Origin of the sequence: Gordonia hankookensis (genome assembly GCF_014673215.1) — a bacterium.
GTDB lineage: Bacteria > Actinomycetota > Actinomycetes > Mycobacteriales > Mycobacteriaceae > Gordonia > Gordonia hankookensis.
Window position 1 is genome coordinate 1 of record NZ_JACWMS010000005.1, and the last position, 57,671, is coordinate 57,671.

The following is a 57,671-nucleotide window of genomic DNA, read 5'->3' on the forward strand; positions in this document are numbered from 1 at the left end:
AGTTACGGCGGCCATAGCGGAGGGGAAACGCCCGGTCCCATTCCGAACCCGGAAGCTAAGCCCTCCAGCGCCAATGGTACTGCACCCTAACCAGTGTGGGAGAGTAGGACACCGCCGAACACAACTCGAGCAACGGCCTCGTATTCATTCGAAAGAATCGAATACGGGGCCGTTGCCATGTCTTCTCCACGACGCCGATATTCTGACTCGGGACCGGCGTCCGCCCGGGGAGACCATTCGATTCCGAACTTCTGGCTTCGAGGCATAGATTGGCTGCTATGAGTGATCGTGACCGTCCCCGCCGACGCGATGCGGGTCCAGGGCGACCGAATCGTCCCACCAGGGGCACCGGGTCGGCAGGCCGGCCGGACGAACCGGCATTGCCGGTCGACGTGGCAGCCTCAGATCTGGACACCGATGTACGTCGTGATCTGCTGACGCTCGACAAGGCCAACGCCGAGAATGTGGCCCGCCATCTCGTGATGGTGACGCGCCTGCTCGACGAGGATCCGCCGCTCGCGCTCGAACATGCCCGTGCGGCACGTCGCCGGGCTGGCCGAGTGGGTCTGGTCCGGGAGACCATGGGCATCGCCGCGTACAACGCGGGTGAGTGGCAGGAGGCCCTGTCGGAGCTCCGTGCCGCGCGTCGGATCACCGGTAACACCGCCCTGCTGCCGCTGATCGCGGACGCGGAGCGTGGGCTGGGACGGCCCGCTCGTGCTGTGGAGATCGCACGCAGCGAGGACGGCCGGGCGCTCACGGGCGACGAGGCCACCGAGATGCGGATCGTCGAATCGGGCGCGCGAATCGATCTGGGTGAGCCGGGTAAGGCAGTGGTCACGTTGCAGTCCGAGGACCTGTCCCCGGGCCGCTCGGGCACCGGACCGGCCCGCCTCTACTACGCGTACGCATCCGCTTTGCATGCTGCGGGCCGTACAGACGAGTCGATCACCTGGTTCATGAATGCTGCGTCGGCCGACGTCGACGACGTCACCGATGCCGAGCTGCGACTCGTCGAGCTGTCCTCAGACGATGCGGATGACGATTCGGTCCCGGCAGGCGATGCTGCCCTGCCCGGCGAGGACCTCGTCGACGAGCCCCTCGGAGTCGCAGTCCACGAGAACCCGGCCGACGGCCGCCCGTCCGACGGTGTCCGGACGACGCCGGTCGACGCGACGACTCCGGATGGCCCGGATGGCCCAGCGGGGCGTGACAGCGCCGCGGACGACACCGCCGCGCGGGTTGCTGTCGCCCCGGAACCGGCACATCGAGCTCCCGCCGAGTCCGGACGCGCACGTGACGCTGCGACGCCGGTCGCGTCCGACAACACGTCGCTTGCAGCTCGCTACGACGCATTGCTGCTCGACCTCGACGGCACCGTCTTCGCGGGCCAGCGGGCCCTGCCGGGCGCCCGCGAGACTCTCGAGACCGTGGAGACCGCGCGATATTTCGTCACCAACAATGCGAGCCGCCGGCCGTCGGAGGTGGTTGCTCACCTGGTCGAGCTCGGTTTCGCGGCGACCGAGGATCAGGTGGTCACCAGCGCGCAATCGGCTGCACGGCTGCTCTCCGAACACCTCGAGCCCGGTTCACGCGCGCTCGTGATCGGAACCGACGGTCTCGCCCAGGAAGTTCGCGAGGTGGGGATCGGCGTCACGCGAAGTGCCGACGACCGCCCTGCCGCCGTCATCCAGGGGCACTCGCCCGATACCGGTTGGGCCCAGCTGTCGGAGGCGGCGCTGGCAATCAACGCCGGTGCTCTGTGGATCGCCTGCAACACCGACGCCACCTTGCCGTCTGAGCGAGGAAAGCTGGTCGGGAACGGCTCGATGGTCGCCGCGGTAGCCCACGCCACCGGTCAGCAGCCGCTCGTTGCGGGCAAACCGGCTGCGCCGCTGATGGCTGACGCGATAGCGCGCAGTCGTGCTTCGCGACCGCTCGTGGTCGGTGACCGGCTGGACACCGACATCGAGGGCGGGCACTCGGTGGGCGTCGACAGCGTGTTGGTCCTGACCGGGGTGAGCTCGGTGACGGATCTCCTCGTCGCGCCTCCCGAACAACGGCCGACCTATGTGATCTCGGATCTCACGGGTCTCTATCACGACGCCGACACCGTGCGAGCCGGCGACCACGACGGTTGGCGGGTCGAGTTCGACGGGCCGACGGCCACGGTGAGCCGCGTCGGCTCTGCGACACCGCAGAGCCTCATCCCGGCTCTCGCATCGGCGGTGTGGTCGGCCATCGACGAAGGTGCGCTCGACCCGGCCGACCTGTCGATCACCGGTTCCGACACCGAAGTCCGTGGCGTCCTGGAGTCCGTCGGCGTCGGTCGGATGCGCTAGCGTTGGTCCCACCATGACCGAACCGGGCGAATCAGGACGCGACGAGCAGCCGACCGGCTCCTCGTCGGTCGGTTCGGCATCGAACGGGCCGGTCCCGGGTCCACGACCCGGTCCACACCTGATGCCGCGGACCACCGGTGGCCCGTCGAACGGCGCCGACGACGAGACTCCCGTGGTGGTCGATCCCGATACCGTCACGGATACGGTCGCGCAGCTGCTCGTGGAGGTCGATTCGGTACGGCAGGCCGCGGGCGAGACCTTTGATCTGGCAGCACTGGCCCGTCAGACCGAACTCCTCGAACGGGCGCACGATGTGTTGACGACGGCACTGGAAGACGTCGATCCCCGATGACGGGCTGCTGACAGGTGGCCCCACGTGCGCGCCTCGACGCCGAGCTCGTCCGTCGCGGCCTGGCCCGGTCGCGCGAGCAGGCCCGGTCGTTGATCGCCGACGGGCTGGTCAAGGTCAACGGTGTCGTCGCAGTGAAACCGGCGACCAACGTGGGCCGCGACACCCCGATCCTCGTGTTGGAGACGGTGTCCGATGATTGGGCGTCTCGCGGCGCGCACAAGCTGCTCGGTGCGCTCGACGAGTTCGAACCACAGGGGCTGTTGGTCGGTGGTCGCCGCTGTCTGGATGCGGGGGCGTCGACCGGTGGGTTCACCGACGTTTTGCTGCGGCGCGAGGCGGCCGAGGTGGTGGCCGTGGACGTGGGTTACGGACAGCTGGTCTGGCGGCTCCAGAATGACCCGCGGGTCACCGTGCACGACCGAACGAATGTCCGGCGACTCACCCCCGAGGAGATCGGCGGCCCGGTCGATCTGGTGGTCGCGGATCTGTCCTTCATCTCGTTGGCATTGGTCCTGGCCGCACTGTCCGCGTGCACCAAGACGGGGGCAGACCTGCTGCCCATGGTGAAACCTCAGTTCGAGGTGGGCAAAGATCGTGTCGGTGCGGGCGGGGTGGTGCGCGATCCCGACCAGCGGATCGATGCGGTGCTGGCGGTGGCGCGTCGAGCGCGTCAGTTCGGCCTGGAGACGCGCGGCGTGGTGGCCAGTCCGCTGCCCGGACCATCGGGAAACGTCGAATACTTCTTGTGGTTGCGCAAGGTCGGCGACGAGCGGCCGCCCCAGATCCACAACGTCGACGGCGATGTCGTGAACGCCCGGCCCGGCGCGGAACCGTCGTCGCCGGATAGTCTCGAAGACCGAACGGACGCGACGGGTGGCACGGCCGAAGGCGTCGCTCCCGCCCCGGGGACGTCCGACGATCCGGCGCTGATCGAGATGATCACCCGGGCCGTCGAGAACGGGCCCCGCTGACACACGAAGGGACCATTGTGGCCATGGACGCGGCCGCCGATCGGGCGGGTCATCGAGAGTTCTTGGTGGTCGCTCATACCGGGCGGGAAATCGTCACGCAGACGATGGACGCCATCGCGCGCCATTGCGCCGGGGCCGGGGTGAGACTACGTGTGGTCGACCACGACACCAAGGCTCGCGAACAACAGATCGACGTGGTGGACGTTGCGCCGGAGATCAACCCACCCGAGAGCCATCCCGTCGATCCCGAGCATCTGCGTCGCATCGGCGCCGCGGTCGAGGTCACGTCGGCGATACCGGCGTCCGCGGAGGGATGCGAGGTGGTGATCGTCCTCGGTGGCGACGGAACCTTCCTGCGTGCCGCCGAGCTCGCCTATCCCGCGCAGGTGCCGGTCCTCGGCATCAACCTGGGACGTATCGGTTTTCTTGCCGAGGCAGAGGCCAATCGCATCGACGAGGTGATGCAACAGTTGATCGACCGCGATTATCGAGTCGAGCCGCGAATGACCCTCGACGTCACGGTGATCGATCCGGCCCAGCCGGACCATCCGCCGGTGCGGAGTTGGGCCCTGAACGAGGTCGCGATCCTGAACAAGACCAACAACGGTGTTCTCGAGCTCGTCACCGAGGTCGATGGCCGCCCCGTGTCGGCATTCGGCGCCGACGGCGTCCTGGTGTCGACGCCGACGGGGTCGACCGCCTACGCGTTCTCCGCAGGCGGCCCGGTGATGTGGCCTGATCTGGAGGCCATGCTCGTGGTGCCGAGCAACGCTCACGCTCTGTTCGCGCGTCCGCTGGTCACCAGCCCGCGGTCACGTATCGCAGTGGAGATCGACAAGGGTGGCAGGTCGGCTGTGGCACTGTGTGACGGGCGAAGACGCATCGATGTCCCGGCGGGGGCACGTGTGGAAGTGGTCCGCAGCGACCGTTCGGTGCTGTGGGTGCGTATCGACTCGGATCCCTTCACCGACAGATTGGTGACAAAATTCGATCTACCGGTGACGGGCTGGCGGGGGAGGCAGACCTAGACGTGCTGGAAGAACTCTCGATCGAAGGCCTGGGTGTCATCGAGCAGGCCTCTGCTCAATTCCATCCCGGGTTCACCGTGCTGACGGGCGAGACCGGTGCGGGCAAGACGATGATCGTCACGAGCCTGCACCTGCTCTCCGGTGCCCGCGCGGATGCCACCCGGGTCCGCTCCGGCGACACCAAGGCGACGGTCGAAGGTCGCTTCCGTCTCGCTGACGGAGGCTCGTCGCCCGGACACGGCGGTGACCCGGTGGTCGAGGAGATCCTGGAGTCGTCCGGCGCCGACGTCGACGAGGACGGCACCGTGATCGCCGTGCGATCGGTGAACGCCGATGGGCGGTCCCGGGCCCATCTCGGCGGACGCTCGGTGCCGGTCGGCGTGATGGGCCGACTGACCAATCAGCTCCTGGCCATCCACGGTCAGAACGATCAACTCCGGCTGCTGAAGCCCGAACACCAGCGGGCCGCTCTCGACACGTTCGCCGGGTCATCGGTCGCAGGGCCGTCCGACGCCTACCGTGCTGCCCGCGACTCCTGGATCGAGGTGCTCGACGAACTCGACGCACGCCGGACCAATCATCGTGAACTGGCACAGGAAGCCGATCGTCTGCGCTTCGGCGTGGACGAGATCGCCGCCGTCGACCCCCAACCCGGCGAGGACGCCGAGTTGGCTGCGACGATCCGTCGGCTCTCCGATCTGGAGACGATCCGTGCCGCAGGGGCCGAGTCGCGCGAGATCGTCGCGGGAGACGCCGGATCGGTCGTCGACGGTCTCGGCCAGGTGCGGACGATCCTCGAGACGGCCGCCGACGACTCGCTGCGTGATCTGCTGCCGCGGGTGTCCGAGGCGTTGACGGTGATCACCGACGTGGGGGAGGAGCTGACCTCCTTCTTGGCCGACCTCCCCGCCGACGCCGACGAACTGGACAAACTGCTCACCCGCCAGGCGGAGTTGAAGGCGCTGGTGCGGAAATATGCACCCGACATCGACGGGGTGATCGCCTGGCGGACCGCCGCCGAGCTCCGGCTGACCGAGATCGACGACCCGCAACAATCCATCACAGAGCTCGAAAACGCCGCCACCGCAGCACAGGCGAAAGTGCAGGATGCCGCCGCCGCCCTTCACCGCCGCCGGAAGACTGCGGCGAAATCGATGGCGTCGAAGGTGTCCGCGGAACTCGGCGGACTGGCGATGGGTGACACCACGCTCGCGGTGGATGTCGCCGTCGAGCCCGCGGCCGCCGACGATCGGCTGGCGATCGAGCTCGACGGTCACCGGGCACATGCAGGCAGCGCAGGTGCCGACCGCGTCGAGTTCGCGTTGCTGGCGCACAAAGGTGCCACGCCGCTGCCCATCGCGCGGTCGGCCTCGGGCGGCGAATTGTCGCGGGTGATGCTTGCACTCGAGGTGGTCCTGGCCGAACCGACCAGCGGATCGATCATGGTCTTCGACGAGGTCGATGCCGGCGTGGGCGGACGTGCTGCCGTCGAGATCGGACGGCGGCTGGCCGGCCTGGCCCGGGCACATCAGGTGATCGTCGTGACCCACCTGCCACAAGTGGCGGCATTCGCCGACAACCACCTGGTGATCGGCAAGAACTCGGGTGGCGGACGTAGTCGTCGACAGCACACGAGCACGGTGCGCACCCTGGATCGTGACGAACGCGTGGCCGAGCTCGCGCGGATGCTGGCAGGACTCGGTGATTCGGACACCGGGCGAGCGCACGCGGAGGAACTCCTGGCGACCGCCGAAGGCGAGAAGCAGGACCGCGACGACTCCTAGGTCCCGCCATTGGGTGTTACTCATGTGACAAAAGTTGCAGTTGTTGCGGCGCGCCTCCCCATGCTGTCGCGGCCGCATGGTGATCATGGGCGTCATGAAGATGCCTGCCCTGCTTGCCCGTACGACCGATGAACTCCCTGGTGTCTCCGGAATAGCCAGGATCGACAAGAACACCCGCCGGTTGCTCGATCGGATCGGCCCCGGCGACATCGCCATCCTCGACGAGGTCGACCTGGACCGGATGACCGCTGACGCCCTGGTGCAGGCCAACGTCGTCGCAGTGGTCAACGCGTCCAGGTCGATCTCCGGCAGGTATCCGAATCTCGGTCCGGAGGTGCTCGTCGCCTCGGGCATCGTCCTGCTCGACGACGTGGGTGACGAAGTCTTCAAGCGGGTGAAGGACGGGGCCAAGCTCCGCATCGACAACGATCGTCTGTACGTCGGGGAACGACGTCTCGCGCTGGGGCAGCAACTCGAGGAACGCGACATCGCGGACTTGATGATCGAGGCGAAGACCGGGCTGGTCGATCATCTGGAAGCATTCTCGGGCAACACGATCGAGTTCATCAGGAGCGAGTCGCCGCTGTTGATCGACGGGGTCGGGGTACCCGACATCGACGCCGACCTCGCGGCGCGGCACGTGGTGATCGTGGCCGACGGGGCGGATCGGGGTACGGACCTGCGCGCACTGAAGCCCTTCATCAAGGAGTACTCACCGGTCCTCATCGGTGTCGGGGCCGGTGCCGACACCTTGCTGAAAGCCGGGTACAAGCCAGCCGTGATCGTCGGCGATCCCGACGAGATGAAGGCGGCGACGCTCAAATGCGGTGCACAGCTGGTACTTCCGGCGGACACCGACGGCCACGCCCAAGGATTGGCACGTATTCAGGATCTGGGGGTCGGCGCCACGACGTTCCCCGCGGCGGGAGCCGCGGCAGATCTCGCCCTGCTGCTCGCGGATTACCACGGTGCGGATCTCATCGTGACGGTCGGTTACGGGGGAACGCTCGACGACTTCTTCGATCGCTCACGGCGCGAGAGCAATCCGTCGACCTTCCTGACCCGTCTCAAGGTCGGTCCGAAGCTGGTGGACGCCAAGGCCGTCGCAACGCTGTATCGGAGCCGGATCTCGGGTGCTGCGATCGCCTGCGTGGTGCTGGCCGCGCTGATCGCTGTGATCGCGGCGATCATGCTCTCCAACATGGGACCCGACGTGAGCGACTGGGCCGTCGCGCAATACCACAATGCCGTCGAGTGGGCGCGAGACGTCTGGAACAGGTGATCGATGATCTCTCTCAGGCAGCACGCGATCTCGCTCGTCGCGGTCTTCCTCGCGCTTGCAGTCGGTCTGTTCCTCGGGTCCGGCTTCATCGGGGATCGGGTCAACTCGGTCACCGGGACATCGCGGGACCGGATCGGCGACCTCGAGAAGCAACGCGACCAACTCAACGAGCAGGTCAACGCGGCCAACAGTTTTGACGCAGCCATCGGAGCGCGTCTGATCGCCGGCACCCTGAAGGGGCAGTCGGTGCTGGTCGTCAGTGCTCCGAACGCAGCGGACGCCGATGTGGACGCGGTCAAGGAGTCGATTGCGTCGGCGGGTGGGCGTTTCGCCGGACAGATCGCGCTGACCGATTCGCTGGTGCGCGACCAGAACGCGGAACAGGTACGCACGATCGTCGATCAGACGATCCCGCCCGGCGCGACGCTGCGCACCGAGCTCACCGATTCGGGAGGTCGTGTCGGTGACCTGCTCGGTGCGCTCACCCTGCACCGGGACGGGCAGTCGGCAGCATCGGCCGGGGACACCCGGCTGGGCCTGCAGGCCCTGCGCGAAGGCGGATTCATCGACTACGCCGACGGCGCGGTCTCACCGGCCGACCTGGTCGTCGTGGTCACGGGTGATCCGCTCGGTGCCGACGCCGGAGCCCAGGGTCAGTTGACCGCGCGACTCGCCGGTTCGATGTCGGCCCGCGGCCAGGGCGGTGCGCTGCTCGGCCGTACCGGTTCGGCGACGGGCGGATCGCCGATCGCCGTGGTGCGTTCTGATCCCGGCCTCGGCAACGCGGTGTCCACGATCGACAACGTCGACCAGCAGACGGGCCGGATCACTGCCGTGCTGGCCCTGGCGGACGAGGCGGACGGCCGGACGGGTGCCTACGGCACCGGGCCGGGCGCCAAGGCGATCACCGTGGGAGCCCAGTCGGGCCCGGCCGCCTGACGCGGTCGGGCGCCGTCTCACGGTGTGGCGTCCGTCGAACCGGCACAGAGGTGTTACCCTGGAGTCCCGTAGGTAATCAGGGTTTTCTGGCCTGGATCGGCCGACGGGAGACGCATTGCGACCACTTCGCCACGTGCACGACACCAAACACATCTTTGTGACGGGCGGTGTTGCGTCGTCCCTTGGCAAGGGACTGACCGCATCGAGCCTGGGACAACTTCTGACCTCTCGCGGCCTTCGCGTCACGATGCAGAAGCTCGATCCCTATCTCAATGTCGACCCCGGCACGATGAACCCCTTCCAACACGGTGAGGTGTTCGTCACCGAGGACGGTGCCGAGACCGATCTCGACGTCGGACATTACGAGCGCTTCCTGGACCGCAACCTCTCGCAGTCCGCGAATGTGACCACCGGGCAGGTCTATTCGACGGTGATCGCCAAGGAACGCCGCGGAGAGTATCTGGGTGAGACGGTCCAGGTGATTCCGCACATCACCGACGAACTCAAGTCGCGTGTCCTCGCGATGCGCGAGCCGGGCGAAGACGGTGAGGCGCCCGATGTGGTGATCACCGAGATCGGTGGAACCGTCGGCGACATCGAGTCACAGCCGTTCATCGAAGCGGCACGGCAGATCCGCCACGACGTCGGGCGCGACAACGTGTTCTTCCTGCACGTCTCGCTGGTCCCGTATCTCGCCCCTTCCGGCGAACTCAAGACCAAGCCGACCCAGCATTCGGTGGCCGCATTGCGCAACGTCGGCATCCAGCCCGACGCGCTCATTCTCCGATGCGATCGGGAGGTCCCCGAAGGTCTCAAGAAGAAGATCGCCCTCATGTGCGACGTCGAGCTCGAGGGGGTCATCTCCACGCCGGACGCGCCGTCGATCTATGACATCCCGAAGGTCCTGCACCGCGAGCAGCTCGATGCCTACGTGGTGCGCAAGCTGGGCCTGCCGTTCCGAGATGTGGACTGGACCGAGTGGGGTGAGCTCCTCAAGCGAGTCCACGATCCGCGGGAGACGGTGACCGTCGCGCTGGTGGGGAAGTACGTGGACCTGCCCGACGCGTATCTGTCGGTCACCGAGGCGATTCGCGCGGGTGGCTTCGCCTGGAGGGCGCGTACCGAGATCAAATGGGTCCCGTCCGACGACTGCGCCACCCCCGAGGGTGCGCAGGCTGCGCTCGGTGACGTGCATGCGGTGCTCATCCCCGGTGGTTTCGGGATCCGCGGTATCGAGGGCAAAGTGGGCGCGATCAGCTACGCCCGTAAACGCGGGATTCCGTTGCTGGGTCTCTGCCTCGGATTGCAGTGCGTGGTGATCGAAGCGGCTCGCGCCGCCGGTCTCGACGACGCGAGTTCGACCGAGTTCGATCCGGATACGCCCTATCCCGTCATCTCGACGATGGCCGACCAGGCCGACGCGGTGGCCGGCGAGGCGGATCTGGGCGGAACGATGCGGCTCGGTGCCTATCCGGCCTCTCTCGAACCGGACAGTGTCGTCGCAGAGGCGTACGGGACGACCCGGGTCTCCGAGCGGCACCGACACCGCTTCGAGGTCAACAACGGGTACCGCGACAAGATCGCGGCCTCCGGGCTGGTGTTCTCCGGGACCTCGCCCGACGGCCATCTCGTGGAGTTCGTGGAGTATCCGACGTCGGTGCATCCGTTCCTGGTCGCCACCCAGGCGCATCCGGAACTGAAGAGCCGGCCGACCCGGCCACACCCGCTGTTCCGCTCGTTCATCGACGCGGCACTGAAATACAAGGCTGCCGAACGGCTCCCGGTGGACATCGGTGACTACGAGCGTCCCGCCACGGGAGAGGTCGAGGACGCCGACGGTGCCGAGGAACGCGGCGCTTGAACGGGCCCGATCCCGACGTACGGTCAGGCGACGACGCAGTCGACAGGCAGCACGCGTTCACCGTCCAGGGGACCCGAACCGTTTACGACGGTGCGATTCTCACCTTGCGGGTCGACGAGGTCGAGATGCCCGGTGGGCGCGTCGCCGAACGTGAGGTCGTCGAACACTTCGGCGCGGTCGCGGTGGTCGCCCGCGACGCGCGGGGGCGGATCGCGATGGTCCGGCAGTACCGGCATCCGATCGGCAGGCGGCTACTCGAGCTGCCGGCAGGCCTGCTCGATGCCGGTCCCGGTGAGACCCCGCTCGCGGCGGCACAGCGTGAGCTGGCCGAGGAGGTCGACCTCGCCGCCGAGCACTGGCAGGTGCTCGTCGATCTCGACCTGTCGCCGGGTTTCACCGACGAGGCGCTCCGGCTCTACCTCGCGCAAGATCTTCGCGGACTCGAGGCCTCGGAGCGGCACGACGAGGAGGCCGACATGTCTGTCGAGTGGGTGGCCCTCGAGGACGCGGTCTCCCGGACCCTGTCCGGTGAGATCGTCAACGCGACGAGTGTGGCCGGCATCCTCGCGCTGGCAGCAGCCGATGCGCGGGCGACATCGCTGCGGGCGGTGACCGCGCCCTGGACCGACGAACCGACGGCGTTGCGTGAGCGCCGGGACCGGCGATGACGGGACACACGGTATCGACCGACAGCGCGGCGGAGCACGTGACCCGGTACCTCGATCACCTCACCGTCGAACGCGGCGCCGCCGCCAACACCGTCAGCTCCTATCGGCGGGACCTCGGACGTTATGCGGACTACCTCGGAGCACGGGGGATCGACTCCCTGGCCGAAGTGACCGAGAACGATGTCCGGGAATTCCTCGTGCAGCTTCGTCGTGGTGACCCCGACACCGGTTCGGCGCCGCTGGCCGACAGCTCGATCGCGCGGACACTCGTCGCGGTTCGCGGATTCCACAAGTTCGCCGCGGCCGAGGGCGTCGTCGAGGCGGATGTCGCCCATGCCGTCCGCCCGCCGCGTCCGGCCCGTCGCCTCCCGAAATCGTTGCCGGTCGACGAGGTTCTCGCGATTCTCGAATCGGCGGGGGCGCCCGATCATCCCCGTGCCCTGCGGGACCGGGCCCTGCTCGAACTGCTCTACAGCTGCGGTGCGCGGATCTCCGAGGCGACCGCCCTCGACGTGGACGACATCGACGCGACGACACGCGCGGTTCGACTGTGCGGCAAGGGCGGCAAGGAACGCGTCGTCCCGGTCGGCGGTCCGGCGATCGATGCGCTGGAGGCATACCTGGTGCGCGGTCGGCCGGCCCTCGCGAGCCGGGCGAATCCTGCGCTGTTCCTCAACGCGCGCGGTGGCCGGCTGTCCCGGCAGAGTGCGTGGCAGGTGTTGGCAGACGCCGCTGCACGGGCCGGCCTGGACAAGGCGGTGTCGCCGCACACGTTGCGGCACAGCTTTGCCACTCATCTACTCGACGGCGGTGCCGACGTTCGCGTCGTGCAGGAACTCCTCGGCCACGCATCGGTGACCACCACACAGGTCTACACCCTGGTGACGGTGAACACCATGCGCGAGGTCTACGCCACGGCCCATCCGCGGGCGCGGTGAGCGTCCACGGAAACGGTCCCGGGTCGGTTGTCGGCGATGCTCCGCCGAATCGGCCAGGTGACCCACTAGGCTGGGTCCTGTTCGAGGTCGAGACGAGAGATGGGAGCGGCGGACACGTGAGCACCCCGGGGGCCCCGCGGTCCGCTGCCGATGACCAATACCGGATCTCTGTCGCGCCGTCCCATGACGCCGACGAGGAGACCGAACACGAGACCGAGATGGGTCCGACCGGTCGGCCCTATCGCGACATCCCCGAACCGGTCCCACTGGACCGGCACGGCCCGGCCACGGTGGTGGCCGTCTGCAACCAGAAGGGCGGCGTCGGCAAGACCACGTCGACGATCAATCTCGGTGCGGCGTTGGCCGAATACGGCCGTCGGGTGCTGCTCGTGGACCTGGACCCGCAGGGCGCGTTGTCGGCGGGTCTCGGCGTTCCGCATCACGATCTCGACCAGACCGTCTACAACCTGCTGGTACCGCCACAGGCCGCCACCGACGACGTGCTGATGCGCACCAGGGTCGACGGCCTCGACCTGTTGCCCAGCAACATCGACCTGTCGGCCGCCGAGATCCAGCTGGTCACCGAGGTCGGTCGCGAGCAATCGCTGGCCCGGGCCCTCCACCCGGTGCTCGATCGCTACGACTTCGTGCTGATCGACTGCCAGCCGTCACTGGGCTTGCTCACCGTGAACGCGCTCGCCTGCTCGGATACCGTCGTCATCCCGATGGAATGCGAATACTTCAGTCTGCGCGGGCTTGCCCTGCTGACCGACACCGTCGACAAGGTCCGTGATCGTCTCAACCCGCGTCTGAATCTCGGCGGGATTCTGGTGACCATGTTCGACGCGCGCACATTGCATTCGCGAGAGGTGATGGCCCGCGTGGTCGAGGTGTTCGGCGACGCCGTCTACGACACCGTCATCAGCCGGACGGTGCGATTCCCCGAGACGAGCGTCGCGGGTGAACCCATCACGTCCTGGGCGCCGAAGTCGGCGGGAGCCAAGGCCTACCGGGCGCTGGCGCGCGAGGTGATCGCGCGCGACTCCCGGCAGGCATGACCGACGGCGACCCGGTGTCCGACAGTGCGGTGTCCGACAGTGCGGTGTCCGACAGTGCGGTGTCCGACAATGCAGTGTCCGAAACCGCGGTGTCCGACGAAGGTGTGTCTGACAGTGCAGTGACCGAGCCGGTGGTCGCCGACGGTGCCACGACCGAGTCGGCGCCGGACACGCCGGAGGCGGCAGATGAGAAGCCGACGGGTTTCCAGGTCCGTCTCCGGAACTTCGAGGGTCCGTTCGACCTGCTCCTGAACCTCATCAGCCAGCATCGCCTCGATGTGACCGAGGTCGCGCTGCACGAGGTGACCGACGACTTCATCGCTTACACCCGTGACCTCGGGCCCGAGATGGGCCTGGAGCAGACCACCGAGTTCCTCGTTGTCGCGGCGACGCTTCTCGATCTGAAGGCGGCGCGGCTGCTGCCGTCCGGGGAGATCGACGACCCCGAGGATCTGGCCCTGCTCGAGGCGAGAGACCTGCTGTTCGCGCGGCTGTTGCAGTACCGTGCCTACAAACAGGTGGCCGCGTTGTTCGGGGAGTTGGAAGCGGCTGCGCTGCAGCGCTATCCGAGGGCCGTGTCGCTGGAACAGCAGTTCGAGGATCTCCTGCCCGAGGTGACCATCGGCGTCGACGCCCGAGGATTCGCCCAGGTCGCGGCGACCGCGATGACACCTCGACCGACCCCGACCGTGGGCCTGGACCACTTGCACGCCTCGCAGGTCTCGGTCCCCGAGCAGGCCCGTCGCCTCGCCGAGATGCTCGCCATGCGACCCGGTGATTGGCTGAGCTTCGGTGAGCTGGTCGCCGAATGCGAGTCCGGCCTCGAGGTGATCGGCCGGTTCCTCGGGCTGCTGGAGCTCTTCCGCGAGCAGGCCGTCACATTCGAACAACCCGAGGCACTGGGGGAGTTGCGGGTGAACTGGACCGGAGACCGAGACGTGGACGACGTCAACATCGACAGGGCGGAGGACTACGGATGACCGACGAGCCGGATCCGACGACAGAAACCACCGGAGTCCCGGACCCGGCCGCGGGACCGACGACCCTCGACGCCGAGCAGAGCGCCCTCGAGGTCGAGGAGGAGATCGTCCTCGACGACGGCCGGTTGCGATCGGCGCTCGAAGCGGTCCTGCTGGTGGTCGACACGCCCGCCACCACGGACGAACTGGCCACCGCGGTCGATCAGGATCGACTGCGGGTACGCACGATGCTGACGCGCATGGCGGACGAACTCACCGAGTCCGGCAGCGGGATCGACCTTCGGTACGCCGGTGACGGCTGGCGGTTCTACACGCGGGCCGAGTTCGCCCCCTATGTCGAGCGTCTGCTGCTCGACGGCGCCCGATCGAAGCTCACCCGGGCGGCGCTGGAGACGCTGGCGGTGATCGCCTACCGTCAGCCGGTCACCCGTGCACGTGTGAGCGCCATCCGCGGCGTCAACGTGGACGGCGTGATCCGCACGCTGGTGGCCCGTGGCCTGATCGACGAGGTCGGCACCGACCCCCAGACCTCGGCCATCACCTACGCCACCACAGAGATGTTCCTCGAGCGTCTCGGCCTCGCATCCCTGACCGAATTGCCCGATCTCGCGCCGCTGTTGCCCGACATCGACGTGATCGACGACCTCGATGAGGAGATCTCGTCGGACCCGCGATTCGCCAAACTCGGTGGTCACCGGTCAGACTCGATGGAGAAGGATTCACCCGGAACGGACGAACAGCACTCATCGACGTCCGCCCCGGACCCCGACGACCAGGACTGATGACATGGCATCCGCTAGCCGAGACGGCACACCGGGCCCGCGCAAGAAGACGTCGCGCGCCCAGAAGACAGGCAAGAACACTCCCAAGACGGGCAACAAAGGGCACGGTGGCGCAGGTGCCGTGAGTGAGGGCCGCTCGTCCAAGAAGACGCATCGCAAAGGCTCGTCGAAGCCCAACGTGACGTCGGGCAAGGTGCGTCTGAACAACGCGAAACCGGCTCGTCACCAGACCCCGGCCCAGGATCCGGGTGCGACTGGCGCCACCTACGTCGAAGACGGCGTGCGGTTGCAGAAGGTGCTCGCCTCTGCTGGCGTCGCATCGCGTCGCGGTGCCGAGGAGCTCATCGCCGCGGGTCGCGTCGACGTCGACGGGCAGATCGTCACCGAGCAGGGGATGCGCATCAACCCCGACACCGCGGTGATCCGGGTGGACGGTGCGCGGGTCGTGATCGACGAGACCCGGCAGTATCTGGCCCTCAACAAGCCCAAGGGCTGGCAGTCCACGATGTCCGACGACCAGGGCCGACCGTGCATCGGCGACATCGTCGCCGAACGTGTGATGGCCGGGCAGCGACTCTTCCACGTGGGCAGGCTCGACGCCGACACCGAGGGACTGCTGTTGCTGACCAACGACGGCGAGCTCGCCCACCGCCTCATGCATCCCTCGTTCGAGGTGCCCAAGACCTATATGGCCGAGCTCCGTGGCGAGGTGCCGCGCTCGGTCGGTCGCACCCTCAAGGACGGAATCGAGCTCGAGGACGGCCCGGTGGCAGTCGACGGTTTCACGGTCGTCGGCGTTCACGAAGGCCAGTCGCTGGTGCGGATCACATTGCACGAAGGCCGAAACAGGATCGTCCGGCGCATGATGGAAGAGGTCGGATTCCCGGTGACCAGCCTGGTGCGCACCAACATCGGCGCGGTCTCTCTCGGTGAGCAGCGGCCCGGCAGCCTGCGCGTACTGGGTAAGAACGAGATCGGCGCGCTGTACAAGGCGGTGGGGCTGTGAGTCACGACGACGCGGTCGGCACGCATGTCATCGCCATCGACGGTCCCGCCGGAACCGGAAAGTCCACGGTGTCGCGGATCCTCGCCGATCGCGTCGGCGCACACTTCCTGGACACCGGTGCCATGTACCGAGCGGCCACCCTCGCCGTGCTGAATGCCGGTGTCGCGCTTGATGACACGGACTCGATCGGCGCCGTGGTGACCAGGGCCGACATCGGTCTGAACGTGCTCGCCGGCAGTTCCACAACTCTCCTCGACGGCGTCGACGTCTCCGCCGAGATCCGGACCGACGTGGTGACCGACGCGGTCTCGGCAGTCTCGGCGGTGCCGTCGGTACGCACCAAACTCGTTGCGGTCCAACGCCGTGCGGCGCAGGGATCGTTCGTCGTGGTGGAGGGGCGCGATATCGGGACCGTGGTGTTCCCGGACGCGGACCTCAAAGTCTTCCTGACCGCCACGCCCGAGGCGCGGGCGGCTCGGCGGCATCAGCAGAATGTCGCGGCGGGGCGCCCGAGCGACCTGGCGGAGGTGTTGAACGGTGTCAATCGACGTGATCATCTCGACTCGACCCGTGCGGTGTCGCCACTGCGTCCTGCAGACGACGCCGTGATCGTCGACACCAGTGACCTGACCCGCGACCAGGTCGTCGAGACCCTCGGCGCCCTGGTCCGCGACCGGATCGGAGTGCAGTCGTGAGCGAGCAGAACATCACCGGCGGGGACGAACTGGCGTTGCCGGGTGACGGCACGTGGTCGGACGAAGCCGACTGGCAGCTGACCGATTTCGACGTCGACGGGGAGCCCATCGACGGCACCCCGATGCCGGTGCTCGCCATCGTAGGCCGACCGAACGTGGGGAAGTCGACGCTGGTCAACCGCATTCTCGGGCGTCGCGAGGCCGTCGTCGAGGACATTCCCGGTGTCACCCGTGATCGGGTCTCGTACTCCGCGAGTTGGTCCGGACGCCGGTTCACCGTCGTCGACACCGGCGGATGGGAACCCGACGCCAAGGGCCTGCAGCAGGCTGTGGCGACACAGGCCGAACAAGCCATGCGCACTGCGGACGCCATCGTCCTGGTGGTCGATGCAACCGTCGGGGCCACCACGACCGACGAGGCCGTCGCCCGGGTGCTGCGTCGCTCCAAGACGCCGGTCATCCTGGCCGCCAACAAGGTCGACAGCGAGCGAGCCGAAGCCGAGACCGCGGCTCTCTGGTCATTGGGGCTCGGCGAGCCTTACCCGGTCTCGGCCGCGCACGGCCGCGGTGCCGGTGACCTGCTCGACGTGATTCTCGACGTGCTCCCGGAGACGCCTCGTGAGGCGCCGACGCTCGGCGGGCCCCGCCGCGTCGCGCTGGTGGGTAAACCCAATGTCGGGAAGAGCTCTCTGCTGAACAAGCTGGCAGGTACGCATCGGTCGGTGGTCGACAATGTCGCCGGCACCACCGTTGACCCGGTCGACGAGCTCATCGAGATCGATGGCACCACGTGGCAGTTCGTCGACACGGCCGGCCTGCGCCGCAAGGTTCGGACGGCAAGCGGTCACGAGTACTACGCGTCGCTGCGCACGCGCGCCGCGCTCGACGCAGCCGAGGTCGCGATCCTGCTCATCGACTCCTCCGAGCCGATCACCGAACAGGATCTCCGCGTGCTGTCGATGATCATCGAGAGCGGCCGCGCTCTGGTGATCGCCTTCAACAAGTGGGATCTGGTCGACGAGGATCGTCGTTACCAGCTCGACAAGGAGATCGACCGGGAACTGGCCCGGGTGCCCTGGGCGAGACGGGTCAACATCTCGGCGAGCACCGGACGGTCGGTGCAGAAGCTGGTGCCCGCGATCGAGGGTGCTCTGGAGTCGTGGGACAAACGCGTCGGCACCGGTCGCCTCAACAACTGGCTCAAAGAGGTCATTGCCGCCACGCCGCCGCCGCTGCGTGGCGGACGCCAGCCGCGCGTCATGTTCGCCACGCAGGCCGCCACCAGACCGCCGACGTTCGTCCTGTTCACGACGGGCTTCCTGGAGGCGGGATACCGTCGATTCCTCGAGCGCCGGCTGCGTGAGGAGTTCAACTTCGACGGTTCGCCGGTGCGGGTGAATGTGCGTGTCCGCGACAAGCGGGAGCAGCGCCGCAAGCGCTGACGTGGTTAGCGGCGGATTCCGGACGCGCGGGCGACCGTGTGTCCGGCCGCTGCGATCGGTCGTGCGATACTTCCACTCGTGCTCATCTTGGGAATCATCGTGTTCGGAATGGTCATCGGCGCTCTTGCACAGCTGATCATCGGCGGCAAGAACATGTGGACTATCGACTGGGGGCTGGCGATCGTCGCCGGCCTCGTCGGTTCCTTCGTCGGTGGACTGTTGATCAGCCTGCTGTCGGGTGACGGGATCAACTTCCGCGCCAGCGGCATCATCGGGTCGATCGTCGGTGCGCTCCTCGTGACCGGCGGGTGGATCTGGTACAAGAAGCGTTCGCCGGCGAACTGAGCACTCGGCGGTCGGTCCGGCGCGCCTGACCAGGCGATTGGATCGAACCGAGGCTCGTCGGCTACGCTCATCAACGCCCCGCTTGCGGGGCAACGGGCTGTGGCGCAGTTTGGTAGCGCACTTGACTGGGGGTCAAGTGGTCGCAGGTTCAAATCCTGTCAGCCCGACACGAATGGTCCCGGAAACCCGATGGGTTTCGGGACTTCGTCGTTGTGGCGCGAGGAAGGCCGTGGCCCGAATCGGTGCGTACCGTCGATGCCACGATGCGCAGTTGTGGGCGCATCGTCACCGTGCTTTTCCAGCACAAGGCCGATGGATCAGGCTAGTTCGGCAGACCGCCGCCCAGCCCGCCGACATCGGTGATCTTCCAGTCGTCGTTGCCATTTACTCGGACGTTGTAGGTCACGGTGGTCTTGGCACCGTTCGGCGCCTGCTTGCTCGTCGAGTTCACACTGACGAAAGCATCCACCTGGTAGACCCCATTGTTCTCCGACGACACCTTCGCGGTGACGGGTGTGGCCGTGGAGACCCAGTTCAGCGGTACGAGGATCTGCTTCAGCGCAGGCGCGGTCGAATCGAACTTCGCCGTCAGCTGCGGGCTCGTGTCGGTCTTGAGTTTGTCGAACCAGGTATCGAGATCACGATAATCGGTGGTCGCGGCACCGACGGCGTAGTCGGTGGCGATCTGCTCGGCCCGACGGGCGTCGGCCGCACGAGCTTCACTGTCGGAGATCGTCGACCGCGCGGAGAACCACAGACCGGCGAATACGCAGGTGGCGGCGAGCAAAGCCACGATCACGCCTCCGACGATCACCGTCGACAACGAGATCGATACCTCACGCCGTGGCCGCCTGCCGGGCTCCGTCGTGTCGCTCGTCTGGGCGGTGCCCACGTCATCGGTGGTGGCGGTGTCGGTGTCGTCGATCTGGGTATCCGGTGTGCCGGTCGTGGTCGTACTCATCGAGTCCTCACTTCGGTTGTGGCTGCGGGATGTTCAACTGCAGGTGGATGGCGCCGTCGGAGCCCACGGTGCCCAGCGCCTGTGTGACGAGGGCACCGATGTCCAGGCCGGACACCCCGGTGGTGGCCTGGGCGACCACCGGTTGGAGCATCGGGGCGAGTGGCTTCACGCTCGGCCCGATCTCCAGCAGGACCTCGTTGATGCGATGGAGGAACGGGATGATCCCGTCTCCGGTGGTGTAGACCGACGGATTCCGGGCGTCGGTGAGTTCCGCCATCTTGGTGGCCAGCGGCGCGATGACGCGGTCGCCCACCGACGCCCAGGCCGGTCCACCGGCCTCGAGCGTCGGGCCCAGCCAGTCCAGGTCGCCGCCGATCGACTGGATGCTGCTGAGCAACTTCTCGAACTGAGGGTTCTGCACCATCAGCGTCTCCGCGAGCAGTCGGGTGGACCGCTGCAGGCGGGGCATCACCGCGTCGGTGCCGTCCAGCGCAGTGTCGATGGTGTGCACCAGGCGTGAGATCACATCGGGGTCGAACTGATCGAGCATCGCCACTGCCCGCGTGGCGGTGTCGGCGATGGTCACCGGCTTGGTGGTCGCCCGGGTGTCGACGACCTGACCGTCGGCGAGGTCGGGACCTCCGTCGGTCGCCGGCACGAACTCGAGATACGGCTCGCCGAGCGCCGAGAGGGTCTGGACCGACAGTGTGCTCGACGCCGGGATGGGGTACTCGGCGCGATACCTGATGTCGGTCTGGACCCCGTGATCACCCACGCGCAGGGCAGTGACCTCGCCGATCTCGAATCCGGTCAGGAGAACCGGGGAATTGACCTCCAGGCCACCCGAATCCGTCATCACCAGGGTGGCCGTCCGGTCTTCCCGGAACGGTGCGACGCCGAGGACACCGAAGGCGAGGTAGGCGACACCGATCACGAGTACCGCCAGGATGGCTCCGAGGGAGATCACCGTGCCCCGGGTCATCGAACGAGACCGATCATGCGCAGTGCCTGGATCATCTGAGCGCTCTGGCCGGTCGCGGACAGCTTGCCCGTGCGGCCGGTCACCGACATCGTCGTGATGTCGACCTTGGCGCCCGAGGTCGCGAACGGGATCAGGTCGTCATGCAGCAGGTCGGTGAGCCTGCGCAGGTTCGACGGCTCGGTGGTGTCGAGCGGATTGCTGGAGAACAGCATCGGCATCACTGCGGACACGGCTCGATCCGACGCACCGAGCATCGGGGCGAGCCACTGCGCAGGAGGAGCGATCTGCCCGAGGTCGGTGAGGATGAAGATGATGCCGAGCACCGACTTCATCGCGGAGGTGGTGTGTGAGACACCCTGCGCGGTGAGCAGCGGGTCGATCTTGGGTTTCTCCTCGATCACGCGCTGCGTCGTGGCGTTCATGCCGTCGAGGACCTTGGTGATCGAGTTCTGATGGGCGGCAAGGTCGTCGAGATCCCGTCCGATCACGTCGAACATCCGGGCCGTGCGTCGCGTGTCGTCGGGGAATGCCTTGTTCATCTGACGAACGGTCGTCATGAAATTGGTGAACGTGCCATTGCCGACCGCGGTGGCCAGTCCTGCCAGGGTGTCCTCGATCTGAGGTGCCTCCGACGTCCGTTGCAACGGGATCGTCGAACCGGCCTCCAGGTTCCCGCGCGACGATCCGGTCGTCGGTGTGGTGAGGGCGATGTGGACGTCGGCGAGTGGAGCGGATTGCCGGAGCATCGCGGTCGTCGTTGTCGGCAGGGCGACGCCGTCATCGATGGCGACGTCGGCGACCACGAAGCCGCCGTTGTCGACCCGCAGTCCGGTCAGCGACCCGATCTCCACCCCGTTGGCGACGACCGGGGCACCGGACGGAAGGTTCAGGACATTCGAGAACTGGATGTGGACCGGGTAGGTGCCGTCGGAGGACTGCATGCCCGGGACGGGCAGACCGGCCACATCGGTACCACACCCACTGAGGCTCGCACCGATCGTGATGGCGACGCATGCCGCCGCGCACGCGCGCCGCAGACGGTCTCGGCGCCGGGTCATCGGGTGCCCGCCGTTCCGAGGAGGTGCGGTATCAGGTCGCCGATACCACCGGGTTCGCGGCAGACGTCCGGATCCCGTTGTCCCATCGCGGTGCAGAGCCCGGCGAGGACGCCGGACGGCAGGGCATGCGGCGGTGGCGTGAAGCCGAGCGACACGCGCCCGGTCATCGGATCGACGGAGTTCTCGAAGGCGTTGGTGAAGACCGGGATCATCTGCAAGGCCTGGCCGAGAGATCCGACACCCGCCGAGATCATCTGCGGGAGATTCTGCAGCGACTCGATGTGACGGATGATGGTGCCGCCGAACATCGTCGTGATGTCGTTGAACATGGGCAGCACATCTCGGAGCCGCGCGATGATCTCCACCGACGGGCCGATGAGGTGCTGATCGACGGAGACCAGCGTCCGGGGCAGGCGGGTCAACATTCGCTTGATGTCTCCCCAGCCGTGCGCGGTGCTGTAGGACAGATCGCCCAGTGCGTCCAGCAGGTCGCTGATGTGTCCGATCGCGGCGTCGGGGGAGTCCAGTGCTCTGCCGAGCCCCATGACGATGGCGTTGATCTGATCGCCTGTCCCGGCGGTCGCCTTCTCCAGGGCCGAGACCCCGCCCGACATCGCGTGCGCCTGGGCTGGGTCATCGGCGCCGTTGAGCTCGTCGGCGAGGCTCGACATCGCGGCGAGGGTCTCGGTGATCGACTTCGGCGTGGTGGTCTTGGTGATGCACTCGGAGGGACGCCAGGCAGGAGCATCTCGTCCTGGCTCGGCACCGATCAACGCCAGACGGCGGTCGGCGATGAGGGTTTGCGAGAGGGTCGTCGCGCCCACGTCGGCGGGCAACCGGCGGTCGGCGCGTACGTCGAACTCGACACGGGCCCTGGTGCCGTCGGGCACGACCGAGGTGATGTGACCGACCGGAACGCCCATCACGGTGACCGCGCTGCCGTCGTACAACCCGATGCTGTCGGGCAACAGGGCACAGTAGGACGTCGTCGCCGACTCCGCACTCCTGACCCGAAATGCGGTGAGGCCCGCACCGACGAGCAGGACCACGACGATGGCGGCGACGAGCATGCGTGAGTGAAGGATTCGTCCGAACATCTAGCACCGCCTTTCCGGTGTCGGCACACAGATCGTCACGGGGTCCGCGCCCCCGCCGAACGAGCGGAGTTCTCCACCGATCCGCCGGATGGAATCCAGGAAGCCGCTCAGCTTGGCGCCCAGTTCCTGAAGTGGCGGAACGGAGTTCGCCAGCTCCTGCGCCATCGGCTTGAACTTGCCGTTCCACTGCCGCGAGATGGGGCTCAGTCGGGCCAGCAGGCTGGCCACCGTGCCGAGGGCGGACCCGACCGACACCATCGATTCCTCGGCGCTGTCCTCCAGACTGTTCCAGTACCAGATGATCCGGCCGAATCGGGACTTGATGCCGTCGATCGACGAGACGTATTCGTCGGCCATGGCCAGGGTTCGGGAGATGTCCGAGTTCTGCCGGTTGAGGAGCGCGACGATGGTGTCCGTGGCATCGATCGCCCGGCGGATCGACGACGGGTTGTCCACCGTTGCCGATCGCAGTGAGGCCATCGTCCTACGCATGGTGCCGCCGTCGATCTCGTCGAGTGGGGTCACCGCATCCTGGAACAGCTCAGGGAGGTCATAGGGCAGCACAACCCGCTCGCGCGGGATGACCTGATCGCCGAGCGGCGTCGTACCCGCCGGCTGAAGAGCCAGATAGTAGCCCCCGACAGCGGTGAGCATGCGGACTCCGAGGGTCGATTCCGACCCGACAAACACCTTGTCATCGGCGGTGAATCGGAGATCGACATGATCCGACCTCAGGTCGACGGCGGTCACCTTGCCGACGTTGATTCCCGCAACCCGCACGTCGTCGCCGACCCGGATCGATCCTGCGTCGGTTGTCTCGGCGCGATATTCGTGGCTGTTCAGGTCGACGGTGCTGATGAGGACGATCGTCAGCGCGACCACGAGCAGCACTGCCAGGCCGGCGATGCCCCATTGCAGATCTGACCAACGAGGCCCGGAGTCGCGCGTGGAAGCGGCTGTGCGCCAACTGATCATGCGCGGCATAGGGTGATCCTCTGTCCGCCGAGCAGCACCTCGATCTCGTGCCCCGGCGACGCCTGGCCCTTGCTGCAGGTCAGTTGTCCACTCGTCGGGGCGAGCCCGGCCAGCGATTGGAGGAACCCGGGCAGCCGGTTGAGGGCGCCGATCGCCGTTTTCGGGTCGGGAAAAGCCCGATCGATGAGCCCGTCGAGTGGTTGATTCGGATCGCCGACGAGGCCGATCTCGCCCATGATGTGGTCGAGCGGATCGAGAACCGGCGGGATCTGCGCAGCGAAATCGATCAGTCCGGGCAGTTTGGCCTCCAGGTTCTTGAACAGCGTGGTGAGTTCCTCGATCAGCGCGACCGCATGGCCGGACTTCCCGCCGATCTGTTCGGAGACGACGGACAGATTCCGGACGAGTGTGGAGATGACGGCCTGCCGGTCGGTCGTGTAGGTGCTGAGTTTCTCGATCGCGTCGAGTGCCGGGCCGATGCCGGCGCCGTTGCCCTGGACGACGGCAAGCATGCTGCCGGTGAACTTGTTGAGATCAGCGGGGGACAGGTCGGCGAGGACCGGCTGCAGTCCGTTGAACAATGTCGTGATGTCGAAGGACGGCACGGTGTGGTCGGTGCCGATCGTGCTGCCGGACCGACGAATCCCCCCGATGACCGGTGACGACTGCTGGATGTCGAGGTAGCGCTGCCCGGTCAGATTCTGGTAGCGGATGGCGAGCTTCGCCCCGACCGACAGCTGCTGCGACGGTTTCATCGTGAACACCACGCGGGCTGTGTCCCCGGCGAGGTCGATGGTCGTCACATTCCCGACCGCGACACCGAACTCGCGGACGTCGTCACCGGGATGCAGGCCGTTGGCGTCGGTGAACAATGCGGTGTAGTTGTCGGTGGCGTCGGCGACCGGACGTTCGATGGTCCGCAACACGGCGAACAGGATCAGCAACATCGCCAACGCGAAGGCGCCGACCCGAAGAACCAGCGACGGTATCGATCTCATCGGCGACCGCCGCGTGTTGCGGTGTCCGCGTTGAGCTCGACGGCGACGTTCACGATAGGTCCGGCCGGGGAGTCATGGAAGGTTCGGGACAGGCGGGTCAGCAACCGTTCGAGGTCGGTGCCGGTGCGCGGACCACCGACGCTCCCGGCCACCGCACCGAGCAGTGGGACCGGGAGTTCGGCGAGCTCGTGATAGTCGGGACGGATGGACCGGAGAAGGCCGGCCACCGAGGGAATGAGCTGCTTCGCCAGCATGCCGACCGTGGCGTCGAAGTTCGCTCGCCGAGCGGCGGACTTCAGATAGGGCTCGTTGTAGACGGAGTCGAGCAAGACCAGGCCTCCGGACAATGTCGACGGCAGGCCGAGCAATGCGTCTCCGAGTCCGTCGACGATCGGCGAGTAGGGCATCTTCTGTGTGTCGGCGATGGATTCCACGCTGACGATGACCGCTTGCAGTAGCGGTGCGAATGCGGTGGTGTCCCTGGAGATCTGCGCGACCAACTTCGCCAGCCGCGGGGTCAGGACGTCGCCGGTCAATTGCCCCAGCGACTGCAACAGGACAGACGTGGTGGCATCACGCACGCGATCGGACCCGGTGAGACGGACGACGGTGCCGTTGCGGAGTCGCGATCCGCCGGTTCCGGTGTGCATGCTGATCTGGGTGATACCGAACAGGTTGGCCGGGGCGTAGTCGATGGTGAGGCCCTCGGTGAGACCGGACACGCTCGCGTCGTCCAGGGACAGGGTGAGCCGTTGCCCATCGGGATCCCGGTCGATGTTGCGCACCGTGCCGATCTTCACGCCGTCGCGGCGGACCTCGGTGCCCTGCTCGATCCCTTCGCCGACATGGTCGGTGATGACTGTGACCGAGATCTGACCGGATGGCGCGCTGTTGTCGGAAGGCAGTGTGCGCCAGGCGGCGACGGCCACGACGACAGCGATGATCGCCGCGATTCCGATGATCCGTGCGCCTCGGCGGGTGGTGGTGACGCCGGGCAGTCCGTAGGCGGGCACGCGGTCACCCGGTGAAGCTCAGGGGGGATCGGAATCCCCAGAGGACGATGGTCATGAGCATGTCCAGTGCGATGATCGCGACGAGGCTTGCGCGGATGGCCCGGCCGGATGCCATCCCGACGCCTTCTGGACCGCCGTAGGCGAAATAGCCCTGGTAACAATGGATCAGGATGATCGCGATGGTGAAGACCAGGACCTTGATGACGGCCGCGACCATGTCCCAGCCCACGACGAACTGGGTGAAGTAGTGGTCGTACACACCGCCGGGCTCGTGGTGGAAGGTCGTGACGACCATACGCGTCGAGAAGTACCCGATCACGAGCGCGATCACGAAGGTCGGAACCATCGCCACCACACCGGCGATGACCTTGGTGGTCACGACGAATCCGACCGACCGGACCCCGAGGGCTTCGATCGCGTCGATCTCTTCGGAGATCCGCATGGACCCGATCTCCGCGGTCATCCGGCAGCCCGCCTGGGCCGCGAAACCGACGCCCGCGGCGATCGGGGCGAGTTCACGCGTGTTGGCGAATGCGGAGATGACGCCACTCAGTGGACCGAGTGAGACGAGCTCGAGGGCCGTGTACGCCTCGATGCCGATCGAGGCGCCCACGGCAGCGCCCATGACCACCATCACTGCCGCAGTGCCGCCTCCGACGATGAGAGATCCTCTGCCCCAGGTCATGTCGGTGATGGTGCGCACGGTCTCCGCTCGGTACTGCCGGAGTGTGACGGGGATGGATGCGATCACCTGCCAGCAGAACGCGAGTGCGAATCCGACGGTGTCGACGGCAGCGCCGATGCGCAGCCGCGACGACAGTGAGGTCAACGGGCGCAACGGGTTGTAGGTCGAGGGTGCTGCCATGACTAACCCATCCTCATCGGATAGAACATGTTGACCACCTGCGTGATGGCGGTGTTGACGACGAGTATCGCGACGACCGAGAGGACCACCGCCGCGTTGACCCCGTCCGCGACGCCCCGCGGACCACCGCGGGCCTCGAGCCCACGCTGACATGCGATGACGACGACCAGGAACCCGAAGATGACGGATTTCGCCAGGGAAACCCAGACGTCGACACCAGAGGTGAACGCGCCGAACGACATCCAGTAGCTACCGGGTGCGACGCCGAGCGCGGCGACCGCGGCGATGTAGCCGGCGGCGATCCCGATGGCGATGATGAGGATGTTGAGCAGTGGTGCCACGAGCACCATCGCGACGATCCTGGGCGCGACCAAGCGCTGCACGGGATCGACACCCATGACCCGCATGGCATCGACCTCTTCGCGGATGGTGCGGGCGCCGAGATCGGCCGCGATCGCCGCTGCTCCGGCACCGCCGAGCAAGAGGCCTGTCGCGACCGGTGCACCCTGCTTGATCACGCCCATCCCGCCGGCTGCGCCGATGAGCGAGTTCGCGCCGAGTTGATAGACGAGGTTGCCGACCTGCGCCGACACGATCACTCCGAAGGGGATCGCCATCAGGATGCCGGGAATTGCGGTGACCGAGATGATGAACCACGCCTGGGTGAGGGTCTCGCGCCATTGGAAGCGGAGCCGGATCAGGTCGGTTACCCCGATCCGTGTCGCTTCGGCGCCCATGCGTGCTGCACGGCCGAAAGTGCTCAGGCCGGTTGCGACAGCCCCGGGTTGTCTCGGGATCGAGAGGTCGGCGTCCCGGCCCTCCGGCGTCGACGGTGAAAACCCGCGCAGATCTCGCGCAGTGCCCACAACGCCTGCGGGCGAGGCGTCGACCTCGGTCTGCTGCGCTGTGGCGTGTGGCGACGCCGCCGCGACACGTGAATGCCCTGCGACCATCTCGTCCTTCCATGACGATCCTGATGTGGCCGACGCCCGGGTTCGGGTGACTGTCGTTGGCTGATCCGGTGCTCGGCGTGTGGACCCGGCTTCCCTCTGGCCAAGGACGGTAGCACTTGTCGTAAGGATTCCGGTAGTGGTTTCGGTAAACATGTACAGGTCGGATGACCCGGCCGGTGCGCGTGTGTCGATCGCGCGCCTGCGTCGCTGATGGGAGCACGAGAGCGCGTGTCGGCGCGGATTGTGGGTGAGACTACTGGATGGTCAACGGTATGGCCAGTAGTGTGCGGGAGGGATCGGGCGATCCGCGAATGTCGTTGGACCGGTTTATGTTCCGCCGGCGGCGGAGTTCCGCAGTTCGTCAGCCGCCGGTCTGAGGGGTCAGGCCTCTCGGGACCTCGTCGTGCAATCGACCGGCGATCTCATCGAGCATCTGGTCGACGTCGGCCTCGTCGCTACCGGGGTAGTCCGCCACGAATGTACGCAGTCGTTCGCGTTGGGCCTCGAGAAGACGATCGGCCTCGGCGGTTCCGGCGGGCGTGATCGTCACGGTCTCGTTGTCGATCGTCACCATTCCGCGTCTCGCCAAGTCGTCGGCCGTCTGTTTCACGATCGGCAATGGTGTGTCGGAGGCTTCGACCATCGCGGCGAAGTCCCGCGACGTCTCTTCCGAGACCCGGCTGACCATCCATGCTTCGCCCCTGGACAACGGGCTGCCGGCGGTCGCGACGACGATCTCCCAGATGCGCAGCCGGTCCTCTCGTGCGAGAGTGCGCCACACCTGCAGCCGGAGTTCTTCCAGAGATGTTCGCGCAGAGGGCATACCGAACGATTCGCTGGGCTCCGGAGTGCGGGTGACGGTGCGCAACTCGACCTCCGGCAGCAACCACGATAGAGCAAAGGCCAAGATGCCGATCGGCACCGCGACGAGGAACACGACCTGGAACGCATCGGTGAATCCGTCCAGGAACCATGACTGGACGGCCGGGGAGCAGGAGGGCAACGTCAGAGTCGATGCCTCCAGCACCTCGGCGGAACATCGACCGACCGCCGCGGGTGGGGCGCCGCTGGTCAGATGGGAATCGAGTTGGCTGTTGAAGACTGCTCCGAACACCGCGACGCCCACCGAGGCGCCGATGGTGCGGAAGAACGTCGCCCCGCTGGTGCCGGTTCCGAGGTCGCGGTACTCGACGGCGTTCTGTACGGCGAGCACCAGCACCTGCATGACCAGGCCGAGCCCCACGCCCAAGATGAAGAGATACACGCTCGTGAGGAGCTCGGAGGTGCTGCGGTCCATCGTGGACAACAGGTACAGGGCGACGGTGAAGATCGCGCACCCGATGATCGGATAGATCTTGTAACGGCCGTTTCGGCTGATGAGTTGGCCGCTGGCGATCGACGTGATGAGCAGCCCCAACATCATCGGAACCATCCGCAGTCCCGACGATGTCGCGGTCGCCCCCTGGACCGATTGCAGGAACAGCGGCAGGAACGTGATCGCTCCGAACATCGCGAAACCGACCACGAAGCCGATGGACGACGCGATCGCGAAGACCCGGTTGGTCAGTAGCCGGACCGGAAGGACCGGCTCGGGTACCCGTTGCTCCACGAGGACGAACGCGACGACGGCGACGACGGCGACGGCGGTGAGGCCGAGGATCCTCGGCGAGCCCCAGCCCCACAGTGAGCCGAAACTCGTTGCGAGCACCACGCAGGTCGCCACCAGGGCCAGCAGGAAGATCCCGGCGTAATCGATCTTGGCCTTGACATTCGCCGACGTCGACGGGAGGACCAGGATCACCGCGATCAGTGCCACGATGCCGATCGGCAGGTTGATGTAGAACACCCAGCGCCAGCTGAGGTTGTCGACGAAGAAGCCACCGAGGAGCGGGCCGGCGACGCTGGCCAGTCCGAACACGGCGCCGAAGAAGCCCTGATACCGCCCACGCTCCCGTGGTGGGACGACGTCGCCGATGATGGCCTGCGCCAGCACCATGAGTCCGCCTGCCCCGACTCCCTGGAGGGCGCGATATGCGATCAACTCGCCCATCGACTGAGCGGTGCCACAGAGCGCCGAGCCGACGAGGAAGAGCACCACACAACCGATGAACAAGTAGCGGCGACCGTAGAGGTCGCCGAGCTTTCCCCACAGTGGGGTCGTCGCGGTGGTCGCGAGCATGTAGGCCGTGACGACCCAGGTCAGATGCTCTGCGCCGCCGAGATCGTTGACGATCGTCGGTAGGGCGGTCGAGACGATCGTCTGATCGAGAGCTGCGAGCAGCATCGCGAGCATCAGTCCGCCGAAGATCGACCAGATCTTGCGTTGATCCAGTTCGCCGGCAGGAGATTCGCCCGATCCGGTTGTCGACGCGCGTCCATTCGTCATCAGCAGTCCTGTGGTCGTCGGCTCGTTGACATTTCCAGTGTGGCAAGAGAACAGGTCGGATGTGCGATTTCCGCTGTCACCCATGTGACAGATGTGTTGCGCGTGCCGCGTGATCGGTGGTGGTTGCCAGGTTTGCGATCCGATCCGAAGCCGGGTTCACTGCAGTGGTGATCATGACCCGACTTCGGGGAGTCGTGGCCGCGAGCGTGCTCGCCGCGTTGCTCGGTTCCGCTTTCGCCGCCGCTCCCGTCTCCGCTGCTCCGTCGAATCCACTGACATCCCATCGGACCGCCCCGGATGGGCGATGTGTGGTCGCGAAGGACGATCCCCAGGCCACTGTCGATGCGCTGCAACATCGGTGCACGAGCCGGCAGATCCTCGACCTGTTCGCCTCGGCGAAAGTGGGCGATGTGCCGACCGGGCGCAAGGCGATCGCGCTCCTGCCCGCGTTCCAGTTCGGCGGACGACTCCTGCCCTACGGCGTCGCTCGCACCATGACCACTGCGCAGAGCACACTCGGCGACTCCCTGACCTTCACGACCGGTCCCGGTGGCAGGCCGTGGGTGTACAAGAACTACATCTGGGGGCGCGACGCGGGTGGCCCGCTCACCCCGGGTCTCTCGAGGCTGGACCACAAGCCGGTCTGGACCGCCGACTTCTCGCGGGATTTCGCGGGTGTCCCGATCAGCATCCACGAGTACCGACAGCTCACCCCCGGGGTGTGGATCGGGCGTGACATCGGCGGCGGATCGTCGACGTCGGCGCGGCCGACCGGCGGGGCCATCGCCGTCAGCTGACCCGGCGGTCGATCAACCGAATGTGAGTCCGAGGTGTTCGGTCATCGACGTGCCGTCACCCACCGGACCGCGATAGCCGAGGTATCCGTCGGGGCGGACGATGAACACCGTGTCACCGTCGGGCCGGTAGGCCACGGCGAACCGTCCCTCGACGTCCCGGATGAGAGGTATTTCCGTGCTGGCCACCTGGGCCTCGGGGGACGCCACGAGGTACACGTCGAGGTGCCCGCGGGCCGCGCTGCCGGCGTCGGCGGCCAGCGCCTCGAACACCGCGACGTCGGCCGGACCGGCGGTGTCGCCCGCGTACAGGATCGCGGTGTGGTGGAGTCGTCCGAGGAGCGAGTAGAGGCGGATCGGGACGTTGACCACCTCCCGGGCGAGCCCCGCCGCATCCGGGGCGCGTTCGCCGGGTTGCGGCCCGGTGCCATCGGTCGGCGCGACCGCCACGATCGGACTGCCCGCATAGCTCAGCAGCAACTGCGCCTCGCGGCGCATGACGTGACCCGGGTCCGAAGAATCGGCGCCGATACCCTCACGTGCGCTGCGGACGGTGCGGCCGACGACTTCCTCGCCGATCGGCCGGCGTTCGGCGTCGTAGCTGTCCAGGAGACCGTCGGCGGCGGCACCGTCGAGCGCCAGCGCGAGCTTCCAGGCGAGGTTGTGGGCGTCCTGGATTCCGGTGTTCATCCCCTGTGCACCGGTGGGTGGGTGGATGTGCGCCGCATCGCCGGCAACGAACACCCGTCCCCGGGAGTAGGCGTCCACGATCCGGTGGCTGATCCGGAACACCGAGGACCATCGGAGGTCGGATACCGTCGCGGGTTCGGGTGAGAGGCGGTCGACGACGGCCTGGATGTGCGACAACTCCGGCGCACGGGTGCCCTCGAACCCGTGCGCCACACCGTCTGCCGACGACGAGGGGCCGGTCGACAACTCGTCGGGAACCAGCATCGACATGCGGTACCGTCCGCGACCGGGAAGCGGGATACAGACGAGTAGGTCGTCGGTGACGCCGTCGGTCTGGTGCATGGACCGGACGCTGTATCCGCGCGGCTGCGACCAATCCACCACCACGTCGCCGAGCATGTACTGCTCGTCGAAAGCCGCGCCCTCGAACGCGAGACCGAGGGTCTTGCGCACGATGCTGTGTGCACCGTCGGCTCCGACGAGAAACGAGACCCGGGTGGTCTCGTCGCCGCCGGGCCCGGTCAGCGTCGCAGTGACACCGTCGGTGTCCTGCGTGAAACCGGTGAGGCGAACGCCGCGTTCGATCCGGGTGTCCAGGGCGGTCAGCCGTTCCCGTAGCACCCGCTCGGTCTCGTACTGCGGAATCGAGTGGAACCGGAACGGGACGTCGGGCGGCAACGAGAGGTCGATGCGCATCGCCTCGGTGCCGTTGACATACACGATCTGCCCGCGCATCTCGGTGCCCGCGTCGAGGATCTCCCGCAGGACACCCATGCCCTCGAACACCTCGAGAGTGCGGGGCTGCACTCCCACGGCCTTGGCGTACTGCGGTGGTTCGAGCAGGGGGTCGACGATGCGGACCCGGACCCCGCGTCTGCGCAACTCGATCGCAGCCGTCAGCCCGATCGGTCCTGCGCCTGCGATGAGTACGTCGGTGTCGTTCATCTGTCCTGACCTCCGGGTGGTCGCAACGGCAGACCGATTATCGCCCGATCGCCTCTGCCGGCGGGCGGTTTGCCCCATCTGCGGCACACCCGACTCACGCCGGTCGAGCCTGCGGGGCGTTGTCCGACGACTTCGGTAGGGTCCTGCGAGTGAAATCGAGCTCAGCTGTGAAGTCCGTGAACACCCGCCTCGCCGAGGAGTTGTCGGTCGGGGAGGAGCAGGTCGCCGCCGCGGTGCGGCTGCTCGATGACGGCTCGACGGTGCCGTTCATCGCCCGTTACCGCAAGGAGGTCACCGGCAGCCTCGACGACGCCCAGCTACGGACGCTCGACGAGCGTCTGCGCTATCTGCGCGAACTCGACGAACGACGAGACGCCGTGCTCGCGTCGATCGACGAACAGGGCAAGCTCACCGACGAACTCCGGTCCGCGCTGTCGGCCGCCGAGACCAAGGCCCGGGTGGAGGACATCTACCTCCCGTACAAGCCGAAACGCCGGACGAAGGCACAGATCGCTCGCGAAGCGGGCCTCGAGCCACTCGCCGACAGGCTGCTGGCGGATCCGTCCACGGTTCCCGACGATGCGGCGGCGGAATTCGTCGGCGACGGTGTCGCCGACGCGACGGCCGCGCTCGACGGTGCCCGCCAGATCCTCGTCGAGCGCGCATCCGAAGACGCCGAACTGGTCGGCGCGATCCGCGAGCGGTTCTGGGCCGACGGCTCGATGCGCACCGCCGCGCGGTCCGAGACCGCCGCGACATCGTCCGGGGCCCAGAAGTTCCGGGACTACTTCGATTTCGCCGAGCCGCTGGACTCGATGCCGTCGCATCGGGTGCTCGCGGTCCTGCGTGGCGAGAAAGAAGATGCGCTCACGCTCACGCTCGACGGCGGCGAGGATGACGTCTACCAGGCGATGGTCGCGGCGACGCTGGGTATCGACGCGTCGGATCCGGGACCGGCGACGCCGTGGCTGGTGGGCACCGCCCGGTGGGCCTGGCGGACCAAGCTGATGGTGTCGGCATCCATCGAGGCACGGGTCCGGCTGCGCCAGCGTGCGGAGGCCGACGCCGTCACGGTGTTCGCGACAAATCTGAAGGATCTCCTGTTGGCCGCGCCCGCGGGTACCCGGCCGACGCTCGGTCTGGATCCGGGCTTCCGCACGGGGGTCAAGGTGGCGGTGGTCGACGCCACCGGAAAGGTTCTCGACACCTGTGCCATCTATCCCCATCAACCTCAGAAGCAGTGGGACCAGGCCAAGGCAACGCTCGCCGCACTCGTCGCGCGGCACGGCGTGGAACTGGTGGCGATCGGCAATGGCACCGCCTCACGTGAAACCGACGCGCTGGCAACCGAACTGATCGACGACATCCGGAAGGCGGGCGCGCAGGCGCCGGCCAAGGCGATCGTCAGCGAGGCCGGTGCGTCGGTGTACTCGGCGTCGGAGTACGCGTCGCACGAGCTGCCTCAGCTCGATGTGTCGCTGCGCGGCGCGGTGTCCATCGCGCGCCGCCTGCAGGACCCACTCGCAGAGTTGGTGAAGATCGATCCCAAGTCGATCGGCGTCGGGCAGTATCAGCACGACGTCACCCCGGGCACCCTCGCCCGCAGTCTCGACGCCGTGGTGGAAGACGCCGTGAACGCGGTGGGTGTCGACCTGAACACGGCGTCGGTGCCACTGCTGTCGCGGGTGTCGGGTGTGACCCCCACGCTGGCCACGGCGATCGTCGCGCATCGCGACAGCGTCGGCCCGTTCCGTAGCCGATCCGGATTGCTCGACGTATCGCGCCTGGGGCCCAAGGCATTCGAACAATGTGCCGGGTTCCTTCGGATCCGGGACGGCGACGACCCGCTGGACTCATCGGGCGTGCACCCCGAGTCGTACCCGGTGGTCAGGCGCATTCTGGATCGCTCCGGCCTCGCGATCGCCGAACTCATCGGCGACGAGCGCGCGATACGCGGTCTGCGCCCGGCCGACTTCGCAGACGAGCGCTTCGGCCTCCCGACCGTGACGGACATCCTCGCCGAACTCGAGAAGCCGGGGCGTGATCCACGTCCCGCGTTCGCCACCGCGACGTTCGCCGCGGGTGTGGAGAAGGTCGCACACCTCGAACCGGGCATGGTGCTCGAAGGTGTGGTCACCAACGTCGCGGCGTTCGGCGCCTTTGTCGACGTCGGAGTCCATCAGGACGGTTTGGTCCACGTCTCCGCGATGTCGGATCGGTTCGTGTCGGATCCGCACGAGGTGGTCCGCTCGGGGCAGGTGGTGCGGGTCAAGGTCATCGAGGTCGACGTCGATCGCCAACGAATCGGTCTGAGCCTGCGGCTCGACGACGAGGCTCGCGGGAGCGGCCGCGCCAAGCAGGCGAAGGCCGGCGGTGGTGATCGCAAACCCGACCGCGGCGGACAGCACGGGGGCCGGCGCGAAGGAGAGCAAGGCGGGCGGCGCGAGAACAGGGCACAGAAAAACGGTCGCCGCGACAACTCCGGTCGCGCACAGCGTAATCAGCCGAGCGGGTCGATGGCAGATGCGCTGCGCGACGCCGGATTCGGTCGCTAGCCCGAACCCGTGCTTCAGGGGCGCGCCCCGGGCACCCGGCCGAGGTCGGTCTTCAGGAGCATCACGTTGTAGTCGCTCCAGCGCGATGCATTGAAGTACAGATCTGGGGAATTTCCCTGTAGCGCAGGGGAGTCGGGCAGCATCATCGGGCCGTACAGCACGACGGCGCCCGAGGGGACGATGGTCCGGGGTGCGCTCCACGGGCCCTGGGGATGGTCGGCGGTGCGGAGACGGATGTCGTTCTGGCCGTCGAGCATCACGTACTTCTTCAGGTATGGGCTCCAGGCCACCGAGAGTTCCGTCACGGGAGCGGGTACGACGATCGCCGATCCGTCGTCGGGAATCTGGGCGATGTCGTCGACCCATCCGCGGGCGGCCCCGGCCCAGTACTGGTAACGGTCGAGGGTGAGGATGTCCTCGGGCGCGAACCTGGCGAGGAAGGCGGCGCCGAATCTGCCGTTGGGCGTGCCGAACTGATAGATGTAGCGGTTCTCGTCGGTCGAATCCGGCCGACCGCGGACGTACGCGCCCTGCTGGAACTTGCCGTTGTTGTACTCGACCGGGGCGAGGTTTCCGGGCAGTGCGAGCGAGACCGGTGCATTGATCAGGATGGTGCTCTGATCGGTGGTCCAGGTCTGCCCGTTGTCGTCGGAATAGGCGACCGCGGAGAAGTTGGTGACCCAGTTTCCGGCGGTTCCCCACGAGCGCACCGACATGTAGTTGATGTACTGGCGGAACCCACCCGCGCGCGGTAGCGCGATCGCGGCGGTCGGGATGGTGGTGACCTCGACGTTGCTGATGCCGAGCGCCGGGATGAGTTGCTGCGCGAAGTTCGGCTGCCCTGGCGCGATGACCGACCCCGACGACGTATTGCCGGCCACTCCGTCTGGGACGCGGATGCCATCGGTCAGCTGATTGTCGTCAGTGCGAAGGAGCACATTGTGGCGCCATTGCTGGCCGGAGACGTTGCAGTCCCCGAACGTGTCGCCGAACGCCATCAGTGTCTGTCCGCGCCCGTTGTCCCAGCTGATTCCGAGGTCGGTGCCGCTGATGCCGAAACGACTGAACGTGCGGTTGCTGCTGAGTGGTCCGGTCACCCACCCGATGGTGCGGGTGCTGGATCCGATGAACGGGATGAGGGGACGTTGTGGACCGATGTTCGGAATATCCGAACTCCCCGATGACCCGCTCGAGCCGAGGGAACCGCTGGAGCCCAGCGAACCGCTCGAACCAAGCGAACCGTTGCCGAAAAGACTCGATCCGAAACCGCCGTTGCCGCACGGGGCCGCGTCGGCGGTGCCTGCGCCATGGGTCATCGCCAGAATCGATGCCGAGGCGGCCAGGGCTCCGACGAGGGCGACCCGGGCGGCCTGCGTGAGGCGTCGCCGCACGTATACCTCCAGAGGTGATGGATGTCACCAATGTGACTGATGAGGTAATTGTGACGTATGTGATTCAGGATCACGGCACGAGCCGGTCACGATCGGGTATCGCCTCGGCGAGGCCGCCGGGATCAGACGTCGCCGGTCACGGCCGCGCGAAGGGCGACCAGATCGCGCTCCACGGCTGCGCAGTCTGCTGCGAACTCGTCGTCGGTGAGGTCGCGTTGCCGGACCGTGAAGACCACCTCGGAGCCATCCGGATGACCGATGACCCGCAACGGGTTGGCGACGACCATGCCATCGGGCAGGGTCACGTCGTGATCGAGGATCCCATACGGATTCGGCGGGGCGAACCGCACGATCACCTCGCCCATCGGAGATGCGGCGACCAGCGCATCACCGTCGCGACGAACGCCTGCGGCCAGGCCCGCCGCCCAGGTGGGGAGATTCTCCGGATCTGCCGCGAAGGCATAGACGTCCGCGGCCGACGCCGGTATGACGACGGACATGTGCCGACTCTCCATCTCGGTCATGGGCCAGAGCCTAGCGCCGGATTACTGTGAGTTCATGCCCATCCTGAACAAGGACATGACGGTGTGCATCTCACTTGCCGGTCGCCCATCCAACATCGGCACGCGATTTCACAATCATCTCTACGACGAACTGGGTCTCGACTACATCTACAAGGCGTTCAGCACCGACGACATCGAGGGTGCCATCCGGGGTGTGCGTGCCCTCGGCATCCGCGGCTGCTCGGTGTCGATGCCGTTCAAAGAGGCCGTCATCCCGCTCGTCGACGTGATGGAGGAATCCGCGTCGGCGATCGAATCGGTCAACACCATCGTCAACGATGCCGGCACACTCACCGCCTCGAACACCGACTACGAGGCAGTCGCGACGCTCCTCGCCGAACATGGCCTCGACCCGCGCGCGACAGTGGCCGTCCGTGGATCGGGCGGCATGGCCAAGGCAGTGGTCGCAGCGTTTCGGGGGGCCGGATTCGACGATGTCACGGTGATCGCTCGCAACGCAGGCGCCGGCGCGGCACTGGCCGCGAGGTATGGGTACGCCTACACCGCGGACGAACCCCGGTCGGGAACCTCCGTGCTGGTGAACGTGACGCCGCTGGGAATGCATGGCGCGGACGAGGACGCGCTGTCGTTCGGCGGGGATCGGATCGCGGCGGCCGACGTGGTGTTCGACGTGGTCGCCTTCCCCTCGGACACGCCCCTGATCCGACGGGCCCGCGCGGAGGGCAAGCGAGTCATCACCGGGGCCGAGGTGATCGCCCTGCAGGCCGCCCGCCAGTTCGAGCGCTACACGGGGGTGAGCCTCACCAGGGAACAGGTCGTGCGGGCCTCGGAGTTCTCCCGCGCGGTATAGGTCGCGAAACGCTCGTCAGCTGTCGAGCACGGCTCCGATACGTGCCTCGAGGCCGGCGATCCCGCTGATGTCGATACCGAAGGTGTCGACGAGCAGGTCGAGCACATCGTGGGTCGTTGCGAGCGCGCGTTTCTCGCCCGAACCGTCCGGACGGTGGATTGCGAGATCGCGGCCACGAAGATTCCACCGCGCGTCGTCGACGATCTTGCACGCGGACAATCCGGTGCAGAAGTGCGAGCCCGGGTGCGTTGACGCGAACCAACTGCCCACCACGCTGTCGATCTCGGGCCGGGGGCGCGGACCGAACAGGTACAGAGGTTGCCAACGTCCACCGACCATCGATTCCATCGTGCGGAACCGGTCGTCGGGCCCGGCGCTGATGCGGAACGGCTCGAGATCGGTGTTCTGAGTTTCGTCCATCGTGAACCGCAAGGGTGCGGTTGGTGTCTGGCCTCCGAAGCCGACGTCCACGAGGAACCGCTGTGGATCACCGGGGATCTCGACGGCGAGGAGCTGATGTGTCTCCGCGGGTAGCGGGCCGGGCTCCTTCATCCACACGACGCGCCCCGCGAGCGGATCGACCCGATAGCCGAGGGCGTCGAGAACGTGCCGGAACAGACCGTTGTGCTCATAGCAGAACCCGCCCCGGCGCCGCCGGACGAGTTTGTCCTGAAGGCTTTCTGCGTCGAGTCGTTCGACTGCGGTTCCGGTCAGCGGGTCGAGGTTCTCGAACGGGATCCGACGAACATGGGCTGATACCAGACCCGCCAGGGTCGGAAGTGAGGGAGTTCGGTCACCGGAATACGCGATACGTCGAAGATATGCATCGACGTCGACCTCGACGGAAGTGCTCATGGCACCATCGTCGCATCGCGCGTTCATGACGAGTGCGGAGATCGCGGACGACGTGGGGTCCATTCGTCTGGCACACTTGTGGGTGCCGACGTGATGCATTGCTTTTAGCTGGTCGTGACTCTCGTACCGCGCCCCTTCACGGACCGACCCTCCGTGGCGCCAAGGCTCCGAGCAGAAAGCAACGAGGCGCATCGTGTCGAACTCGAACAGTCCCACCCTTGCCCGCAACCGATTCGTCAGTTCGTACTCGGATCTGGTGGCCGAGGTGCGCGACACCGGTCTCCTCGAACGTCGGCGCACCTACTACGTCATACGGATCGCCGCCACGATCGCCGCCTTCGTCGCGGTCTGGGCGGGCGTCGTGATGATCGGGGATTCGTGGTGGCAGCTGGCACTCGCAGCGGCGCTGGCCGTGATCAGCACGCAGTTCGGCTTCCTCGGACACGACGGAGCACACCGCCAGATGTTCGCATCGGCGTCGGCCAACGAGTGGACCGCCCGGATCGTCGCAGGTGCGTTCGCCGGTTTGTCGCTGCACTGGTGGCGGGCCAAGCACAACCGACATCACAAGGCGCCCAATCAGATCGGTGTCGATCCGGACATCGAACCCGGACCGATCGCGTTCGTGCCTGCCGACGCGGAGGGCCGCGCCGGCATCAGCGGCTGGTTCACGCGGCACCAGGGATGGCTCTTCTTCCCGCTGGTGACACTCGAGGGTGTCGCTCTACACATCTCCAGTATCCAGGGGCTGATCGGGCGCGCGCCGGTGGCGCATCGCGCGCTGGAACTCGCCTTGATCGTGGGCCGGCTGTTGTTCGGTATGGTCCTGCCGCTGGTGCTGATGCCGTTGCCGATCGCGGTCGCATTCATCGTCGTCCACCTGGCCCTGTTCGGCTTACTGCTCGGCGGCTCCTTCGCGCCCAATCACAAAGGGATGCCGTTGGTACCCAAGGACATGCGGGTGGACTTCCTGCGGCGCCAGGTGCTGATGTCGCGCAACATCCGGGGTGGCCGATTCACCGATTTCATGATGGGCGGGCTCAACTACCAGATCGAGCACCATCTGTTCCCGAGTATGCCGCGGCCGAACCTGGCCAAGGTGCAGCCGCTGGTTCGCGCCCACTGCGCGCGTCACGGGGTGACCTATACGGAGACGTCGCTCGTGGGTTCCTATGCGATCGTCCTCCGTTATCTGAACCAGGTGGGCCTCGGTGAGCGTGACCCGTTCACGTGTCCGCTCGTCCAGACGTACCGCTGATCGCGGCGGTCGGCATCTCAGTCGAACAGTCGCCGGAACAGGTTGGTCTCCGCCAGGTCGACGAGTTCATCGCCGCGACCGGACATCACGGTGCGCAAGGCGTACAGGGTGAAGCCCTTGGCCTGTGCTGCGGTCACCGTCGGAGGGATCGAGAGTTCCTGCCGGGCGGTCACGACATCCAGCAAGGCAGGTCCGTCGTGCTCGAGGAACGCGCGGACCGCGCCGGTCAGATCGTCCGGCTGCTCGACCCGACGTCCGAAGATGCCCACCGCGGAGGCGAGTTCGGCGAAGTTCGGATTGTCGAGCTGTGTCCCGTAGTTCACGAAACCGGCGGCTTTCATCTCCACCTCGACGAAGTTGAGTGACGAGTTGTTGAACACCACGATCTTCACGGGCAGCTTGTTCTGGGTGATCGTCAGCAACTCGCCGAGCAGCATGGTGAGCCCGCCGTCGCCGGCGAGCGCGATGACCTGACGCCCCGGGTACGCCGACTGCGCACCGACTGCCTGCGACACCGCATTGGCCATGCTGCCGTGCGAGAACGACCCGATGAGTCGGCGTCGGCCGTTCATCCTCAGATATCGCGCGGCCCACACCACCGGTGACCCGACGTCGGGGATGAAGACCGCGTCGTCACTCGCCAGGTCGCTGATCAGCCGGGCCAGGTACTGAGGATGGATCGGCTGCCGGTTGCGGTCGTTATCGGCGAGTTCGTCGAGGCTCTCGCGAGCCTTCACATAGTGGCGGCGCGCCGATCGGAGGTGGTCGGAACCACGGTTGCGGTCGATCAACGGTGCCAACCGGGGGATGGTGTCGGCGACACTGCCCACCAGGCCGAGATCGACCGGGGTGCGCCGACCGATCTGCTCGCCGCGGATGTCGACCTGGATGATGGTGGCCTTGGACGGATAGAACTGCTGGTAAGGGAAATCGGTCCCCAGCATCAGCAGGGCATCACATTTCTCGATGGCCCGATAGCCCGAGGAGAAGCCCAGCAGTCCGGTCATCCCGACGTCGTACGGATTGTCGTACTCGACGAACTCCTTGCCGCGTAGCGCGTGGACGATCGGCGCCTGCAACGCCCCGGCCAGCTCGACCACCTCGTCGTGCGCCCCGGCGACGCCCGCTCCGGCCAGGATGGTCACCGCTTGCGCCTTGTTGAGAATGCCTGCGGCAGCGGTCAACCCGTCGTCGGTGGGTGCGACGACCCGGTCGACTCGGCGGATCGGCGCTCCCGCACGGCGATTCGTGCCCTTCGCCAAGAAGATCTCGCCCGGGATCACCAGCACGGCGACGTCGCTGGTCTCGACGGCGGTTCGCATCGCGATGTCGAGCAGACGCGGCAACTGCTCAGGAGTGCTGACCATCTCACAGAATGCGCTGCACTCGACGAACAGCCGCTCCGGATGGGTCTCCTGAAAATACGTGCTGCCGATTTCGGGTGCCGGGATGTGTGCCGCGATCGCGAGTACCGGCACCCGATTGCGGTGGGCGTCGAACAACCCGTTGATGAGATGGAGATTGCCGGGGCCGCAACTACCCGCACAGACCGCCAGATCGCCGGTCAGGGCTGCGTCGGCGGCTGCCGCGAAGGCCGCACCCTCCTCGTGGCGTGCGTGCTGCCAGGAGATGGTGCCGTCGCGGCGTAGGGCGTCGGTGAAACCGTTGAGCGAATCGCCCGGAATGCCGTACACGCGGCTGACCCCGGAGTTCTTCAACGACTCGATGATGTTGTCCGCCAAGGTTGTTGCCATGGGCTTGTCCTTTCGGCAGGGAGCGCGACGATGGTCGGTCGTTCTCTCTCGGCCCCCGTCTACGCCCCCTCGGCCGATGCTACCCGAGCAATTCGGGGGTGTCGGGCACATGACGTGAGTACCGTGGACGGTCAGTGATCGTGACGTCTCGCCGCACAGGAACCGAGCACATCCCCCAGGTGCGTGATCTGCGGTCCGCGACCTAACGGGTCCCGTCCGCCGAGAGTGCAGACGGGCCGAACACCTCCGCGCCCAGGGCTTGCACCCGCCGGCGGAGCTCACGATCGGCGGTCACCACGATCCGTCGCCGATCGGGGTGTTCGGCGACGAACTCGACGATGCGGTCGTCCCCGGAGCCCGATGCCGGGACCGTGGTCACCGTGGCCGACGACGCCACCTGCCGCGCCTGCCCTTCCACGATCATCACCACCGCGACCGGGCCGTCGACCTGGGACATCCCGGTGGCGGCGAGCCCCGACAGCCGGTCGCGAAGCCGTTCGGTCGCTCCGCGCCGGTCACGCCACCAGCCATCGGGGACCGATCCGACGACGTTGGCCGCATCGACGATGATCACCGGGATCCCAGGGGTGGCCGAGTTCATGGTTCCATCAAGCCACACCGCACGCCCTCAGACGAGGGAGACACCATGGCAGAACCGATTCTCCGGGTCGAGCGCAGCCTTGATCGCGGCCAGCCGCCGCCGATTGGCCTCGCTGAACGCGCTCGTGGAGCGTTCCGACTTCTCCTCGCCCTCCAGAAAGTTCAAGTAGGCCGCACCGGTCACGAACGGAGCCAACGCCTCCCGGGTGAGGCGCAACGCGGATTCGACGGCCAGCGCGAGCTGCGGGTCGGGCACGATCGAGGCGAGCTCCAGCAGGAATGTGCCGTCGCGTCCTCGGTCGTTCGGCGAGGCCGCCGCCCCGCGTGACACGGCGCCACCGGCGTGGCGGATCTCGGCGAACAGGATCAGCGGCATCGCACCGGGGCTCGGGAGCACCCGGGACGCGAGGATGTCGGCGGCCTCGCCGGTCAGTTCGTCCATCCATTCGGTCGTCACCATCGCGGGTACGGGATCGGTCGGGTCCATGCTGATCGCGTCCGCTGCGGTGAACGGCATCTCTGCCCACATGTCGACCTCGGGCGTCTTCCAGTTCCGCCATTCGTCGATCACGGACCTGCCGAGGTCCAGGTCGCCTGACCAGCAACCGCGGATCATGGTGAAACTCTTGCCGCGGAAGGGTTCCGGCACGATGTCGAGAGGCGGGAAGTTCATCAGCGTCACCGCCGACGTCAGATCCTCGGACTGATCCGGGGCCCACTCGGAGAATCTCCGCATGATCTCCGGGGCATCCTCGGCAGAGTAGAGCAGATTGCCTGCGTAGACCGTCGTGACCGGGAACAGGTCGATCACCACATCCGTGACCACTCCGATGCTGCCTGCGCCACCTCCCTTGAGGGCCCAGAAGATGTCGGGATGGCTGGTGGCGCTGACCCGCAGCGGATTGCCGTCGGGGGTCACCAGGTCGAACGATCGCACGGCATCCGAGGCGAGTCCGTACTTGCGTCCGAGCCAGCCGAAGCCACCACCGAGGGTGTAGCCGACCACCCCGACGTCGGTGGTCGACCCGAGAAGCGGGGCGAGGCCGTGACGCTGTGCCTGCTCGAGCGCAGGGGCCCATTTGGCACCGGCGCCGACCGTGGCGGTTCGTGCGATGGGATCGATGCTCACGTCGGTCATCTCGGAGGTGTTGATCAGCAATGCACCGTCGGCCGACGGTCCGGGGCCGTGACCCGTCGCCTGGATCGCGACGCGCAGTCCCTCGGCGGCCGCGAAGCGGACCGCTTCGGCGACGTCGAAGCGGTTGGACGGCACGGCGATCACGGCGGGCCGATGATCCGACAACAGGTTGAAACCGCAGCGTGCGGCGTCGTAGCCGGCGTCGTCGGGGCCGTGCACGGCGCCGGAGATGCGGTCGGCCAGGTCGGCGAGCACCGACGTACGGGCGCGAACGGTCAGGTCCGAATCACCGGTGGGGGACGGGGAGGTGGTCTGGATCGTCATGGATGGTTCCTCACTGTGTGCCGGCGTCGCCGGCGCGGGTCGGGGGTCCGGTGTACCGGATGTGAAGAACTCTCGTCGCAGGCGCTTGAAGGTCACTTGGAACCGACTTGGATCTGGGTCGAGTGTGCGCAATTGCCCGCTCAGCGGCGCGTCTCAGTGCGGTGTCGGTGTCTGTGCCGGTTCAGCGAGGTGACGACGTGTAGCCGTGGTCGGCGGCGAAGGCGTCGATCCGGGTGACCAGGGCGGTCGCCTCCTGAGTGGCGGCGACTCGGCGTGCCTCACGGAGCATGTCCTGGACCGCGCCCGCCGGGTGATCGGCGGCGTGCTGATACTCGGCGCACACCAGGAGCCGATGCGCGTCCGGATAGCGCTGTCCGGTGGTTCGGGCGAAGTTCTCGGCCTGCTCGAGAAGAGCCGGGACGCGGTCCAGCGTGCCTGCTGCGACGAGTGCCTCTGCATGCAGGGCGAACCAGAGTCCGAGCCCGGTACGCTGCCCCCGGGCAGTCGGCGCCAGCCGTTCGATGCGATCGAGGGCCTCTTCGGGATCATCACCGAGGGCGCGCGACCACCAGTACAGCCGCTCGCCGCCGTGCCGCAGATACTCGAGCGCGCTGTGGGTCGGGGCGGAGAGCAGTCGCTCACCGGCGTCGCGCGCCCAGTCCACGTCGCCTGCAAGGGCAGCAGCTGTCACCGCGAAGATCGCGGTCCCGAGATAGGTCGTCGGTTCGTCGGGAACGGTGTCTATCTCCTCGAACACGATGCGTCCGGCCCGTGCGTCGACGTGCAGCGTCGTGGACAGTGCGCGGAAGCCCCGCGCGATCATCATCTGGTCGCTCTGCAGGCCGTCGACGCCGATGTCGATCGGTGCGTACTCCTCGAGTATCCGAAACGCGTCGCCGATGTTCCCGCGATCGAACAGATCGATGCCCGCGGCCTGCATCCCGAGGTGCCGGACGACCTGATCGTCCGACTGCCGCGCCCGGGTGCGCAGGTCGTCGGCGATTCGACCTGCCTTACGGATGTCGGCTAGCTGGGAGTGCGCGGCGAAGCGCGCGTAGTCGAGGTGGGTGAGCAGTGCGGCGTTTCCGGATGCCTCGCCGAGCTCGCGTGCGCGCCGGAGGAGTTCGGCATCCGCGGCGAAGTAGCCGTTGCGGGCGACATCGGTGGCGAGCAGGGTGGTGATGGCGTCGAGTTCCAGTTCGTGCTCGCCGGCCGCCCGGGCGAGACCCGCAGCGTCGCCAAGTTGTTGCTCCGCGGTGTCGAAACTGAAGCTGCGCAGTGCAATTCGCGCGGCCGCAAGCAGGGCTCGAGCAGTCCGGACACGATCAGCCAGCGGCCCTGCCGCCCACAGGTGGCCGGCGAGCCGGGCTGCTTGGCCGCCGGTCTCGAGTTCGTCGGCGACCGACAGGTTGAGCCGGTAGGCCCGGGTGGTCGGGATGTCGTCGACGATCGTCTCGCGGATCAGGTCGTGGTCGAAGGTGACGACGAACGGATCGGCCGGGTCGACATCGACCACACCTGCGACGACGGCCAGGTCGAGCGCTTCGAGCGTCATGTCCACGGTCCGGTCGGCGGCCGCGGCGAGAAGCGTGATGTCCACCCGTCTGCCGATCACGGCGGCCAGATCAAGGATGTCGGTGGTGGACGCGGGCAACGGCCGCAGACGTTCCCGGACGACGTCTCGAACCCCGGCGGGCACCGCGCCGTTGCCGATGGTTCCGCGGTCGGCGAGGATACGTGACAGTTCCCGCACGAAGAAGGCGTTGCCACCGGTCCGTGTCGCGATGGAGGCCACCGTGCCGGCCGCAGGCCACTCCCGGGTCTCGCGGCGGACCATCTCCGAGATGTCGTCGTCGGACAACGGTCCGACCTCGATCCTGCGGTGCTCCGACAGCCGGGCGAGCGTGGCGAGCGCATTGGTGACCGCGGGCCGCCGCGGTACGGAGCGGACCGACGCGAAGAAGGTGACTCCGGGCGCGCGCCGAGCAGCCATGTGGGCGAAGAGTTCGAGCGACGCGCTGTCAGCCCATTGGAGGTCGTCGAGGACGATGATCAACAAGTGCGACCGCGCGACACCCTCGAGTAGGTCGGCGGCCTGATCGTAGAAGCGGAATCTGGCTGTTGCGTCGGGCATCTCACGTGGCGGGGGTATCACGGTCGCGCCCTGGGTGACCATTCGGCCGAGGTCACTGTCGAGAAGCTCCGCGCGCTGCGCGTCGTGGAGTTCGGGGAGAACGGCACCGAGTACCTGCACCCACGGCCACATCGACGGTGCCGCGCCGTCTTCGGTGCAGCGTCCCCAGAGCACGGTGAGGTCGGCGGCCGCGGCCGCCCGCCCGGCGGCGGCGTCGAGCAGCGCGGTCTTGCCTGCGCCCGGCTCGCCTTCCACTACGACGATTCCACCTGGACCGTGCAGTGACCCGAGGACCGCCCGATGGAGTACTGCCAGTTCGTCGACGCGCCCGATCAGGCTCTCGGGAAGTGCGGTGTCGCGCCGTTGGGCAGGCTCGGCATGGTGCTCGGGGGCTGTGTGCTCGGGGGCACGGGCCGCGGCACCGTGCTGGGGGGCCGACGGCGTGGCCGACACGGGGACCGTGGTGGGTGGATCCAGTGACGGGGCGTGATCGAGGATGTCGCGTTCGAGAGCTCGCAGCGCCGGTCCGGGATCCACACCGACCTCGTCTGCGAGGATCCGGCGCGCATCGGCAAGTGCCGCCAGTGCATCGGATTGACGGCCGAGCCGGTAGTGGGCGGTGGCCAGCAGCACCCGCAGACCCTCGTCGAGGGGGGAGCGCAGGACCGCCTGCTCGAGGTCGGTGACGAGGGACCTGTGCTCACCGAGCGAGAGCCGGACGTCGTAAGAGAACTTCTGTGCCTCCTCGATCGTACGGTCGAGATGGGCAGCCGCGTCATCGCGAAAGGGCAGCCCCTCCAACTCCGGTAGCAGCGGACGGTACTGCGCGAGCGCCGTCTGCAGGACTTCTGCGGCGGCCGCGGATTCGGCCCGACGATGGAGAGCGTGTGCGTGCGCGATCCGGCCGGTGAGTTGTCGGACGTCGACGTCCTCGGTGTCGGCGACGAGGGCATATCCGGGGCCGCGGGTCACCAGCACCATCGACGGGGTGCGCGGCCTGCGGTCCGGCTCGAGAGCCTTGCGCAACCCGGAGATGTACGCCTGCACAGAGACTTCCGCACGGTCGGGAGCCGCCGAGCCCCAGATGCCGTCGATGAGTCGATCCGTGCTGACCGGGTCGCCGTCGGCGAGAATCAGCTGCGCCAGGACCGCCCGCTGCTTGCGCGTGCCGAGTTCGACGGTCTCGGAATCGATCTGCGCGCCGAGGCCGCCCAGTACCGAATACGTGAGCCGGGCCATCAGCGAGAGTCTAAACCGGATCACGGCATGCCGCCCCGGATCGACAGGGTGCGGGGTTAGCCTGGTGACGTGGCCGTCTCTCTGGAAATGATCACCGTCGACACGACCGATCCGGTTCCGCTGGCGAACTGGTGGTCCGAGCAGATCGGAGGCTCGATTCTCGCCGAGAACGAAGGATTCTTCGTGATGGTCTCGGCGGGCGTCGGCAAGCCTCTGCTGGCGTTTCAGAAGGTCGATGACCCCACACCGGGAAAGAACCGGCTTCACCTCGACATGTCCACCGACGACCTCGCCGCCGAGGTGGATCGGTTGGTCGCCGCCGGCGCCACGAAGGTCGCAGAACGCGCGATGCCCGGCTTGGAGTGGGTGACCCTCGCCGACCCGGACGGCAACCAGTTCTGCGTGTCCGGTGCGCGGACCGCGTCCGAATCGTGATCGGCGAGGCCCGGTCGACATGGGATTCACCCGTGAGGAATTGCTCGCCTGTCGTGGGGTCACGGTTCCGGATCTGATCGGCGACGATTGCCGGATGCTGTTCGTCGGCATCAACCCGGGACTGTGGACAGCGGCGGTGGGGGCACACTTCGCCCGCCCGGGCAACCGGTTCTATCCGGCTCTCTACCGCGCGGGCATCGTCGACCGGCTTGTCGATGCGTCGGGAGGTATGTCCGACGCCGATCGAAACCTGCTGTGCAGCAGTGGAATCGGGATCACCAATGTGGTGGAACGGGCGACCGCGACGGCCGCGGAGTTGTCCACAGACGAGTTGCGTGCCGGTGGCGAGCGCCTGCGTGCCACCGTGCGCAGGGTGGCGCCTGCGGTCGTCGCCGTCGCGGGGATCACCGCGTACCGGTCGGCGTTCGGTCTGCGCCGTGCGGTCGCCGGGCGCCAGGCACAGACGTGGGATGGTGTGGCCGTGTGGGTGGTGCCGAACCCGAGCGGACTGAACGCCCACGAGACGGTCGACTCGCTGGCGACGGCGTACGCGCGTGCCGCCCGGGAAGCCGGCGTACTCGACTGAGGGGCGACTCACACGTCGGTGGATGCGATGACACGCCGGCGGACCGACAACAACTCGACTTCGGGTCGGCCCGCGGCACAGCGTTCGACCTCGTCGAGGACGTCCATCACGTGAGTGCGGTCCGGCGCCACCACGGACACACCGATCACCGCGCGACGGTGGGCGTCGAGATGTCCTACCTCTGCTGCCGACACGGAGAACCGCCTGCGGATCTCCGCGACGATCGGTCGCACGATGGACCGCTTGTGCTTCAGCGAGTGCACATCACCGAGGAGGTAATCGAACTCCGCAAAACCGATCCACATCGTCGGACCATACTACCGACGGAGACGAAGATCTCCCGACCGGCGACCACGCCTCGGATAGATCCTCTGTGCCAGCGCTTTTTTCAAGGCGACCGCGCGGTCTCGCGCGTCCTCGGGAAAGCCGCCTGCGGTCGGGCGGTCGGGTATCGTCTCCGTCCCGGAGACGACGGTCCAGCGTGAACCCGCGGCAACCAGCGATTCGTGTTTGGTCGCGTAATAATCGGGGCGGGTGACCACCGCGACGCCTGGGTCGCCTGCGGCTGCCGCGACCAGGTGCGGGTGGAATCTGGTGCTGATCCAGGCATCGCCCCGCCCGACCGTCAGGCCTTTGCGCCACACGTCGATGAACGGCACCGTGGTGGCGCCGTCGAGTCGGTCGCCGAGTCTGGTCGGTACCTCCAGGTCACCTCCTGGAATGCCCTCGACCACGGTGATCGCCTCGGCGGGGACCTGCCAGGCGTCGAGGGTGGCGCGGATGAATCGGGTCAATGCATCGACGCCGGTGGACCCGAATGCCCCGAAGTCGTCGGTGAGATCGGATTGCAGACACAGCGTCACACCCTCCGGGTGGCGGGGCGGCCGTGTCGGGTCGTCGACGTCGGAGACCGTGTCAGGATCGTCGACGTCGGTGACCGTGTGGGTGCCGTCGCCCTCGCCGACGGCCAGCCAGGCATCGTCGCCGGTGTGGCGCCGGGCCCCGATCCCCGACAATGCCTGCGCCGACGCCTCGTCCCGGACGTCGAACACGGTGAACGCCCCGATGGCATCGGTCAGCACCGACCACGCCGGCTCGTCGAGCAGAGGTATCAGCCCCTGCCCCGTGGCGTAGGAGGGTACACCCGTCATCCTGGTGAGTTCGGCGATGGCGGCGACGAGCGAGACATGGTGCGGCCAGACCTGATTGACGTAACCTCCGCCCAGGAGGTGGACCGACGACGCACGGCGGAACACGTCCACACCTTCGGCGAGGCGGGGGGCGGGCCCGAACGTCGTGGCGGCCTGGGCGACCCACGTCCAGGGCGTCGTCGGATCGGGGCCATCGGTTCGCGTGGTGTCGGCGGCGTATTCGGCCAACTGCCACAGGGTGTCGACGAAGACCGCCCCGGGATGTACGCCTCGCAGCAGCAACGAGGTCTGCCCCGGGCTGTGGCAGTCGAGGACGACCAGTGCGTGCGGGCGTGCCCGGGCCAGGTACTGCAACCACGCGAGTGCGATCAGCTCGTCGCCGTAATTCGGGTGTCCGGACGGCGCGATGAGATAGATGATCTCGTCGTCACCGTCCTCGTTGCCGGCTCCGATGCGGAAGCGGGCGCGGAGGGCCGAGGGAAGACCGGGCATCTGCACTCAGGGGATGTTACCCACCGACATCGTCGGCGCAGCCGGAGTGCGTCAGTGATCGCCGCCCAGCAGCGCTGCCACGTGGTCCGGGACGTACTTGGACAGCGATCGCGGTGGCCGGCGGTAATTGCCGGAGTCGATGGGTTTCTTGGGGAGTTCGACCTTGTGCAGGGGAACGTCCTCATAGTCGATCGTCGACAGCAGGTGCGAGATCATGTTGAGGCGGGCGTGCTTCTTGACGTCGGATTCGACGACATACCAGGGGCTCAGCGCGGTGTCGGTGTGCACCATCATCTCGTCCTTGGCCCGGGAGTAGTCCTCCCAGCGGTAGACCGCCTCGAGGTCCATCGGACTGAGTTTCCACTGGCGGACCGGGTCGTTGAGGCGCGAGCGGAATCGCTTGAGCTGCTCCTCGTCGGAGACCGAGAACCAATACTTGCGCAACAGGATTCCGTCGTCGATCAGCATCTGTTCGAAGATCGGGGTCTGGCGCAGGAATCGAGTGTGTTCGGCCGGGGTGCAGAACCCCATCACCTTCTCCACGCCTGCGCGGTTGTACCACGAGCGATCGAACAGGACGATCTCTCCCGGCGCGGGCAGCTGTGCCACGTAGCGCTGGTAGTACCACTGTCCGCGTTCGCGATCGGTGGGCGCGGGCAATGCGGCCACGCGGCTGACCCGGGGGCTGAGGTACTCGGTGATCCGCTTGATGGTGCCACCCTTGCCTGCGGCGTCGCGACCCTCGAAGATCACCACGACGCGGGCGCCGGTGCTCCGAACCCATTCCTGGAGCGTGACCAGCTCGGTCTGCAGGCGGAAGAGTTCGGCTTCGTAGACCTTGTTGGGGATCTTCGCGGGACGTTCGTGTTCTTTCGCCTTCTTCGCCATGGATGGAGCTTAACGGTGGTTCGGCGGCGCCACCCCGCAGATCAACCGACCCGCGGGTGGCGCGCGCTCGGGCGGCGTTCGGGGCGTTGTGAATCGGTCAGGCGGGTAACAGATCTCCGACCGCCGCGATCTCGTCGGCGAGTTCGGCCACCGAGGTGTCGATGCGTGCCCTGGAGAAGTCGTTGATGTCGAGACCCTCGACGATCTCCCATCGCCCGTCGACTGCCCTGACGGGAAACGAACAGACGAGTCCCGGCGGTACGCCGTAGACGCCGGGTGACGGGAGCGCCGCCGATGTCCAGTCGCCTTCGGGCGTGCCGAACACCCAGTCGTGTACATGGTCGATGGCGGCGTTGGCGGCCGACGCCGCCGACGAGGCGCCCCTGGTGTCGATGATCGCGGTGCCACGTCTCGCCACGGTCGGGATGAAATCGTCGACGAGCCAGGCACGGTCTTCGGCGATCTCGGCACCGCTGCGATCACCGACGCGAGCGTGGAAGATGTCGGGATACTGCGATGCCGAATGATTGCCCCACACCGAGACCCGGCTGATCTCCCGAACCGGGCATGCCGTGTGATGCGAGAGCTGGGCGATGGCGCGGTTGTGATCGAGGCGGGTCAGGGCGGTGAACCGGTCGGAGGGAATGTCCGGTGCGTGCGCGGAGGCGATCGCGGCGTTGGTGTTGGCCGGGTTGCCCACCACGATGACCCGGAGGTCATCGGCGGCAACGTCGTTGAGCACCGCACCCTGCTCGGCGAAGATCGCTGCGTTGGCCGCGAGGAGGTCGGCCCGCTCCATACCCTTGCCGCGCGGGCGGGCGCCGATCAGGAGCGCGTGGTCGGCGCCGTCGAAGGCCGCCCGCGCATCGTCGAAGATGTCCACCGACGTCAGCAGCTCGAACGCGCCGTCGTCGAGTTCCATCGCGGTACCGACCGCGGCAGGCAACGACCCAGGTAGTTCGAGCAAGCGGAGCCGAACCGGTTGATGGTGCCCGAGCATGGCGCCCGCGGCGATCCGGAACAGTGCGGCGTAACCGATGTTTCCCGCGGCGCCGGTGACGGTCACCACGGCGGGAGGGGTCGTTGGCATGAGCACCTTCGCGGGTCGGCGGTGTTGAGGGAAGGAAAGGTGTTGAGGGAAGGAGGGGCAGGCAGGCAGGGAGGAATGAGCGTGGGGGCGGCTCAGCGGGGGAGAGCGGATTGTTCGACGAGCGCCACGGTCTGCCGGGGGCTCGAGAGGACGAGCACCGGGCCGAACGCTCGCCAGGTCAGCGGCACCGAGGTGAAGGTCTTCAGCCACTGATCGGCTCCCGAGCGTGGTCCGGGGCAGGCCATTCGGGTCGACACGAGGGTGTGGATCCGAACCTGATCACTCGAGATGGTCGCGGTTCCCAGGTGTCGGTTGCAGCCTGCGCTGAGTGATATCCGATCCGGGCGTTCGAGATGCACGGTCATCGGGCCGCCACCCGGGATGACGCCGCCGAGGACCGCAACCGACGAGTACGACTTGCCGACGAGCGCGCCGGGCAGGGTCTGGGGGAGCGGGCGGGGCATCGGCGCGGGTGCGGGTGCGGCCGACGCGGCGGCGATTCCGAACGCGGACAGCATCGACGTCAGCAGCACGCTGGTGAGCAGTAGCATCACGGCCCGACGGGCACGGATCGGACGAGGTCGCGCCGAACCACCGATTCCGGGGTTCGGCCCGCGTCGTGGGGTGGGATGATCGATCGGATTCATGGCCACTTCTCCTGGGACGGGGTCCGTCATCCAAACCTAGCCGAGTGATCGGACCGGCGGTATGCGACTCGTGGGTGATGTGCCGATGATCGCGGGACCCTCGTCGCGCACCGCAGGTGGTTCAGCACGGTGGCGCGATCGGCGACGCGTACCGTGGACGGCGACCTCGGGGCACCATGGTCGTTTCGGCACGACCGGAGTCTGACGTCGGTGCTGCGAGAATTGGTGCCACGACCAGTACACATGCATGCCCGACAGGCGCGAGTCAGGAGAAGTGTTTCGGTGGGAAAGCTGACGAACAGCATGTGGCGACTCCTGGGCTCCCAGTCGTCACGTAATCAGTCGAAGTCCGTGTCGCTGATCAAGGATGCGGACGCACACACGGCGTGGGCAGGCGGACTCGACGACGACGGGTTCGCCGCCGAGGCGGAGAAGCTCGACATCGGCGCGAGTTCCGACGACCGCGCGCGCTTCCTGGCGCTCGCCCGCGAAGCCGCGGACCGGACCCTCGGCATGCGCCCGTTCGACGTCCAGTTGCAGGGTGCGCTCCGTCTGCTCGAGGGTGACATCGTCGAGATGGCCACTGGTGAGGGCAAGACCCTGGCGGGTGCCATCGGCGCGATCGGACACGTCCTGCAAGGGCACCACGTCCACGTGATCTCGGTGAACGACTATCTGGCCACCCGCGACGCTGAGTGGATGGGACCCCTGTTCACCGCCTTCGGCATCGTGGCGAAGGCGGTGTCGGAGAATTCGGACCGGGACGAGCGCAAGGCCGCGTACGCCGCCGACATCACCTACGGGTCCGTGAACGAGATCGGCTTCGACGTTCTCCGCGATCAGCTGGCGCTGTCCGAAGACGATCTGGTGTCGCCGACACCCGACGTCGCGATCATCGACGAGGCCGACTCGGTGCTCGTCGACGAGGCGCTGGTGCCTCTGGTGCTCGCCGGTTCCACCGAGGCCGAGGCGCCGGATCAGGCGATCCACGACGTGGTGGCCCGGATGAAGAGCAAGCACTACGAGGTCGACACCGAGGGGCGCAATGTCACCCTCACCGACGACGGCGCGGCGTTCGTCGAGGAAGAACTCGGCGGAATCAACCTGTACGACGAGGACCATGTCGGCAGCACGCTCGTCCACGTCAATGTGGCGATGCACGCGCAGTACCTGCTCGAGCGCGACATCCACTACATCGTCCGGGACGGCGGCGTGCATCTGATCAACGCCTCGCGTGGGCGCGTCGCGCAGTTGCAGCGGTGGCCCGACGGTGTCCAGGCCGCGGTCGAGATCAAGGAGGGCCTCAGCCAGACGGATTCGGGTGAGGTGATCGACACGATGACCGTGCAGGCCCTCATCGGCAGGTATCCCAGGGTCTGCGGCATGACCGGCACGGCGCTCGCCGCGGGTGAACAGTTCCGTCAGTTCTACGACCTGCTGGTGTCACAGATCCCACCGAACACCCCGAACATCCGGATCGACGAGGCCGATCGCGTCTACGACTCCAAGGCCAACAAGGTCGAGGCGATCGTCGCGTACGTCAAAGAGGTGCACGAGACCGGGCAGCCGATTCTCATCGGCACCCACGACGTCGCGGAATCCGAGGAGCTCGCGTACTTCCTCGACAAGGCCGGGGTCTCGCCGGTGGTGCTGAACGCCAAGAACGACGCCCAGGAGGCGAAGATCATCGCCGAGGCGGGCGCCCGCGACGCGGTGACGGTCTCGACGCAGATGGCCGGGCGCGGTACCGACATCCGCCTCGGCGGGTCCGGTGACGACGAGTCGGCTCGAGACGATGTCGTGGCGCTGGGCGGTCTCTGTGTGGTCGGCACCGGACGACACGACACCGAGCGTCTCGACAACCAGTTGCGCGGCCGCGCAGGTCGCCAGGGCGATCCGGGTCGCTCGGTGTTCTTCTCCAGCCTCGAGGATCCGGTGGTCACGAAGAATCTCGCATTCAAGCGTGATCCGGTGTCGCAGGCCGAGGACGGCTCGATGGGTGCCAAGGGCATCGATCTGATCGAGCAGGCGCAGCGCATCGCCGAGGGCGTGATGCTGGAACTGCATGCCAACACGTGGCGTTACAACACGCTCGTGAATCAGCAGCGCGACATCGTCGTAAAGCGTCGCATGGAGCTCCTGACCAGCGATGTGGCCCTCGACGAACTGGCTGCCGAAGAACCCACCCGGTATGCCGAGCTGACCGGGACCACGGCGGCGACGGAAACGGCCGACGCAGACGATGCGAAGGCCGACGCGGCGACCGCCGAACGCGGCGAGGCAACCGAAGCAGACGATTCTGCTGCTTCTGGGGCCGACGACGCTGCAGCGCCGGCCCCGGTCACCGAGCCGGTCGAGAAAGAGGTCCTCACCCAGGCGGCGCGTGAGATCATGCTCTTCCACCTCGACCGGGCGTGGGCCGATCATCTCGCGTTCGTGTCCGACGTACGTGCGAGCATCCATCTCCGGTCATTGGGCAAGGAGAGCCCGCTCGACGAGTTCCACAAGCTGATCCTCGACGAGTTCTCGACGCTGCCCGGCGAGGCGGTCGAGAACGCCCGCAAGACGTTCCGGGAGGCGACGATCACCAACGATGGCGTCGACCTCGGGACCGCGGATCTGCACCGCTCGACCACCACCTGGACCTACATGGTCCACGACAACCTCTTCTCGTCGGGCGGCGCGAAAGCCCTCCAGGGCATCATCGGCATCTTCCGGTGACCTCCGGCGGGCGCTCGGAGGTGCCGGCAGAGCGCGACTCGGTGGACCCGCCGGACGAACTGTCCGACGGGTCGGACCGGGTGGTGACCCTACCGAACGCGCTCAGCGTGCTGAGGTTGGCGCTGATCCCGGTGTTCGTGTGGTTGTTGCTGTTCGAGAAGGCCGACGGATGGGCGTTCGCCGTCCTGATGTTCTCGGGGTTCTCCGATTGGGCCGACGGGAAACTCGCCCGGTGGCTCAACCAGTCGTCGCGGATCGGGGCACTCCTCGATCCGGCCGCCGATCGGCTCTACATCGTGATCATCCCGATCGCGTTCGGCCTGCGCGAGTTCCTGCCCTGGTGGTTGATCGGCGTCGTCATAGCCCGTGACGTCGCGCTGTTCGCCACGGCGCCGTTGCTGAGATCGCGTGGACTCGTCGCGCTGCCGGTCCTCTACATCGGGAAGGCCGCCACCTTTGCGCTGATGAGTGCGTTCCCCTGGTTGCTGGCCGGGCAGTTGGACTCGGTCGTCGGGACGATCTGTTATCCCATCGGCTGGGCATTCATGATCTGGGGCGTCGGCCTGTACCTGTGGTCCTTCCTGCTGTACGCGTATCAGACGGTGCTGGTCGTCCGCCGGATGCCCCGCGTCAGATGACCGATGCCGTTTCCGGCGGCCGGACCCACACGGCGGCCGCCGATGACCTAATGTCCTCCGTTTGAAGTAGTTCGAAGTTTTTTTGCCGCCTCCGACAAGAAAGGTGCGACAGTGAGCGAGACCAATGTGCCGCCGTCCCTGCGCTACACGGCCGAGCACGAATGGGTGGAGCGGACCGGGCCCACGACGGTACGGGTCGGGATCACCGACTTCGCGCAGGATGCGCTCGGCGATGTGGTGTTCGTCCAGCTGCCCGGCGCCGACGATGCCGTCGAGAAGGGCGAGTCGTTCGCGGAGGTGGAGTCCACCAAGAGCGTGTCGGACATCTACGGGCCGCTCGACGGGACCGTGTCGGCCGTGAACACCGAGTTGGAGACCACCCCTGAACTGGTGAACTCCGATCCGTACGGGTCCGGCTGGCTCGTCGAGATCACCCTCGCCGACGAGGCAGCGCTCGACTCGGCACTGGCGGAGACCTTGGACGCCGACGGTTACCGCGCCGTCACCGAGAACTGACCGTCGCGGGACGCGCGAGAACTGACCGTCGCGGGACGCGAGAACTGACCATTGCGGGACGCCAGGGTGCCGTGAACTGCGAAAGGCATTCTCTGGTGAGGCCGACCGAGCACGACAACCCGACAACACGGATCGTCAGCGACCGGCGGATCGGGGCGCTGCGACTATCATCGGCGGTGTCCTGGTCGACTCGACCGCCCGTGCGGCGGCCGCGCAACACGGTACGGTTTACTGCAGCAGAACCGGTTCGAGTGCCGATGAGAAGCGGCGAGCCGGACGTTCGAAGGCAGAAGAAGATGCATCGACATCGAAAGCCCGGTGGCGCGGTTCGCGTGGCCGCTCGGGGCCGGTAGGTGTGGGCGCGACGACGCCTACGGGCACCGAGACAGACGAAGGAGAAGTGGTGAGCGAAAACGACAAGGATCTTGAGGCACCGGTGGAAACCACCTCGGTTTTCCGGGAGGAGTTCATCTCCGAACTCGATTCCGGAGCGACCGCCTCGAGTGAACCTGCCGACACCGGGGTGGAGAGGCTCTCGCCCGGCACGGCGTTGCTTGTCGTCAAGCGTGGCCCCAATGCGGGCTCACGATTCCTGCTCGACCAGGCGACCACGTCGGCGGGTCGGCATCCGGACAGCGACATCTTCCTCGATGACGTGACCGTCAGCCGCCGCCACGCGGAATTCCGCCTTGGCGACAACGAATTCCAGGTGGTGGACGTGGGCAGCCTGAACGGTACCTACGTGAACCGGGAACCCGTCGACACCGCGCAGCTGAGCAATGGGGACGAGGTGCAGATCGGCAAGTTCCGCCTGGTCTTCCTCAGCGGCCCGCGCGACGGCCAAGCGGGCGCCTGACCTCGTGACCGCATCGTCGGCGGGTCAGCACGGAGAAGGGTCGATGTCGATCGGCTCTGTCCTGGCGCTGCTGCGTGAGGACTTCCCGGACGTGACGATCTCGAAGATCCGGTTCCTGGAGTCCGAGGGGTTGATCACGCCCGAACGCGCGCCGTCGGGCTATCGCAGGTTCAGTACGAACGACTGTGAGCGGCTGCGGTTCGTCCTGACCGCCCAGCGTGACCGCTATCTGCCGCTCAAGGTGATCAAGGAGCAACTCGAGGCGATCGATCGCGGTGAGGGAGGCGCAGGCGCCGGGGGCACCCGGTTGTTGTCCGCTGCCCGCAACGCGGTCGCCCCGGCCACGGATTTCGGTTCGCGCGGCGGTCGGGTATCGCGGGAGACGCTGATCGAGCGAACCGGGGTCGACTCGGCGTTCGTGACGGAGTTGCTCCGCAACGGGCTGCTGACACCGGGGCCTGCGGGATTCTTCGACGAGGATGCGGTCCGTCTGGTGGAGGCCGCCGCCGCGTTGGCGAACTACGGCGTGGAGACGCGTCACCTCCGCGCCTTCAAGGTGTCCGCGGATCGTGAGGCCGGATTGGTTGCGCAGATCGCGAATCCCATCGCCAAGGGCAAGGGCACGGGTGCCCGGGACCGGGCCGAGGAGTTGGCCCGGGAGATCGCGGCGCTGTCGGTGACCCTGCACACCCAGTTGGTCAAGGCTGCGGTCCGGGGCGTACTGGACTGATGGGTCCGCGACTCACGTCGCGGCCGCGTGACGCGGTGTAGCGTCGTTGACATCGATACGGCGCCGGGACGTGGTTAACGGGGCTGTCGAGTAGTGTCCTGGCGATCAC

The 57,671-nt window shown here is 67.1% G+C and carries 51 protein-coding genes, 1 tRNA gene and 1 rRNA gene; 30 read left to right on the forward strand and 23 right to left on the reverse strand.

The window, feature by feature from the left end; genetic code table 11:
- The first annotated feature begins 3 nt into the window (after window positions 1-3).
- The 19 genes from rrf to IDF66_RS20590 all read left to right on the forward strand — a co-directional run bounded on the left by rrf (window position 4) and on the right by IDF66_RS20590 (window position 18,640).
- Window positions 4-120 (forward strand): 5S ribosomal RNA (rrf, locus tag IDF66_RS20500).
- A gap of 158 nt (window positions 121-278) precedes the next feature.
- Window positions 279-2,342 (forward strand): HAD-IIA family hydrolase, encoded by a 2,064-nt coding sequence (locus IDF66_RS20505; protein WP_190268408.1) that lies wholly within the window; start codon window positions 279-281, stop codon window positions 2,340-2,342.
- A 13-nt stretch (window positions 2,343-2,355) separates the two neighbouring features.
- Complete coding sequence (locus IDF66_RS20510; RefSeq protein WP_223309943.1) at window positions 2,356-2,694, forward strand: hypothetical protein; 339 nt, start codon at window positions 2,356-2,358, stop codon at window positions 2,692-2,694.
- Window positions 2,695-2,708: 14 nt separating this feature from the next.
- Window positions 2,709-3,665, forward strand: coding sequence for a TlyA family RNA methyltransferase (locus IDF66_RS20515; protein WP_190268409.1), 957 nt, complete (start codon window positions 2,709-2,711; stop codon window positions 3,663-3,665).
- Between the two features lie 23 nt (window positions 3,666-3,688).
- Window positions 3,689-4,693: an NAD kinase gene (locus IDF66_RS20520; RefSeq protein WP_203588804.1), complete on the forward strand. Its 1,005-nt coding sequence runs from the start codon at window positions 3,689-3,691 to the stop codon at window positions 4,691-4,693.
- 2 nt (window positions 4,694-4,695) lie between these two features.
- Window positions 4,696-6,477: a DNA repair protein RecN gene (gene recN / locus IDF66_RS20525; protein WP_190268410.1), complete on the forward strand. Its 1,782-nt coding sequence runs from the start codon at window positions 4,696-4,698 to the stop codon at window positions 6,475-6,477.
- A 94-nt stretch (window positions 6,478-6,571) separates the two neighbouring features.
- Entirely contained in the window at window positions 6,572-7,759 is a 1,188-nt protein-coding gene (gene steA / locus IDF66_RS20530) for a putative cytokinetic ring protein SteA (RefSeq protein ID WP_164307873.1), read from the forward strand.
- A gap of 3 nt (window positions 7,760-7,762) precedes the next feature.
- Entirely contained in the window at window positions 7,763-8,698 is a 936-nt protein-coding gene (locus IDF66_RS20535) for a copper transporter (protein WP_190268411.1), read from the forward strand.
- A gap of 115 nt (window positions 8,699-8,813) precedes the next feature.
- Window positions 8,814-10,559 carry a CTP synthase gene (locus IDF66_RS20540; protein WP_190268412.1) on the forward strand — a complete coding sequence of 582 codons (1,746 nt, stop codon included), beginning with the start codon at window positions 8,814-8,816 and terminating at the stop codon, window positions 10,557-10,559.
- Window positions 10,560-10,654: 95 nt separating this feature from the next.
- Window positions 10,655-11,227: an NUDIX hydrolase gene (locus tag IDF66_RS20545; RefSeq protein WP_317628817.1), complete on the forward strand. Its 573-nt coding sequence runs from the start codon at window positions 10,655-10,657 to the stop codon at window positions 11,225-11,227.
- Window positions 11,224-12,165, forward strand: coding sequence for a site-specific tyrosine recombinase XerD (gene xerD, locus IDF66_RS20550; protein WP_164307870.1), 942 nt, complete (start codon window positions 11,224-11,226; stop codon window positions 12,163-12,165). Before IDF66_RS20545 ends, xerD begins: the two co-directional genes overlap by 4 nt.
- A 116-nt stretch (window positions 12,166-12,281) precedes the next feature.
- Window positions 12,282-13,223, forward strand: coding sequence for a ParA family protein (locus tag IDF66_RS20555; RefSeq protein ID WP_164307869.1), 942 nt, complete (start codon window positions 12,282-12,284; stop codon window positions 13,221-13,223).
- The gene (locus IDF66_RS20560) at window positions 13,220-14,203 is read left to right on the forward strand and encodes a segregation and condensation protein A (protein WP_223309944.1); all 984 of its coding nucleotides are present in this window, start codon (window positions 13,220-13,222) and stop codon (window positions 14,201-14,203) included. Before IDF66_RS20555 ends, IDF66_RS20560 begins: the two co-directional genes overlap by 4 nt.
- Entirely contained in the window at window positions 14,200-14,985 is a 786-nt protein-coding gene (scpB, locus tag IDF66_RS20565; protein ID WP_190268413.1) for an SMC-Scp complex subunit ScpB, read from the forward strand. The genes IDF66_RS20560 and scpB overlap by 4 nt, the downstream gene beginning before the upstream one ends.
- A gap of 4 nt (window positions 14,986-14,989) precedes the next feature.
- Window positions 14,990-15,991, forward strand: a complete 1,002-nt coding sequence (locus IDF66_RS20570) for a pseudouridine synthase (RefSeq protein WP_190268414.1) — start codon at window positions 14,990-14,992, stop codon at window positions 15,989-15,991.
- Window positions 15,988-16,686 carry a (d)CMP kinase gene (gene cmk / locus IDF66_RS20575; protein ID WP_164307866.1) on the forward strand — a complete coding sequence of 233 codons (699 nt, stop codon included), beginning with the start codon at window positions 15,988-15,990 and terminating at the stop codon, window positions 16,684-16,686. The genes IDF66_RS20570 and cmk overlap by 4 nt, the downstream gene beginning before the upstream one ends.
- Window positions 16,683-18,128 carry a ribosome biogenesis GTPase Der gene (gene der / locus IDF66_RS20580; protein ID WP_164307865.1) on the forward strand — a complete coding sequence of 482 codons (1,446 nt, stop codon included), beginning with the start codon at window positions 16,683-16,685 and terminating at the stop codon, window positions 18,126-18,128. Before cmk ends, der begins: the two co-directional genes overlap by 4 nt.
- Window positions 18,129-18,206: 78 nt before the next feature.
- Entirely contained in the window at window positions 18,207-18,473 is a 267-nt protein-coding gene (locus tag IDF66_RS20585) for a GlsB/YeaQ/YmgE family stress response membrane protein (RefSeq protein WP_164307864.1), read from the forward strand.
- A 93-nt stretch (window positions 18,474-18,566) separates the two neighbouring features.
- A tRNA-Pro gene (locus tag IDF66_RS20590) sits at window positions 18,567-18,640 on the forward strand.
- 155 nt (window positions 18,641-18,795) lie between these two features.
- Here the strand turns inward: IDF66_RS20590 and IDF66_RS20595 are convergent.
- The 10 genes from IDF66_RS20595 to IDF66_RS20640 form a co-directional block, all read right to left on the reverse strand.
- A complete protein-coding gene (locus tag IDF66_RS20595; protein WP_223309945.1) occupies window positions 18,796-19,434 on the reverse strand; it encodes a hypothetical protein in 639 nt (212 codons plus the stop codon).
- Between the two features lie 7 nt (window positions 19,435-19,441).
- Entirely contained in the window at window positions 19,442-20,416 is a 975-nt protein-coding gene (locus tag IDF66_RS20600; RefSeq protein ID WP_190268415.1) for an MlaD family protein, read from the reverse strand.
- Window positions 20,413-21,474: an MlaD family protein gene (locus tag IDF66_RS20605; protein ID WP_190268416.1), complete on the reverse strand. Its 1,062-nt coding sequence runs from the start codon at window positions 21,472-21,474 to the stop codon at window positions 20,413-20,415. Before IDF66_RS20605 ends, IDF66_RS20600 begins: the two co-directional genes overlap by 4 nt.
- Window positions 21,471-22,571: an MlaD family protein gene (locus tag IDF66_RS20610; RefSeq protein ID WP_190268417.1), complete on the reverse strand. Its 1,101-nt coding sequence runs from the start codon at window positions 22,569-22,571 to the stop codon at window positions 21,471-21,473. The genes IDF66_RS20605 and IDF66_RS20610 overlap by 4 nt, the downstream gene beginning before the upstream one ends.
- Window positions 22,572-23,555 (reverse strand): MlaD family protein, encoded by a 984-nt coding sequence (locus tag IDF66_RS20615; protein ID WP_190268418.1) that lies wholly within the window; start codon window positions 23,553-23,555, stop codon window positions 22,572-22,574.
- Window positions 23,543-24,544 (reverse strand): MlaD family protein, encoded by a 1,002-nt coding sequence (locus IDF66_RS20620; RefSeq protein WP_164307859.1) that lies wholly within the window; start codon window positions 24,542-24,544, stop codon window positions 23,543-23,545. The genes IDF66_RS20615 and IDF66_RS20620 overlap by 13 nt, the downstream gene beginning before the upstream one ends.
- Entirely contained in the window at window positions 24,541-25,557 is a 1,017-nt protein-coding gene (locus IDF66_RS20625) for an MlaD family protein (RefSeq protein WP_190268419.1), read from the reverse strand. Before IDF66_RS20625 ends, IDF66_RS20620 begins: the two co-directional genes overlap by 4 nt.
- A 4-nt stretch (window positions 25,558-25,561) precedes the next feature.
- Window positions 25,562-26,422: an ABC transporter permease gene (locus IDF66_RS20630; protein WP_164307857.1), complete on the reverse strand. Its 861-nt coding sequence runs from the start codon at window positions 26,420-26,422 to the stop codon at window positions 25,562-25,564.
- Window positions 26,423-26,424: 2 nt separating this feature from the next.
- On the reverse strand, window positions 26,425-27,159 hold the full coding sequence (locus IDF66_RS20635) for an ABC transporter permease (protein ID WP_164307879.1): 735 nt from the start codon (window positions 27,157-27,159) through the stop codon (window positions 26,425-26,427).
- 577 nt (window positions 27,160-27,736) lie between these two features.
- Entirely contained in the window at window positions 27,737-29,761 is a 2,025-nt protein-coding gene (locus IDF66_RS20640; RefSeq protein WP_190268420.1) for an MDR family MFS transporter, read from the reverse strand.
- A 173-nt stretch (window positions 29,762-29,934) separates the two neighbouring features.
- On the opposite strand from IDF66_RS20640, the gene IDF66_RS20645 reads away from it, so the two are divergent.
- On the forward strand, window positions 29,935-30,558 hold the full coding sequence (locus IDF66_RS20645; RefSeq protein WP_223309946.1) for a hypothetical protein: 624 nt from the start codon (window positions 29,935-29,937) through the stop codon (window positions 30,556-30,558).
- 12 nt (window positions 30,559-30,570) lie between these two features.
- On the opposite strand, the gene IDF66_RS20650 is transcribed toward IDF66_RS20645, so the two are convergent.
- Complete coding sequence (locus IDF66_RS20650) at window positions 30,571-32,190, reverse strand: FAD-dependent monooxygenase (RefSeq protein ID WP_190268421.1); 1,620 nt, start codon at window positions 32,188-32,190, stop codon at window positions 30,571-30,573.
- A 149-nt stretch (window positions 32,191-32,339) separates the two neighbouring features.
- Here IDF66_RS20650 and IDF66_RS20655 point away from each other — a divergent pair, with 149 nt between their 5' ends.
- Entirely contained in the window at window positions 32,340-34,745 is a 2,406-nt protein-coding gene (locus IDF66_RS20655) for a Tex family protein (protein ID WP_190268422.1), read from the forward strand.
- A 14-nt stretch (window positions 34,746-34,759) separates the two neighbouring features.
- Here the strand turns inward: IDF66_RS20655 and IDF66_RS20660 are convergent, their stop codons facing one another.
- Window positions 34,760-36,136 carry a DUF4185 domain-containing protein gene (locus IDF66_RS20660; RefSeq protein ID WP_190268423.1) on the reverse strand — a complete coding sequence of 459 codons (1,377 nt, stop codon included), beginning with the start codon at window positions 36,134-36,136 and terminating at the stop codon, window positions 34,760-34,762.
- A 122-nt stretch (window positions 36,137-36,258) separates the two neighbouring features.
- On the reverse strand, window positions 36,259-36,660 hold the full coding sequence (locus tag IDF66_RS20665; RefSeq protein WP_164307852.1) for an SRPBCC family protein: 402 nt from the start codon (window positions 36,658-36,660) through the stop codon (window positions 36,259-36,261).
- Window positions 36,661-36,694: 34 nt separating this feature from the next.
- Here IDF66_RS20665 and IDF66_RS20670 point away from each other — a divergent pair, with 34 nt between their 5' ends.
- Window positions 36,695-37,510 carry a shikimate 5-dehydrogenase gene (locus IDF66_RS20670; protein WP_190268424.1) on the forward strand — a complete coding sequence of 272 codons (816 nt, stop codon included), beginning with the start codon at window positions 36,695-36,697 and terminating at the stop codon, window positions 37,508-37,510.
- Between the two features lie 15 nt (window positions 37,511-37,525).
- On the opposite strand, the gene IDF66_RS20675 is transcribed toward IDF66_RS20670, so the two are convergent.
- Window positions 37,526-38,365, reverse strand: a complete 840-nt coding sequence (locus tag IDF66_RS20675) for an arylamine N-acetyltransferase family protein (RefSeq protein ID WP_190268425.1) — start codon at window positions 38,363-38,365, stop codon at window positions 37,526-37,528.
- A gap of 193 nt (window positions 38,366-38,558) precedes the next feature.
- Here IDF66_RS20675 and IDF66_RS20680 point away from each other — a divergent pair, with 193 nt between their 5' ends.
- Window positions 38,559-39,623, forward strand: a complete 1,065-nt coding sequence (locus IDF66_RS20680) for a fatty acid desaturase family protein (protein WP_190268426.1) — start codon at window positions 38,559-38,561, stop codon at window positions 39,621-39,623.
- Window positions 39,624-39,640: 17 nt separating this feature from the next.
- On the opposite strand, the gene poxB is transcribed toward IDF66_RS20680, so the two are convergent.
- The 4 genes from poxB to IDF66_RS20700 all read right to left on the reverse strand — a co-directional run bounded on the left by poxB (window position 39,641) and on the right by IDF66_RS20700 (window position 46,812).
- The gene (poxB, locus tag IDF66_RS20685) at window positions 39,641-41,377 is read right to left on the reverse strand and encodes a ubiquinone-dependent pyruvate dehydrogenase (protein ID WP_190268427.1); all 1,737 of its coding nucleotides are present in this window, start codon (window positions 41,375-41,377) and stop codon (window positions 39,641-39,643) included.
- Window positions 41,378-41,579: 202 nt separating this feature from the next.
- On the reverse strand, window positions 41,580-41,978 hold the full coding sequence (locus IDF66_RS20690) for a PIN domain-containing protein (protein WP_190268428.1): 399 nt from the start codon (window positions 41,976-41,978) through the stop codon (window positions 41,580-41,582).
- Window positions 41,979-42,005: 27 nt separating this feature from the next.
- Window positions 42,006-43,439 carry an FAD-binding oxidoreductase gene (locus tag IDF66_RS20695; protein ID WP_190268429.1) on the reverse strand — a complete coding sequence of 478 codons (1,434 nt, stop codon included), beginning with the start codon at window positions 43,437-43,439 and terminating at the stop codon, window positions 42,006-42,008.
- Between the two features lie 181 nt (window positions 43,440-43,620).
- Complete coding sequence (locus tag IDF66_RS20700; protein ID WP_190268430.1) at window positions 43,621-46,812, reverse strand: BTAD domain-containing putative transcriptional regulator; 3,192 nt, start codon at window positions 46,810-46,812, stop codon at window positions 43,621-43,623.
- Between the two features lie 69 nt (window positions 46,813-46,881).
- On the opposite strand from IDF66_RS20700, the gene IDF66_RS20705 reads away from it, so the two are divergent.
- Window positions 46,882-47,247 carry a VOC family protein gene (locus IDF66_RS20705; protein ID WP_190268431.1) on the forward strand — a complete coding sequence of 122 codons (366 nt, stop codon included), beginning with the start codon at window positions 46,882-46,884 and terminating at the stop codon, window positions 47,245-47,247.
- A gap of 19 nt (window positions 47,248-47,266) precedes the next feature.
- On the forward strand, window positions 47,267-47,833 hold the full coding sequence (locus tag IDF66_RS20710; protein ID WP_190268432.1) for a mismatch-specific DNA-glycosylase: 567 nt from the start codon (window positions 47,267-47,269) through the stop codon (window positions 47,831-47,833).
- Between the two features lie 8 nt (window positions 47,834-47,841).
- Here IDF66_RS20710 and IDF66_RS20715 read toward each other — a convergent pair whose 3' ends face one another.
- The 5 genes from IDF66_RS20715 to IDF66_RS20735 form a co-directional block, all read right to left on the reverse strand.
- Entirely contained in the window at window positions 47,842-48,138 is a 297-nt protein-coding gene (locus IDF66_RS20715) for a DUF503 domain-containing protein (protein WP_164307842.1), read from the reverse strand.
- 12 nt (window positions 48,139-48,150) lie between these two features.
- The gene (locus IDF66_RS20720) at window positions 48,151-49,476 is read right to left on the reverse strand and encodes a polysaccharide pyruvyl transferase family protein (RefSeq protein WP_190268433.1); all 1,326 of its coding nucleotides are present in this window, start codon (window positions 49,474-49,476) and stop codon (window positions 48,151-48,153) included.
- Between the two features lie 51 nt (window positions 49,477-49,527).
- Window positions 49,528-50,364, reverse strand: coding sequence for a polyphosphate kinase 2 (gene ppk2 / locus IDF66_RS20725; RefSeq protein ID WP_164307840.1), 837 nt, complete (start codon window positions 50,362-50,364; stop codon window positions 49,528-49,530).
- A gap of 97 nt (window positions 50,365-50,461) precedes the next feature.
- Window positions 50,462-51,454 carry a malate dehydrogenase gene (locus IDF66_RS20730; RefSeq protein ID WP_190268434.1) on the reverse strand — a complete coding sequence of 331 codons (993 nt, stop codon included), beginning with the start codon at window positions 51,452-51,454 and terminating at the stop codon, window positions 50,462-50,464.
- A 92-nt stretch (window positions 51,455-51,546) separates the two neighbouring features.
- The gene (locus tag IDF66_RS20735; RefSeq protein WP_190268435.1) at window positions 51,547-52,101 is read right to left on the reverse strand and encodes an META domain-containing protein; all 555 of its coding nucleotides are present in this window, start codon (window positions 52,099-52,101) and stop codon (window positions 51,547-51,549) included.
- Between the two features lie 282 nt (window positions 52,102-52,383).
- On the opposite strand from IDF66_RS20735, the gene secA2 reads away from it, so the two are divergent.
- From secA2 to ftsR, 5 genes are all read left to right on the forward strand, one after another.
- The gene (gene secA2, locus IDF66_RS20740; RefSeq protein WP_190268436.1) at window positions 52,384-54,822 is read left to right on the forward strand and encodes an accessory Sec system translocase SecA2; all 2,439 of its coding nucleotides are present in this window, start codon (window positions 52,384-52,386) and stop codon (window positions 54,820-54,822) included.
- Between the two features lie 41 nt (window positions 54,823-54,863).
- Window positions 54,864-55,460 carry a CDP-alcohol phosphatidyltransferase family protein gene (locus tag IDF66_RS20745; protein ID WP_164309950.1) on the forward strand — a complete coding sequence of 199 codons (597 nt, stop codon included), beginning with the start codon at window positions 54,864-54,866 and terminating at the stop codon, window positions 55,458-55,460.
- A 111-nt stretch (window positions 55,461-55,571) separates the two neighbouring features.
- Window positions 55,572-55,976 carry a glycine cleavage system protein GcvH gene (gcvH, locus tag IDF66_RS20750; protein WP_190268437.1) on the forward strand — a complete coding sequence of 135 codons (405 nt, stop codon included), beginning with the start codon at window positions 55,572-55,574 and terminating at the stop codon, window positions 55,974-55,976.
- Window positions 55,977-56,376: 400 nt separating this feature from the next.
- Window positions 56,377-56,832, forward strand: coding sequence for a glycogen accumulation regulator GarA (garA, locus tag IDF66_RS20755; RefSeq protein ID WP_164309949.1), 456 nt, complete (start codon window positions 56,377-56,379; stop codon window positions 56,830-56,832).
- A 4-nt stretch (window positions 56,833-56,836) separates the two neighbouring features.
- Window positions 56,837-57,562, forward strand: coding sequence for a transcriptional regulator FtsR (ftsR, locus tag IDF66_RS20760; RefSeq protein WP_455428763.1), 726 nt, complete (start codon window positions 56,837-56,839; stop codon window positions 57,560-57,562).
- Window positions 57,563-57,671: the final 109 nt, after the last annotated feature.

Excerpts from the sequence above, each read along its gene's own strand:
- IDF66_RS20505 (WP_190268408.1), top strand. The coding sequence starts at position 279 with ATGAGTGATCGTGACCGTCCCCGCCGACGCGATGCGGGTCCAGGGCGA.
- IDF66_RS20510 (WP_223309943.1), top strand. The coding sequence starts at position 2,356 with ATGACCGAACCGGGCGAATCAGGACGCGACGAGCAGCCGACCGGCTCC.
- IDF66_RS20520 (WP_203588804.1), top strand. The coding sequence starts at position 3,689 with ATGGACGCGGCCGCCGATCGGGCGGGTCATCGAGAGTTCTTGGTGGTC.
- steA (WP_164307873.1), top strand. The coding sequence starts at position 6,572 with ATGAAGATGCCTGCCCTGCTTGCCCGTACGACCGATGAACTCCCTGGT.
- IDF66_RS20535 (WP_190268411.1), top strand. The coding sequence starts at position 7,763 with ATGATCTCTCTCAGGCAGCACGCGATCTCGCTCGTCGCGGTCTTCCTC.
- xerD (WP_164307870.1), top strand. The coding sequence starts at position 11,224 with ATGACGGGACACACGGTATCGACCGACAGCGCGGCGGAGCACGTGACC.
- IDF66_RS20560 (WP_223309944.1), top strand. The coding sequence starts at position 13,220 with ATGACCGACGGCGACCCGGTGTCCGACAGTGCGGTGTCCGACAGTGCG.
- scpB (WP_190268413.1), top strand. The coding sequence starts at position 14,200 with ATGACCGACGAGCCGGATCCGACGACAGAAACCACCGGAGTCCCGGAC.
- IDF66_RS20570 (WP_190268414.1), top strand. The coding sequence starts at position 14,990 with ATGGCATCCGCTAGCCGAGACGGCACACCGGGCCCGCGCAAGAAGACG.
- IDF66_RS20595 (WP_223309945.1), bottom strand. The coding sequence starts at position 19,434 with ATGAGTACGACCACGACCGGCACACCGGATACCCAGATCGACGACACC.
- IDF66_RS20600 (WP_190268415.1), bottom strand. The coding sequence starts at position 20,416 with ATGACCCGGGGCACGGTGATCTCCCTCGGAGCCATCCTGGCGGTACTC.
- IDF66_RS20605 (WP_190268416.1), bottom strand. The coding sequence starts at position 21,474 with ATGACCCGGCGCCGAGACCGTCTGCGGCGCGCGTGCGCGGCGGCATGC.
- IDF66_RS20610 (WP_190268417.1), bottom strand. The coding sequence starts at position 22,571 with ATGTTCGGACGAATCCTTCACTCACGCATGCTCGTCGCCGCCATCGTC.
- IDF66_RS20615 (WP_190268418.1), bottom strand. The coding sequence starts at position 23,555 with ATGCCGCGCATGATCAGTTGGCGCACAGCCGCTTCCACGCGCGACTCC.
- IDF66_RS20620 (WP_164307859.1), bottom strand. The coding sequence starts at position 24,544 with ATGAGATCGATACCGTCGCTGGTTCTTCGGGTCGGCGCCTTCGCGTTG.
- IDF66_RS20630 (WP_164307857.1), bottom strand. The coding sequence starts at position 26,422 with ATGGCAGCACCCTCGACCTACAACCCGTTGCGCCCGTTGACCTCACTG.
- IDF66_RS20635 (WP_164307879.1), bottom strand. The coding sequence starts at position 27,159 with ATGGGCGCCGAAGCGACACGGATCGGGGTAACCGACCTGATCCGGCTC.
- IDF66_RS20640 (WP_190268420.1), bottom strand. The coding sequence starts at position 29,761 with ATGACGAATGGACGCGCGTCGACAACCGGATCGGGCGAATCTCCTGCC.
- IDF66_RS20645 (WP_223309946.1), top strand. The coding sequence starts at position 29,935 with ATGACCCGACTTCGGGGAGTCGTGGCCGCGAGCGTGCTCGCCGCGTTG.
- IDF66_RS20650 (WP_190268421.1), bottom strand. The coding sequence starts at position 32,190 with ATGAACGACACCGACGTACTCATCGCAGGCGCAGGACCGATCGGGCTG.
- IDF66_RS20665 (WP_164307852.1), bottom strand. The coding sequence starts at position 36,660 with ATGACCGAGATGGAGAGTCGGCACATGTCCGTCGTCATACCGGCGTCG.
- IDF66_RS20670 (WP_190268424.1), top strand. The coding sequence starts at position 36,695 with ATGCCCATCCTGAACAAGGACATGACGGTGTGCATCTCACTTGCCGGT.
- IDF66_RS20675 (WP_190268425.1), bottom strand. The coding sequence starts at position 38,365 with ATGAGCACTTCCGTCGAGGTCGACGTCGATGCATATCTTCGACGTATC.
- poxB (WP_190268427.1), bottom strand. The coding sequence starts at position 41,377 with ATGGCAACAACCTTGGCGGACAACATCATCGAGTCGTTGAAGAACTCC.
- IDF66_RS20690 (WP_190268428.1), bottom strand. The coding sequence starts at position 41,978 with ATGAACTCGGCCACCCCTGGGATCCCGGTGATCATCGTCGATGCGGCC.
- IDF66_RS20695 (WP_190268429.1), bottom strand. The coding sequence starts at position 43,439 with ATGACGATCCAGACCACCTCCCCGTCCCCCACCGGTGATTCGGACCTG.
- IDF66_RS20700 (WP_190268430.1), bottom strand. The coding sequence starts at position 46,812 with ATGGCCCGGCTCACGTATTCGGTACTGGGCGGCCTCGGCGCGCAGATC.
- IDF66_RS20710 (WP_190268432.1), top strand. The coding sequence starts at position 47,267 with ATGGGATTCACCCGTGAGGAATTGCTCGCCTGTCGTGGGGTCACGGTT.
- IDF66_RS20715 (WP_164307842.1), bottom strand. The coding sequence starts at position 48,138 with ATGTGGATCGGTTTTGCGGAGTTCGATTACCTCCTCGGTGATGTGCAC.
- IDF66_RS20720 (WP_190268433.1), bottom strand. The coding sequence starts at position 49,476 with ATGCCCGGTCTTCCCTCGGCCCTCCGCGCCCGCTTCCGCATCGGAGCC.
- ppk2 (WP_164307840.1), bottom strand. The coding sequence starts at position 50,364 with ATGGCGAAGAAGGCGAAAGAACACGAACGTCCCGCGAAGATCCCCAAC.
- IDF66_RS20730 (WP_190268434.1), bottom strand. The coding sequence starts at position 51,454 with ATGCCAACGACCCCTCCCGCCGTGGTGACCGTCACCGGCGCCGCGGGA.
- IDF66_RS20735 (WP_190268435.1), bottom strand. The coding sequence starts at position 52,101 with ATGAATCCGATCGATCATCCCACCCCACGACGCGGGCCGAACCCCGGA.